We start from the raw sequence: 57,671 nt of genomic DNA, 5'->3' as shown, positions 1-57,671 counted from the left end.
GAAGCCAAACGCTGTCTTTTTCACCGGTGTTGGAGTCGGATAACTGACTGTGGCCTTGGTGCGCAAGTGACATATAACGTCCGCCAAGATCGTAGAATTTCTTTACATTGCTGATGTCGGTTCCGATAGGGTAGCCGTTCTCAATACCGATCATGGCTACTTTTTTACCCGCTACGTGATGACGGCGCACATCTTCAGAATTCAAAGCCAAACCGATTTTCCCGGGAGCAATATCTTCACAAAGCCTGTGAATCGCTTCAAATTTGGAAATCGCGTTGTTGTAGGCCTTTTTATAGCCTTCGGCGGTGAGGGTATCCTGTCCGGTATACACAATAAGCCAAGCCACATCGAGTCCGCCTTCTTCCATTTTCGGAATATTCACCTGACTGTCAAGTCGTTGTGTGTAGTTAATAGAATCGGTGAAATTGTTTACGTTGATATCGCAATGCGTATCCAGCGTAATAACGTTTGCATGGATTTCTTTAGCCTTGGCTATAATTTGATCTTCGGTTATTTCTTTTTCCGAAGTTTCTTTTTTAGCAGCCTCTTTACAAGAGAAAGTCAGGGTTACCATGGCAAAAAAGGCGCATAGCAATACCAAGTTATTTTTTTTCATACGAATTAGATTTATATTAAACACTTTAAATCCCTCTGTTATAATTATTGTTGATTAGCAGAGTTGAAATTAAGCGTATATAATTGTTTGTGCAAATAATGAGTGTGATAAATGTAGCCATTGGGAATCCGGCTACCTTAAGAACGAGTAGAAACCGGACATTGTCAGTTCGAGCATTATCGAGATTCAAAATATATTTTGAATTGAAGATACTAAGCGAAGCTTATCGAGAACTATCTATAGGTTTCGACTGCGCTCAACCTGACATCGAATCAATATTTTCACTATCTTTAATCTAACTAATTAATAATCAACATCATGAAATCAATAAAATCCCTAATCATCATCTTCACCATTATAGGGAACAGCCTTATGGCACAGGATGTCACCATTACTTCAGAAAAAATATCAGATCATGTGTATGTCTTGTACGGACGGGGCGGGAATATCGGATTGGCGGTGACCGACAACGGTGTTTATATGATCGACGACCAATTTGCAGAACTCACCCCCAAAATATTGGAAAAAATCAAAACCATAACCGATGAACCGGTAAAATACCTGATCAACAGCCATTGGCACGGCGACCACACCGGTGGAAATGAAAACATGGCCAAACAAGGGGCTGTGATCGTTGCCCATAACAATGTTTTTAAGCGTATGAGTGTCAGGCAAGACAGAGGTGGAGGCAGGGTTCAGGAAGCTGCTCCTGATATGGCGCTGCCACAAATTACCTTTTCGGATAATATGATGATGCACCTGGACAGGAATACCGAAATTATGATTATGCACGTACACGACGCACATACCGATACGGATGCATTAATTTATTTTCCTTCTGAAAATGCAATACACATGGGCGATGTCTTTTTTAACGACGGAAGGTATCCATATATCGATCTAAGCTCAGGAGGTTCCATAAATGGTGTTATTGAAGGACTTGACCATGCATTGTTTATCGTAAACGACGATACTAAGATCATTCCGGGTCACGGAAAAGTAACCGATAAAAGTACACTTAAAAAGTATCGGGAAATGCTCGTCACCATACGCGAACGCGTACAACAAGCCAAAGACGACGGGAAAACCCTGGAAGAAACACAAGCCATGTCACTGACTGCGGAATATGACGACAACCACAGCAGTGATCCGAATAGTTTGATTGACTATATCTATAATAGTCTTAAATAAAACACCCAATTACATAAAAGTAGGACAGGGTTTAAAAATATTTTATTTTACATAATATAAATTATAGTACAAATTAGTTTATCGGGCGCAGCACTATATCGGCAGATATTATGTCAAAGCCGTTTTACTGGAATGTTTATTAAAATTCGTAAGCTATAATTAGTCGCTATGTAAAATTGCCGCGCCCAACCGCTAGATTGTTTTATAAAATCAAATTACTCAGGCAATTTATTTTACACACAATTATCCATCGCTTGCCAACGCCAAAATAAAAGCTAACCTTTTTACACTTATTAAAAATCGCGTATTCGATAAATGTACGTCATAAAAAATTTTAGGAGATTCTCGTGGATTGCCACAAGAGCATAAATTTTAAGAAAAATAAAATTCTATGCACTTGTTATATGTAGAACTTCAATTAATCTTTTTTTTAAGGCTGCATATAATTTTGGAAACAATTAACGGCTCATTCGCTATATTTTAGACTATTTGGCGTTAAGAAAATGTCTAGCAGACATTTTTAGCTAAATACGATTTGAAACGAACATTTAGTAAATTGTTGTATGCAAATACAATCATCCACTGGATAATTGCATTTGTATAGCCTAAAATATGGACGCTTTTTTCTCCTATTGTTTTGACCAAAATTTTATGTGGCCAAGTTTAACATCGAGATTCTATTTTACATAATATTATAAAATACAAGTTTGTAAAGACTCTCTATTTCATTATCAACTATCTCATATTCTTTTAGATAGCTTCTAATTTCTGATAAATATTCTTTAGAGTCGCTTCTCAATCCCTTTTTTCCATTTAAAATGATTTTCGCTTTTTCATTCAAATCTACATCTGATTTGACGAAATTTGGCCCTTTTGGATTTGGAAAAAACACAATGCAATTTTCAAAAATTTCATTCTGTTCATTTACAACTTCTAACTGCTTATTGTTTGAAGTATTAATCGGGATATAACCTCCTTCTCTTTTAAGTACTTTTGGGTAGTTCTCTTTATTTATCCAAATCAATTTTCCGGTGCATTCACCACCATATTCAAGACCTAATACGAGACCTGGATTAGTTTTAGTTCCTCTTGATTCTGTTGATTTTTTATTAAAACTTCTGTGTGCACCAATTAATTTAGCATCAACCATTTTTATAGGCTCAACTTCCTTATTATCCCAAATTATAGAACCATATCCAAACACACAAATATTATTTTCCATAAAAAACTATCTTAAACTATCTTGTATTGCTTCTTCATCCATTCTTTGTCCATCTTGAATGTATCTTTCTGCTATCTGTCGATATACTGATGACACCGTAGGATGAGAAATTTTTCTTTCTTCAGCGAGTTTATTAAAATGTTTAGCTCTAGACCTTTCAATATCGCCTCCAGCACCTGATGGCCTTGAGGTAAAGCCTAACCTGTTTGTTATTTGAATTTTAAATCCTATATACATATCATTACTATCAATTCTTTCTAAAGTATTACAAATTTCATCTGGAAAGAAAATACCTTTCTCCTTATTTGGGTATCTAGCTAATATTTCACCTATTTTTTGGTCAGTAACTTCTAATCTATCACATTCAGCTGCCAATTCCCTTACTTTATCTATCCAAGTATTTAATTCATCTTCAACAATGCCTCCATCAGGTTCTAATCCAGGTATTAAATTAAAATTTCTTAATAAAGTATATGAATACTCTATGAAGGTTTTCTGACTTTGGTCATTAATTTTTTCAACTTCCTCTTCGGTCAATTCTCGATTCTTTGGAACATAGACATTTTTAATTAATTCCATAAACAAATTTGGGTCTTTGGCAATAGCAGTAAAAAGATATTTCGGTTGCACTCCATGACCTGTAGAATCAAAAACAAACAAATAGGTAAATTCAATTTTCGCCATTCTCTCTGCATCAATTTCTTCTCCTCTCGAAAATAAATCATTGAATACATTACCTAAACCGTAATGGTCAAGATGCAAATTTGAATGCTCCACATAATCTGTTAGTGATAATTCTTCCAATGTATTCATTATCATATCACTATCAAGTTTGCTTACACCTTGTATATGCCCTAAAATATTTAATACAGCAATTGTTCTTTTGTATTCTTTTAATTTGTTAATACTATACTTGATTTCCTCAACATCGCTTATGTATAATGCATTAAAATGTTCCCAATAGTACTTTTCAATATCCGGAATTTTAAGTCCTTCAATGAATTTCCAGAGTTTAATGTCAAATCTTAACGCTAAAAGGTATCTTGATAAACTTTCATTGTCATAATCGCCACTTTTCTGAAGTTTCTTAAAAATATCAAGAGATTTTTTTTGTCCATTTATTGACTCTATTGCATATACAAAACTTTGAACAAAGCTTAAATCTTCTTTCTTTTGGGATTTTAGAAGTTGAAATGTTTTATGTTCATCTTCTTCTGACAATTTAATACTTGCCAATGGATAACCTACATACCCAGGTGTTTCAAGATTAACTGCCAATTCAATTACCTTTTCAATTGAATAATCAGTTAACACTTTTTCCACAAACTCTTTTTGTTTTATATTCAGCTCTTTACTTTGTTCATCATAACCCAAATCACTATTTCTTCCTTCCATTGGAATGGGATGATGACTTAATAAATATTCATTCGAAAGTATTATATCTTCAGGTTTAAACAAATCGGCAACTTCTTGAGTTTCTGATAGTATCTTTTCTGGAATTGCCCAGTTTTGTTTTGAATGAGTCCTATGCCTGCCAATTATTTCTCTAAATGCATTGTATATTTTTCCATTGTTTTCTTGGTTAGATTTATCTAGTTTTTTTAGGCTTTCAAGGAATAAATCAATATTATTTTTTCTTAATGAATCAAATTTTGAGATTAGTGTAAGTATTTGATTGATATCATTATTTTTCTCAATTAATTCAATCATTTTATTTGTTGCAAAATTCTCCATTTCATATACCTCAAGATTAGTTAGAGATACTTCACTCGTTTCTTCAAATAATCGCCATTGCATTTTATGATTTGGAGAAGCATGGTCATTACGTTTGAATATTAACGAATTTAACAGTTGAAAACCGATAATTGGATATTTACTAGAAAGTATAGTTAGAATTTGCTTTCTTTCTTCAAAAGACGCGTTAGTTTGTGGATACCACGTTTTAAAAATGCTTTTTAATGTATTAAAAGGAGTATTTAAAGTTGGTAATTTTTCAGGAGCAAGTTCTATTAATTGGCAAATTATCAAGCAAACTTTCGTTAACAAATGAGGTATCCACGCTATGCTTTCTAACGACCACAATAGATATGGTAAATCGTTAGACGAACCCATTATCCCTCCTTCTTCTTCGAAAAATGACATTACTTTCTTATCATCGATTATTGATTGAATTTGATTAAGGAAAACTTCTGGTGAAGCTTCAGCCAAAAGCATTAAATTATATCCTAAAGACCTATATAATTCAGGGCTGGCATTATTTAATACCTCATTTACTATATTATCAACAAAAACTCTAGGTTCATTAACTGCTGATACTCCATATTTTTTTCCTAAAACAGATAAAATAATAAGAGTTTCTGCAACTCCTTTCTTAATTTCATGAGAATATTTTGGCATCGCATTATATAAAGATGCCATGTGGCGTTTATCTGAAGAAAGTTGGTATTTTGGATGTTCTTCAGTCAATACCTGAATACATATTTCTTTAAATTTTTCTAAATCTTCTATAGATAGATATTTTGCTAAATAAATCCATGTGTCAGAGTGCGAAATTAATCTCCAATTTGAGCCTATATTATAAACTGGGCTTTCGTCACTGAACTCTAATTCTTTCAAAAATCTCTCATATTCAGAGAATTTTTCACCTGAAATTTGCTCAATTATTTTTCTATCTTCTTCAGAGGCAGAATTAAATCTGGCAATTAATAAAAAAGGTATGAATTTAATGTAGTTTGGATTATTCAACCAACTTGGTTTTTTAGATGTAAATTCCAAACTTCTTCTTAAGACTGATATGTTTCTTCCCGAATTTTTAGATAACAATCTTGATTTTTCTTTATCAATACCCATTTGATTTAGGCAATCTACTAATGTCTCATTACTTAAGATTGGAAGTTTGATTAGATTGTTTTTATCTGATGAAAAACTATTACTAACTGGAACTAAAACCGTATGACCATTTGTAATAGCTTTGTTTATGTCAAGATATTCTTCATCAAACTTTGGCAAAAGTATCAACGGCTGTCTGTTTTCAATCAATTGGTTGAAACTATTTCTATTTTCAACGACTAAAGTTTTGGCTTGAATGCTATCTTTAATATTTTCTTCTAACTTGTCTATGGAGGCTAATATAAATGCCAAAGAACCCTCTTTAGTGTTTGATTGAATATAATGAACAACAGGCTTTTTACTTAACAAATTTTCTTGTAATACTTTTAACTGTACTTCTCTTGAATCAACCAATAAACCTGCTGGAAATTTCATTGCTCCTTTTGTCGCCCAATCTTTCCAATAATCATCAGCAGAATAGACACCTTCAATTGGTTTTCCTAAATGTTTTGCAAGCCAAATTTCAACTGTAGGAGCTAATTCTAACCAATGTTCCAAATCTACTGCATCATAACATCTTACATTAGCCCAGAAACCTTCTTTTTCTTTTGCTTCTGACCATGATTTAGTCTTTGTCCATTTCTTAGCCGTAACACTAACGTATGTCGTGTCTTTAGGAACTTTTCCTAGTGTATCCTTTTTTCTTTTTTCGTAATCATCATCAGCCTTTTCTCTCTTTCTTTCAGTTACTCCAAACTCCCAAACTGAATTTCCTAAAGGTATAAACAGATTGCCTTTTTCAGTTTCTAAATCACCATCATAACCACCAGTTTGAACATCATCACCATAAGGAAATTCAATTTTCTTTATATGTTCTATTTCTACTCCAGCAAGTATTAATTTTCTAATCAGTAAAGGCAAGGTGCTTTTGCATTCAAGAGTATCTGCCCAATGTTTTATGTCTGTTGAAGTAATATATTTCATGTTCTAAACTGTTAATTATAAAACAATTATCAAGTCAACATCTATACCATTTAACATAAAAATTAAGAATTATCAATTATTTGTTTACTAATGATAATTTTATGTCAACTTGTCATTAACATCTTTTAAAACCATTCCACACACATTACGCTTCCCTCCTACGCCGTCGCGTAAAAAGTGTTCCATTAGCATTGTAGAAGAAACTTTTGAGAATAATTTTTTTCAAGAAACTTTAGTAACAACTTTCGTTTTTAACCAAAGCAAAGTTACATAACGCAAGTACATTATAGTTCAAACTACATATAATTATAATGTTTTCTTAGTTACAGGCTTTCTTCAATTATATTCAGTACATTACTTAACATTCTAATCCTAAAAAAACAATTATGAGCATAGTAAGTAATTTCAAAGCGCTTCACCAAAACAACACTCCATTATTATTGGCCAACGTATGGGATGCACATACAGCAAAATTAGCACAGGAAGCCGGCTATACGGCATTGGGAACTTCCAGCCATGCCATTGCCAACTCTTTAGGATTTAAAGATGGAGAAGAGATCAACTTTGAGGCATTATTTTTTGTAGTGAAGCACATCGTAGCTGTTGCGGAAGTGCCCGTATCGGTCGATTTTGAAGCAGGATATGCGGACGATCCGAAGCAGGTGGCAAAGTATGTGAAGCAACTTGCGGATATTGGCGTGGTCGGTATTAACCTGGAAGACGGCGTTGTAAAAGAGGGTAAGCGTATACTCGGTGATGCGACAGTATTGGCGGCAAAAATTAAAGCCGTTAAAGCAACCACAGCTATTTTTATAAATGCCCGGATAGATACGTATACAACCAAACATCCAGACAGCCTTAACGAATCGGTTTCCAGGGCACTGATCTACAAAACAGCTGGTGCAGACGGCATATTTTTACCGCTGATAGAAAAAGAAACGGATATTAAATCATTTATAACGAAAGTAGATCTGCCGCTGAATGTATTCACTACACCAAAATTACCGGATTATGAAACATTGGGAAAGCTGGGAGTAAAACGTATCAGTCATGGCGCTAAGCAGTATGAATTACTGATGAAAAAATCCGAAGAGATATTTAAAAATTTTCAGCAGACGAAGGACTATACATTAGTGTTAGGCTCATAACCCCTCGTTTTTTCCTGAATTTAAAGGACGTTTTGGAGAGAAAACTTTTCAGAGAAATTTTAAAAATCTCGTAATGAAATACTCAAAACACACATAATACTTTTTGGTTTGGATTTGTCCTTTATCATCCTTACACCCCATTCCACACACATTGCCCTCCCCTCCTACTACCACTCCCGGCAAAGAGTGTTTATTACATTTTTAAGAAAATTTAGGCGGAAAACTTTTCAGAAGATTATTAGTTGAGGTTGCTTTTTACCAAAGCAATGTTACATAACGCAAGTACATTATAGTTCAAATCCCAAACTCCAAGCATCAAATTCCAAAGCTTAAATAAATTTAATAAAAGAAAAAGGCAGTGAGCCCCATTATAGCAAAAGCTACAGGCAATACCACCAATAAAAACAGGATACTGACCGCACCACTTTTTATCACACTCACCAAGTAGCTTTGTTTGTAAAAGCGTCTTATCGCAAAAATCAAATACACAAAGAAGGCTAAAAACAGAAGAGCGTTAATCCAAGTCGGTATGTTAACGACATAGCTCACTAAATAATCAAAAGACAATAGTGCAAACCCAAAACAAAAAAAGTAAAAGCTAAACACCAAATGCCACACATATGGCCTGTCTTTGTAAAAAAACAGCTTGAGCAATAGTGCGAAAATTGGCAATAAAAAGAACATAGCAATTGGAAAACTATCAATAAATGCTTGAGCAATGGCTTTCTTTCCTGTGCCCTTTCGAAGCCGCAACATTTGTTCATATGTTTTTCGCTCAAAATACCCTGCATCTTCATTCATTCCCATAGCGCTATAAATCTCAGTTTTTGGAGCACCAGCTTGTATCATGGAATCTATCTTGGATTCTTCTGTAACTTTGTCAATTGCACTGGACACGGTTTTCGATAGTTGTTCATTTTCCAAGTCCAAAGAATCATTCAGCTCTTCCCTTAATTCTTTATCAACTAAAGTGTTGACTTTGATATTGGATTCTTCTGAGTCTATTCCTCCGGAAAAATCTATGGAAATCGAAAATAGAAAGAAGAAGACAATGGATATAAACAAATAAAATTGCGCAGGATGGATGTAGGTACGACGTTTTCCCTCGATAAATTTTTCGGGTAAAAAACCCGGTTTGATCATCAACGGAAGAAAGCTTTTGAAAAACCGGGCATCAAATGAAAAATAATTGCTTATCGTGTTATAAAACAACACGCCCAAAGTAAGCTTATCTTCCTTTTTCTGTCCGCAAAAAGGACAAAAATCATAAGAAACATCAAATGTCTTTTCGCAATTGTTGCATGCCTTAGTAGGTTTATTCATAAGTCATTTTGATTGATTTCTGTAAATATAATAAGCTTTTTATTAATGGGACATAAGTTGCTTATGGTTACTTTTCTATTGCTTATGATTAGATTCCTGTTCCGACAGGCTTAAGTTCCGTTCCGATAGGGTCAAAATGCGTTCCGACTGGTTCAAGTTCTATTCCGGCACGTTCAAATCCCATTCCGATAGGATCGAATTGCGTTCCACGCTGTTACATTCCTGTTCCGGTACGTTACAATTGTGTTCCGACTCATTGCAGTTGAATTCCGACGCGTTACAGTTTTGTTCCGATAGGGGACATTCCTGCTCCGACATTAGCTACCGTAGTCTCTAATGACAGTGTTGATGTGTATCCGACCAGGTTTTTCCGGGAGGACATGTGGATTAATTGCCGCTGTTGATCATTGAGACTACAACAAGCACAATACCTAAGAGTATCACTCCTACAACAACAATTAAGGCCATCTTTGATTTCCTTGTTCTTGTTAAACGTTCCTTTCCCATACAGCAACGTTTGTATTTCTTACCACTACCGCAATGGCATGGATCGTTTCTCCCGAGTGTTTTAGTCATGGCTTAATTTATTTTGAGATGTATCACTTTAAAAGCTTCTATTCCAAATTTAGTGAAAATTAAGCGCTTCATTCTTTGCTACTTTTAGTCTGTTGCCAATTTGAACAATTTAAAAGCATCTGCTTTTGGGGTATACCCTACTTTTTCTTTGGATTCTCGGATATCAAGCCTTTTGTACCTGTTATCTGAGATTGCATTGAGTACTTCGTGTTGAATGTTTTTTGTTTCAATGCACCCCATCAACAATTGATTAAAATCGTCCGGGTGTAAAAATGCACTCAAATCCCTGGCATTCATCGCTGTAAAATCTTTTGGGAATTCATAAGCTCCGATTCTTAAACAAATGGTGGATATCCCCTTGTTATAGGAATAGTAAGCTGCAAGAACTTCACCAAAACATTTTGATACTCCGTACAAGTTTTTGGGCTTCACCAACATATTTTTATCAACCTGAACATCCTCTGGATAAGACTCAATAGTTTGAGCACTACTAGCATATATCAGTCTTTTACAATTGAGTTTTACTGCTGCTTTAAAAATATTCTGCGTCATTTTGATGTTGATGTCAAGAACTTCATCCGATTCAGAAACAGGGTCAACAATCCCGGCTAAATGGATTACGGTATCTATCCCTTCACAAATTTTCATACAACTCGAAAAGTCGGTTAGATCAACTTTTTCGATTCTCACATGCTTAGGGAAAATCCCTTCAGTAACCTTTAAATCAGCAACTGTTATATCATATTTATGATTGAAGTTTTTTATGAAATACTCCCCTATTTTTCCAAATCCTCCTGTTATTAGAATTTTTTTCATGACTTGATATTTATTTATCTAGATGTCAAATATATCTATGTAGAAATAAAAATCTGTATCGTTTTAAAATTATGATTGAAAACAACAACGCGAAATGCTCAGCTACTTACTTAAAGTGTTATATTTCATACTCGATAGCCCGGAAATGTTTTCCGGGCTAGGCTTTGTTAATAGACGGATTGCAAACCTGTCTGCCGAACTTGCCTGACGGCAGTCAGGTAGGTAGATCCTCGTTATCAACTCTTTTCCGAGTTTTAAATTTTAAACCTTAAACCTTGCCCCCTTTACCCCAACGCCTTCTGTAAAGACGCTTCCCGGATAACCTTACCGTTTTCGGTTTTTAGTGCTTTCTCACCCTATTTTTTATATTCGGTATTAGCAAATGCTATTCATCAGCTCCCTTGTTTACTCATATTTCTATGGATTATCCCTGTTTTTTTTGATTTATAATCCTCACCATAATCTTGGAATCCAAATTTTTTGTAAAAATCAACTGCAGTTTTTCTGGCGCTTAATTTTATTTTATCCAATTCCAAGCTTGAGCATTGACTTAATAGTTTTGATAATATTTCGGAACCAATCCCTTTCTTTTGAAACTCTTTTTTTATGGCCATTTGAGAAATAATTCCTTGATTATTTCTAATGCTCAATCTTCCTGTTCCAACAACTTTATTTTCATTTAAACAAACTAAATGTTGGCTTTGATTTTCATAAGTGTCATTTATTAGTTCATTGGTATTATCCATACCGCTAAAGAATAATGATATTCTCAAATCAATCGCCTCTTTATAGTATTTACTTTTTTTGTCGATAAATATAAACTTCATTATTATCTTTTTATCATTGCACTTACAACTCGATAGCGCAGAAAAGCTTTCCGTACAAGGCATCGTTCATACACGGATTGCAAACCTGTCTTCCGAACTTGCCTGACGGCAGTCAGGTAGGTAGATCCACGTTATCAGCTCTTTTCCAGTTTATAAACTTAAAATTTTAAACCTTAAACTTTAAACCTTGCCCCCTTTACCCCAACGCCTTCTGTAAAGACGCTTCCCGAATAACTTTTCCGTTTTCGGTTTCTATAAAGGCATCGGTACAATAGATTTCCTTTGGGTTTTCGTATTTGTCAAGTTTTTTGAGACTTTTTATCTTTTTGGAAAGAGCTTCTGTGTCATATTTTCCTTTTTCGGCTTCAACAACCAGCACTAATTTCTCACCTAGGGCTTTGTCTTCTATTCCGTAGACAAAAAAACGTTCTTTGATAACTGCTGCGAGTTTTTCTTCCACCTGTTCGGGAATCAGTTTTACGCCACCGGAATTGATGATGTTGTCATATCGCCCCAACCATTCAAATTCATCAGCAGCGATCAATTCAACTATATCGTTGGTTACAATAGTTTCTTCAGCGATATAGGGTGCATCGATCACCAAACATTTTCGGTCATCTAGCCCTATTCTTACATTGGGCAGGGTCTTGAAGTGTGCGACCTCTATTTCTTCAGCAGATTTAAAATTATTGATCTGTTTGGCAGCGATATGCGTTACCGTTTCAGTCATTCCGTAGGTTTCATAAACAAAAGTTATTTTACCTTGAACGCTTTCTATCAACTCCTTGGTCACGGGAGCACCACCTACGATCAATTGTTTAATCTGATTGAGCTGTCCTAACGAATTATACACCTGCAAAGGGATCATGGCCGAGAAATCGTAGTTTTTTTCAATTTTCTGCATCGGATGCAGGCTGGGTTCTACCAGATCTATTTCCAAACCGAGGACCATAGCACGTACCAACATCATCTTTCCGGCAATATAGGCAGCCGGTAAACAATGAAGAGCGGAATCCCCAACGGAGATCCCGAAGAAATCCCCCGAGGCTACGGCCGAATTGACCATATATTGTTTTTGCAAACGAATGGTTTTTGGCGTTCCCGTAGAACCAGAAGTCCGCACATACAGATGATCTTTATCGTTCAACCAATCAATCAGGAAATCACCAACAGATTGCTCATAGGGCGCTCCTTCTTTTACGAAGCTATAGGCCACTTCTTTTAGGTCTTCCCTGCTGTAGTAGGTATTGTTTAGCCTAAACCGTAAATGGATCTTATCAAAGCTAGGTAGTTTTGTCACCGTTTTTTTAATTATTGAACTCATAAACGAGTCCATTCGTTAGTGCAATAAATTTAAAACGGTTTTTCCTGGAAACAAAGGTTTACAAGGTATTTGTTTCCGGTTTTTCATCAACCATTTCGAGGTTCTTTACTTTTTCTGGCATCAAAGGCTTCTCTATTTTCCCGGTTAATTTTTCTACCCAATCATTCCAACCGTATTTCAGGGAAAAGATGAGTATTATAATCGGGAAGAAAACCAAAACAGGAACTAAGACGTCATACCCCAGCACGGGATCGGATATATCTTTGTAGAGGGAGTGTGTTTGTAGGGCTGTCCAATCAGCAGTAACGAGCAAAGCTGCGGTTAAGTTGTTGGCCGCGTGAAAACCCAAAGCGAGCTCCATACCGTCATCCATCAAAGTGATGATTCCCAGAAAAAGTCCGGTTCCGATATAATACACCATAATGCCCCAGCCTAGTTTATCCACTTCCGGATTAGCACCATGCAATAATCCGAACATAAGCGAGGTAATCACCAAAGGCGCCCATTTGTTCTTCAGTAGTGTCCCCAAGCCTTGCATCAGATATCCCCTGAAGAGGTATTCTTCCATACTGGTTTGTATAGGAAGCATCACTATGGCGATAACTACCAAGATTAAAAAAGGGTATAATTTGAAGTTGAACTCATAACTTTCCGGGGATAACCATATATCAACAAAGACTAGTATAGTTGAAATCGAAGCCCACAACAGGAACGAAAACCAAATGCGTTTCCAGTCCACTTTTTTACGGGCGGTGGTCAATGCCCTGATGGGTTGTTGATGTCCGAATTTCACCCAAAGCAATAATACTAATAAACCAAAGGCAGGAGACAATAACATCAAGAAAAGCCCAAGATTGGGCTCCAACAAGCCTAGGAGTGCTGCAGTATCATTAGGATCTATTTCATCCATCTTGCCACTTAAAAATAAGGCAGCTCCCAATGGAATCTGTCCCATAAAATAGAAAAACACCACCAAAACAAGTCCAATGATATAGCGCGGAAATTTATACTTGTAATTAAAAGCTTGTTTTATAAACATAAATGTCTTTTTATAATATTGTGGATTGCCAATTCCATTCCCTTGACGAATTGTACTGCAAAGCACCGTTTTTTACTTCCAGTGGACTCTCGATATTATTCGTGAACAAACTCCCTGTCCCTAAACCTTGTGGCATGTTGTTGTTTAAGGTGTATGTCCACTGAGCAATGGCATTCAGCCCTATATTACTTTCCAGCGCACTGGTAATCCACCAATAGATGTTCATTCCTTCACATAGGTTGATCCACTCTTCAGCACCACGATATCCACCCACCAAACTCGGCTTTAAAATGATGTATTGTGGTTTAATAGTTTGTAGCAATTCTTTCTTTTTTGTTACATCAAAAACGCCGATTAATTCCTCGTCCAAGGCGATCGGTAAAGGCGTTTCCCTGCACAATGCTGCCATTTCTTCCCATTGTCCTTGTTTGATGGGCTGCTCGATGGAATGCAGTTCTAGTTCTGACAGTCTTCTGAGTTTGTCCAATGCTTCATTCGGCGCAAAAGCCCCATTGGCATCTACCCTTAATTCTATTTCTTTAGCTGAAAATGTTTTTCGAATGGATTGTAATAATTTCAATTCGGTTTCAAAATCGATCGCACCTATTTTCATTTTGATACACCCAAAACCCGCAGCTATTTTTTCCGTGATCTGTTCCCGCATAAAGGCTTCATCACCCATCCAAACCAAACCGTTGATGTTGATAGCCGCTTTTCCTGTACTAAAATCGGATGGAAATAATTGAAAAGGGGACCTTCTCACTAAGTGAGATTTAATATGACCCGACGCTTGCGTTGAAATGTTTTTTTGGGGAGGTTCCGATTTATACTTCGCGGTCTTTCCCTGAGGCTGTTGATTTTTCAAAGAAACAAAAGCCTGCTCCACCCCAAACTGAATGGACGGGAATTCTTTTAGTGCTTCCCAAAGTTTTTCTTTCCCCAGGGTGATATTTTTACAGGTCCAATCCAGTTTTTCTTCATAATCTGGTCGGTCATCAATGCTCAGCTTCCGTAAAATACCACATTCGCCAATACCATAGTGGCTTTGATCTTCTATAATGATAAACCATGTTTCTTTTTGAGTAAGCACCCCTCTGGAAGTTCCTCCGGGACGTTTAAAATTCAATACGTATCGTTTATAACTTGCTTTCATCTATAATTCGATACTTTCACCTATTTCGAGTAGCATCAGGTCTTTCCCGCTATTGTAAAATTGTTTTTTGGCATCTTCATGGTCGATTTCGATATAACCAAAGGTATCATAATGACATCCCAGCACCTTATCACATTCCACAAAATTTGATGCAATAATCGCATCTTTTATGCCCATGGTAAAATTATCACCAATAGGAAGGATGGCCAGGTCTAATTTCGTTCGCATGGGGATCAGTTTCATATCCATTGTCAAAGCCGTATCGCCTGCGATATAGATGTTTTTATGTTCGCCTTCTATAATAAACCCACCCGGTTGTCCGCCATAGGTGCCATCAGGAAAAGAAGAAGTATGAATAGCATTTACATATTTAAGAAGTCCGAATTCAAAATCCCAATGACCACCGTGATTCATACCATGAGTTTCAAAACCCTTATTTTCATAATAACCGGCAATTTCAAAATTTGAAACGACCATTGCTCCGGTGCGTTTAGCTATGGTTTCTACATCAAGCGTGTGGTCTCGATGTGCATGGGTCACCAAAATATAATCAGCCTTGATGGCTTCTATATCAACATGATTTGCTTTTTCATTTCCTGATATAAACGGATCTACCAACAGATGTACATCATCAACCTTTATTCCGAGACAGGCATGTCCGTAAAATGTAATTTTCATGTGTTTAAAATTTTTACACCGACCAAAATGTGCAATCCCGAAGCTTTGGGATGTTGCACACATGGAATCGCTGTGCTCCATATCTAATAAAAGCCTAAATTAATGAATTTTAATTGAAATAGAACCAAAAACGAACGCCTTGTACGCCTGTATCTATGTGAAGTTTGGAGCGAAGCTGATCGGCCAACCGGCTTACGAGATTCATTCCCATGGAATTGGAAGTGACCGCTACCGATTCTTCCGGGAAACCTATACCATCATCCATATATTCAAAGAAAATACCTTCCTCCCGCTTGAGATTGATATAAATATTCCCTTTTTTGTTGTTTTCAAAAGCATATTTGAAGGAATTGGATATCAATTCATTCAGTATCAACCCAATAGGTATGGCCCTATCCACATCCAGTTCTGTTCCTTTGGCATTGATATGCATACAAATATGATATCCTTCTTTTTTGTACACCGACTGTATACTGGCCGATAGGGATTCAATATATTCCTGCATCTCGATCACGGAAAGGTCTTCATTCTGATATAATTTCTGATGGATAAGTGCCATAGCCTTCACCCTACTCTTTCCTTCTTCCAAAGCACTGATCGCCGCCCGGCTTCGCGTATTTTTTGTTTGAAGACTCAACAAGCTGGAAACCATTTGAAGATTGTTCTTTACCCTATGGTGGATTTCCTTAAGAAGCGAATCTTTTTCCACCAATGAGTTTTCGATGATCATTTTCTGATTTTCAATCAGTCGTTTGTTTTTAATACTGATAATATAGGCCACGATCAAACCGATAACACAAACAACACAAAGTCCGAGTGCGGTCACACTGACATAAATGGTTTTTTCACGCTCAAGAATCTCTGCTTTATTTCTCTCTATATTTAAGCGTTGCCGCGCTATGGTTTCCTTCTGATTATTCAAATCAAACTGAACCAAGAGACTGAGCAATTGCTTCTTTTTGCTGTTGTAATCCAAAGAGTCTATCAGTTTTACATATCTTTTGAAAAACAAAGAAGCTGAATCCGGATTGCTGTCCTTTAAATGATAATTAGCCCTAAGCCGATTGTAGTTTACTGAATGTGATTTTACGATTTGTTGTTTGCTAACGATGCTATCAAGGTAGGCTTTAGCATACCTCAAGTTTCCCGTTTCGAGATAGCACTCGGCCAAATCCCCCCATAAATCTACCATCGTTTGGGAGTATCTTCCCATATCATATATCCTGGCGGCTGAAACACCCGTTTCCAAATAGGGTATTGCTTCTCTATACTTGTTTTGGAGCATTCTGCATTTTCCAAGATTGCTCTCTATTTGTCCTTCCAAAAAAAGTGCTTCATCAAATTGATCAGACGTTATTTTCTCATTATCCATTAGATAACGATTAATGCTGTGTTTAGCGGTTTCAATATTTTTGATCGCAGTAAAGATCGAACCGTCTTTAAGCAGATAAAACCCAAGATCGTTATAATATTTTGCCTTTTCATATTGATCCCCACTACTCTCCATAGCCTCCTTGTTGCTCATGATATATTCCATCATGGCCTGTCTATACAAACCTAGATCTGCATATATATCATAAAGCACAACGTCCTCTCCTGAATATTTTAGCCCCCTTCTCACTTCCAGTTGTTTATCATACAATTGAAGTGACCCATAGAGGTTATCCATTATTTTAAGAAGTCGGGTTTTGACATCCTTATCCAGCTTTTCATTTTTTTGGTAGAGCAATTCAGCTATTAAAATTCCCTTGTCATAGTTTCCAACATCATAATAAAGCTGTGATAAGACAGTTCTGTATTTGTAAATACTTACAGAGTCCTTCCTGATTTCTGCCACACTCATAGGTGAAGCAATAGAATCAAGCCAAGTGTAAACCGAGCTTACTTTGTATTTATCTTCAGTATTAAAAAAATAGTTGAATTTCCCCTGTGCAGTGGGTTGTTGCAGAAAAACCTCTAAGGGATCCTTTTCTTTTATATTGGTATTAGTCGATTGCGCATAAAAAGGCATTACTGCCATAAGCAACAATACAATAAAAAGCGTTTCTTTTTTATATTTAAGTAATTGTGACAATATGGACATTTATAAAACCCTTAAAGGTATAACATCTTTTAAAAAAAGCCTAAATTTTAGTTTAGGCTTTTCCAGACAGTTTATATAATAACCATTTCTCTAGATTATATAACTAACATCTTAACAGCAAGATAAACTTAAATCAAATTGGTAAAAAAACTAAATTTTTGTTGTGTGAAAAGCAAAAGTTGTTGTAAATCAACAGATAAGGTATGTATTATCCTCAAACACAGCTCAGTATTTTGGCTTTAAAGCAATAAAAAGAGAAGGATGTATCTTGCACAAACTGAAAAAGAGTCTTAAGGAGAACCTTAAAACTCTTTTCAGCAACATTATGAAACAAGTTGTCTGTGCATTAACCGACTTAATTATTAACAGGACGAACTTAACCCATATATCCCGGATAAAATAATTTTTGTTGTGAACTGTCCAATTCTTGTTGTGAAATGAACTATTATATGTTTTTGAAATACGAAATCTGAAATACTAAGTACGAAATTAGGAGTGTCAAATTGGAATTTAAACCCTCCCCTAACTCCTCAAAAGAATATGGATGCAAACTGGAAATTTAGTGTTTTTTCACTCTCCCCGCCCAAGGCGGGAGCTGGAGGGGGATAAAAAATAAAAAGAGCAATAGAAAACTAAAGCTCTTTTTACTAATTTACCATTTGTTAGGTAGTTGTATGCAATAGGTATTAGTTAAGAATCGGGGCAGTATCAATACATTAACTAACTGATGTAAATATATAGCCTTAGCTTGATATTAAAAAAAATATGTTGTCAACTGCTCCCTTTTTGTGGTGAAGTATACTATTAATGTTGTAAAAGGGGTTTTAAGAGTTCATATTGGAAAGTATAAACTCCCTAAATTCCTTGGAAATTGGGATGTTTTCTCCTTTAATCACAATATCTCTCGTGTTGATAGCTTCTATGTGATCTAAATTTACGATATACGATTTGTGAGCGCGATAGAACTGTTTGGGCGGTAATTTTTCCAAATAATCTTTTAAAGCTGAACGAACCAAAAAGGTTTTATCAACAGTATGAACCTCTAAATAGACGTTATCTGCCTTGACATATTGAATCTCGTCAAAAGGGATTCTGTAATAGTGTTGTGATTTTTTGATAAAAATAGAATTCCTCAGAACCGAATTCGATACCAATTTACTGTCATCCTCATCCTCCTCTTTTTCTATTTGTTTATTGGACAAGTATGCGGTTTCTTCATTAAAATTAGAAAGGGCTATTTCTATGGAAGTGAATAAATCCTGCTGTTCAAAAGGTTTTACCAAATATCCGTTAGGTTTTACCGTTTTGGCATTTTCAACAGTGGCTTTATCAGAATTTGAAGTTACAAAAATGAATGGAATACTGTAGTTTTCCCTAATGTGTTTCCCTAAATCTATCCCTGTTTTCTTTGATGCAAGAACGATATCAACCAAAGCAAGATCTACCTCATTTTTTTCAAGTGCTTCAACCGCACTTTCATAATCAACTACATTGGCTACAATTTCATATCCAATATCCTCAAGCATGGATTGCATATCGTCGGCGATAATGACATTATCCTCGATAATTAGAACTTTAATTGGTTGGTTCAAAATATGTTAGGGTTAAATTCTTCTTTAAATCTACAAAAAAATATTATAACTCAGTAAAAACAGTATGGCAAAGAAAAAGGTACTCAATGCAAGCTTCTTTAATTCAGGGTCTAATGTTTTTGCATTTTTATTAACATACACTCTTCTTAAATGTAGAATTATAGGTATGTATGAAATAAGAAACAGTAAATTTATGAGAGACCTATAATTAAATAATAAATATATAAAACCAAAGAACATGGCTAATATAAGAATTATATAATGATATTGTTTTGCTTTTCCAGCTCCAATTTTAACCACAAGTGTGTGTTTTCCGGCTTTTTTATCGCTTTCCATGTCCCGCATATTGTTCAGGTTTAAAACCCCAACACTCAGAAGTCCGATGGAAAAAGCGGGCAACAGCACATCAGGGTTCATGTTTTGGGTATATAGAAAGTAAGATCCCGCAACACTCACCAAACCGAAAAATATAAACACAAAAACATCTCCAAATCCGCTATAGCCATATGCAGAGTTTCCTACCGTATATTTTATGGCAGCCACAACAGCAGCGATACCCAGTAAAAAGAAGAAAAGGGAATAGGTGAAATTATTGCCCCTAAAAGCAAAATAGATCAAAACAATGGCCGATATGATCGTTAAAACAACAGTCACAACAATGGCACTCAACATTTCTTTGTTGGTAATCACCCCACTTTGGATGGCTCTTACTGGCCCTACCCTATCCATGTTGTCTGTTCCCTTAACTCCATCCCCATAGTCATTAGCAAAGTTGGAAAGTATCTGCAAGCCAACGGTGGTTGTCAAAGCAAAAATAAGAACGTAGAGATTGTAATACCCTTCTGAAAATGCTATGGCAGAACCTACTATGATTCCGGAAACAGAAAGTGGTAATGTCCTCAGCCTGGCGGCTGATAGCAGTGTTTTAGATTTTGTCATTAAAAAATTAAAAAGCCTCTTCTATTTTTATTCGTTTTCCATCTTTATAGGATGCTACAAAAGCATCGTTAAACCCTAAATCGACCAATTCTTTTCTAAATGTTTTGGCGTCGTCCAGAGAAGTGAAATTGCCAAGGGAATATTTGTTGTATGGTTGGTCTCTGTACTGACTGATATTTCGCAACTCTTCTGAATACAGGGAAAGATCTTTGTTTTCCAGTGCTGCTATTTGAACAGCATAAATTACTTCTTTATCAATATTCCTGTAATCAATTTCGTCCAATTGATGGTTTGAGTTTTCAATATGACCTTCTAATTGTGATATCTGATCTTTATAAGATTGTAGGTCGTTCTTATCGATCAGCATTTTGTTCTGCGATTGTAAAAGCGAATCGTTTACATATACCGATGGCTTTACAAAATACAAAAGTACTCCAACAAACAATACAGCAATCAAAGAAACGGATGTCCACCTGAACACATTTCTGGAACGGTGAATCCTATCTTTTTCTTCTCTCTGCCTTCTCAATTCATTCAAAAGCTTTTCCTCGGAAATCTCTTTAGATTCGATAACCTTATGCAGGTTAACTAAGTGATTTTCATCAATGTAGGGCATATCATGAATTTTTAATTAAACAATCATTTTTATGGAATCCATTTTATATTTTTAAAATCTGGTTTCCTTTTCTCCAGAAATGCGTTTCTTCCTTCTTTAGCTTCCTCCGTCATATAGGCCAAACGTGTCGCTTCACCTGCAAATACCTGTTGTCCTACCATACCATCATCGGTTAGGTTCATCGCGAACTTTAACATTTTTATAGAAGTCGGTGATTTTTCCAGAATTTCCTGAGCCCATTGGTAGGCAGTGTCTTCCAATTCGTCATGTGGAACTACAGCATTGACCATACCCATGTCAAAAGCCTCTTGGGCAGAATAATTCCTTCCTAAGAAAAATATTTCACGTGCTTTTTTCTGTCCCACCATTTTAGCGAGATAAGCTGATCCGTACCCACCGTCAAAACTTGTTACATCGGCATCGGTTTGTTTAAAAATGGCGTGTTCTTTACTGGCCAAAGTCATGTCACAAACCACATGTAGGCTGTGTCCGCCTCCAACGGCCCATCCGGGAACTACGGCAATAACCACCTTGGGCATAAAACGAATCAAACGCTGTACTTCGAGAATATTCAAGCGGTGCATCCCATCTTCTCCAACATATCCTTGATGTCCGCGGGCACGTTGATCACCACCACTACAAAAGGAATAAACACCGTCTTTTGTAGAAGGCCCTTCAGCTGACAGTAATACAACTCCTATACTTGTATCTTCCTGTGCGTCATAGAACGCTTCATACAATTCACCTGTGGTTTGTGGTCTGAACGCATTTCTAACATTAGGTCGGTTGAAAGCGATTCGGGCTACTCCATTTGATTTTTTATAAGTAATATCTTCAAATTCCTTAACAGTTTTCCACTGCGGTACACTCATACTTTTTGGTATTTCCCCCAAATGTAAGAGATATCTGTTTTACTTCTAAACAAATCGAATGGTTTTTTGGGTCTTTTTCCCATAAAAAAGCCCTGATCTTCCGTTTTTATACGAAGATTTAAGATTTTTTTAAGAAATAAGATGAATTCCATCATCTTTAATAAGCAATTGACGGTTTTTGTAGAGTATGCCAATGGCCTTTTTAAAACTCTTTTTGCTCATGCCCAAAATTGCTTTTATATCCTCCGGATCACTTTTGTCATGCAGTCCTAAAAAACCATTGTTACGTTTCAAGGCATCCATCACTTTTTGTGATACCGGTTCAAGATTTTTATAACCAATAGGCTGCAAGCTGATATCCACTTTATTTCCTTCACGGATTTTCTTTACATAGCCCTTTTGACGTCCTCCTAATTTCAAGTCATGAAAAATCTCATTGTTATACACTAGGCCCTTGTGTTTTTCATTGATAATTACTTCCACCCCTATATCGGTAAAACGGGATATGATCAAATCCACTTCTTCATCTGGAGTAATTGTCAGTTCTTCATTGCTTAAAAACTGATTCGTTTTGCTGGAACCCACCATTCGGTTGGTTTTTTCATCCAAAAACGCATAAACAAGATACCATTTCCCGGCTTCCATTTTTCGCGCTTGCTCTTTGAAAGGCACGAACAATTGTTTTTCCAATCCCCAGTCTAAAAAAGCCCCTATCCCACTTGTTTCTGCTACATGTAAAAGGGCAAAGCTGTTTTTGGTTATTTTTGGGGTCAATGTGGTTGAAACCGGTCTTTCTTCGTGATCCAAATAGCAAAAAACCGTTATGGTGTCCCCTATTTCATAATCGTTTGGGACATATTTGTTGGGCAAGAGAATATCATTTCCTTCTTCATCTCCCAAAAAAAGTCCTACGGAGGTTTCCCTCAGTATTTCCAGGGTATTGTATTCGCCTATCTGTATCAAATCTTTCTTGTTTTATAACCGCTATGCAAAGGAAGTGATTAATTATTAATTTTTGAGCATAAAAAAGACTGTCTTAAATATTACGTGGTTTTATCAACCTAAATATCATGCCAAGGGCAATCAAATCGATCAGTTAAGACAGTCTTCTGAAATTTATTTACGAAAAATGATCTAGTATATAGACTCTTTTTTGAAGTGTTTTACCAACAAGTAATACACAACAGCTCTGTACTTGTTTCTATTGGATTTTCCATATTTGTCGATAACGGAACCAATAGCACTATCCAAAGCTGCAGAATCCGACAGTCCTAATTTTTTAATGAGGAAGTTCTTTTTAATTGTTTCAAGCTCTTTTTCATCTGATCCTGAAACTGTAGAAGCGTCTGCATTGTAGATTGATGGCCCAAGTCCAACTGTGACTTTAGTCAACAAATCCACGTCAGCAGTAACACCACATTTTTCTTTTAAGTCGGCGGCATACTTAGAAATTAACTCGTCTCTTTTACTCATGATTTAAGTTTTTGATTAATACTAGTTCTTAAATTTATTGATTTTTACCTAAAAAACTAAAATAATTGAGTAAAATTTCATCATTAATTGTTCTAGGGGTGAAAATTTCGAGTAAAGAAGGCCTTGAAGTATCGTCATAAAAGCCTGAAAGTGCTACTGTTAAATCTTTTTCACTATCTACAACCATGTATTTTATATTATGTGTCTCACAAATACCTTTTGCGTTCAACTTATGAATCGTTTCAAAATATTTGTCAAAATTTTTCGAATCCTTATGACCTGGAAGGATTCTGAAGATACCTCCCCCTCCATTGTTGATCAATATGATTTTGAAGTTTGACTTCAAATAAGTATTCCACAATGCATTGCTATCATAAAAGAAACTCAGGTCTCCCGTTACAAAAACAACCGGTTTTTTTGATACCACCGACGCCCCTACAGCTGTACTTGTACTTCCGTCTATCCCACTCGTTCCCCTGTTGCAATATACCTCAAGCGTTTCGTTCAACTGAAACAATTGTGCATAGCGTATGGTCGAACTGTTACTCAAATGTAATTGGTACTGCTCTGGAATGTTTTTTAATATCCTTTCGTAGACCTTTAAATCTGAATATGGTATTTGTGTCACATATTCCTTATGCGCACTACTCCTTTTGGCTTTTATCTTGAGCCAATACTGTAGATATTCACTCTTTTGAGGTTTCATCAGTTTGAAGAAAAGCTCAAAGAAGAGGTTTGGAGTGGTTTTAAAATGCTTTTTGAGACAATAAAAAGTATCATATGCCTTTTTAGAGTCGATATGCCAATGGTGTTCAGGTTGATATTTCCTCAAAAAAGCCTTTATTTTTTTGGAAACCACCATTCCTCCAAAAGTCAGTAAGATTTCAGGTTGTAAATCCTTGAAATAATCCACCCCATCCTTTATTTTTTCCAAAGGCGCTATGATCTTGTCGATATTCGGAAAGAAACGATGGTGATGTAAATTGGATGTTGTCTCCGTAAAAACCACAACCGATTCGTCTTCAGCTATTATATCCAAAAATTGCTGTTCGAGTGCATTCGGCGGATTGACCCCTACGAGTATCATTTTCTTTTTCGCCTTGTTCCAGATATCAGCATAGGCTTGTAGCGATTCATCACTCAGTCTTTCATAACTCTTCTCAGGTTGTTTTACCTGTGGAGTCACAAATTGGGTGTCAGTCATTCCGTATAAAGGCTCTTCAAATGGAATGTTGATATGTACTGGCCCTTTTTCTTCAAAAGCCGTATTGATCGCCTTGTTAAGTTCGTCTTCGTTATAGCCCTGTATGCTCTTTTGAAGCTGGGTGGGATTGATGTACTTATCCAGTTTTGGCAAATTTTTACCCTCGTTCAAAACTTTTTGATCATCCCCCCTAACATCCTGCTTTAGGTTAACCGAATACAAAATATGCCGTTCAAAGACATGATCCTGCCTTATGGTTTGTCCATCCCCTATATCGATTCGGTACGGAGGTCTGTCTGCTGATAAAATCACCAATGGAATATCGCTGTAAAACGCTTCGGCTATGGCCGGATAATAATTGAGTAAGGCAGAACCCGAAGTACACACCACAGCCGTGGGTTGCTGCAATTGCTGCGCCATTCCCAAAGCAAAAAAGGCGGCACTACGCTCGTCGACTATACTGTAGGTCTTAAAAAAGTTATTTTCTGTAAATCCGATAGTCAAAGGCGCATTTCTACTACCCGGAGAGATTACAATATGCTGAATTCCTTTCGCTTTGCACAAAGCAACGACCGTTTGTGCCAACGGTATGTCTGAATATGTCATATAAAACTAAGGTGGTTATCGGAGGGCAAAATTACTGAATAAAGTCTGCTTTTCCGAAAGTCTTGTGTTTTTAATATAAATGCACAATAGGTTTCATATATTTTATTTTACCCTCACTCCGAGTGCCCTGACATTTCTTTCCAAAAAACATCACAATGCACAAAAAGCTATTATACTTTAAAGAAGCCATGTAATATTTATCCTTTTAAAACATCCAACATGGTTCGTGTTTTGTCTACGGTTTCCTGCCATTCCTGTTCTGCATCAGAGTCTTTGGTGATCCCGCCACCAACATATAATTCCAGTTTTTTATTTCTATACTGCATGCAACGTAGATTAACGTACAATCTGGAAACTGTTTTTACCGATACATACGCGTTGTTTTCTACATTACGTCGGTTGGGGTTCCGCTTTCGGATTTCTTTTAGGTTGAGCTCTCCCAAAAAACCAGTGTAGAATTCGCGCCTATAATTTTCGTTCTCCAAAATAAACGCTCTTGCTTTTTCTTTCGGAAGTCCGCAAACTGCAGGGGTTGGATGTAAAGTGTAAAGCACTTGCTCAAGATTTGAATGTCTAATTAGGTTACCTGTAATTTTCGTTTTTAAGTGAAGTAAACTCCCGGCTCGTACTGTTTCAACATCAGAAACCGAAATATTTTTAACCAATGACTGAATATTACCTACGATATAATCGGTTACAAATTGTTGTTCCTGTCGTTCTTTTTCACCCCATAGTACATTCATCGATCCTTGATATGACTGAGTTGATGCCAGTGCCATAGTTTGAAATTGGTTGTTTTTTACCTGCAACAGTGTCTCAGGGGTAGCTCCTATCCACATCCCTCCTTTTGGATGATACCAGACATAACAAAACGCCTGTGGATATTTGGTAACCAGTTTTTTAAAAACCGAGAGCATATCAAATTTTTCAATACCTATTTCTTTTTTTCTGGAAACAACCACCTTTTTCGTTTCTGAATTTTCAATGGCAGTAATCGCTTTTTCAACCAACTTGATATGTGATTCCTTAGCCTTATCATCTTCTATTTCAGAAATGAAAGCAGAGACACCATTTTCATAGGTTTCAACAAGACATTGTATTGTTTCTGATGTGTTTTGAGGAATGAGAATCGCCTTTTTATCGGCTTGAAAAGGAGCAAAAGCAAAACCGCTTTCGGTATAGTCTTCAACAAAAAACAAATCATCGTTATGTTGCAATAAACCATTGATATTTCTATCGTCCGGTTTCCTGTAAACCACAAACGGAAGCTCATTTTTTAAATGTGATGCAAGCTTTTTAAAAAATTGATCTGCAGCTATCGTCATAAACTATTTTATTTCGGCAAGGCAATAGTGGTGAGTTTACAGAGCGATATCAGGTTATCGGATTCATCCGTTATCTTTATTTCCCACAATTGCGTCGTTCTTCCTTTGTGGATTATAGAGGTTTTAGCATAAATCACTCCGTCTTTAACACTTTTAAGATGATTGGCAGAAATTTCAATCCCGCGGATAAAAAACTTGTCCGTATCAAGAAAAATATACGAAGCGGCACTCCCAACACTTTCAGCCAAAGCAACAGTGGCCCCACCGTGAAGCACACCATCCGGTTGATGAACACGGGGCGTTACCGGCATTTTGGCCATCAGATAGTCCTCTCCTATTTCAGTAAATTCTATGTCAAGTGTTTCCATCAACGTGTTTTTACAACGTTCACGAATAAGCGCCAATATTTTTTCTTTATCAGGATGCATATCTCTAAATTTGATTTGTAAAAATACAACAACTATCATGAATACACCCACCTTGGAAAATGAAATCGTACAGCTTGCTCCGCTTACGCTGGAAAATTATAAAAATCTATATACCATCGCTTCTGAAGACAAACTCGTACAATATTCTCCTTCAAATATTTCCACTTTACAAGCGTTAACGCAGTATGTAAAAAAGGCTTTGGAACTCCAAGAAGCGAAAACTGCCATTCCTTTTATTATCTACGACAAAAGAGCAAAAAAATATGCCGGATGTACGCGTTTTATGAATATTGACTGGGACAATAAGGTACTTCATATCGGTTCGACATGGATTGGCAGGGAGTTTCACGGTAACGGACTCAACACTGCCATGAAAAACTTGATGATCAATTATGTTTTCTACAAGATGGGATTTGAAAAAATAGAATTCAGGATTGACGAACGCAATATCCGTTCCAGAAAAGCCGTGGAAAAATTAGGAGCCCAACTAGAGGGTATTCTTCGCAAAAATGTCTACTTATTGGATGGTTACAAAAGAAACACCTGCTGTTATGGTATTTTAAAAGAAGAATGGCTTGCTCGATAAGAGAAGTTTTAAGAATTTTTGTGATTTTCTTAAGCAACCTTTAGTTCTTTTTGCATCGTATATGTACTAATACTAAATGATATGTTATGGATACAGTACTTATACAAATAGGAATCTTTGCAGCCCTCCTTGGTATAGTCATCTGGCTGATTAAAGAAGTTGGCCTTTATTTACTTAAGAAAAATAATGATTGATAAAAACAAAAATCCCCGGCAAACACCGGGGATTTTTTATAACTACTGTCTTTCAACTTCTGTCTCCTGACTTCCATCTTCCGACTTATTTACTTCACTTCTTCAAAGTCTACATCCTGTACATCTTCTCCTTCTTTAGAGTCACCCCCGGCACTACCTTGAGCGTCTCCTGCAGCTGCATCACCATTTTGTTGTGCTTCCGCTTGAGCTTTGTACATTTCTTCAGATGCTACTTTCCAAGCCTCATTGATTTTGTCTAATGCAGGTTGAATAGTATCTACATCTTTAGTTTCGTATGCTTTCTTCAATTCTTCCAAAGCATCTTCAATCGGCTTTTTCTTATCGTCAGATAATTTATCGCCAAATTCTTTCAATTGCTTTTCAGTTTGGAAGATCATGGCATCAGCTTCATTGAGTTTATCAACTTTTTCCTTAGCCTTTTTATCCGCTTCAGCATTGGCTTCAGCTTCCTTCTTCATTTTCTCGATTTCTTCTTCTGTCAATCCTGAAGAAGCCTCGATACGAATGTTTTGCTCTTTGTTTGTTCCTTTATCTTTAGCAGAAACATTGATAATACCATTGGCATCGATATCAAAAGTCACTTCAATTTGAGGAACTCCTCTTGGTGCTGGTGGGATTCCGTCTAAGTGGAAGCGTCCGATGGTCTTATTGTCGGCTGCCATTGGTCTTTCTCCTTGCAACACGTGAATTTCCACTGATGACTGACTGTCTGCCGCTGTAGAGAATATCTGCGATTTTTTAGAAGGAATGGTCGTATTGGCCTCAATAAGTTTGGTCATTACACCGCCCATGGTTTCAATACCCAAAGAAAGTGGGGTAACATCCAATAGCACTACATCTTTCACATCACCGGTCAACACTCCACCTTGAATAGCTGCACCAATAGCAACAACTTCGTCTGGGTTTACTCCTTTTGATGGTTTCTTACCAAAGAATTTCTCAACAGCTTCTTGAACTGCAGGAATCCTTGTTGAACCACCCACTAAAATAACCTCATTGATATCGCTTTTAGAAAGTCCGGCGCTTTTCAATGCTTTTTCACACGGAGCGATGGTTCTTTCTACCAAATCAGCGATCAATTGCTCAAACTTAGAGCGTGTCAAGGTTCTCACCAAGTGTTTAGGACCACTTGATGTAGCCGTAACATAAGGCAAGTTGATTTCAGTTTGGCTTGCAGATGACAATTCGATTTTTGCTTTCTCCGCAGCTTCTTTTAGACGTTGAAGCGCCATAGGGTCTTTCCTAAGGTCGATATCCTCATCTTTTTTAAATTCTTCTGCCAACCAGTTGATGATCTTTTCATCTACATCATCCCCACCAAGGTGAGTATCTCCGTCTGTTGAAAGTACTTCAAAAACGCCATCTCCCAATTCAAGGATAGAAACGTCATGTGTACCTCCACCAAAGTCGAATACCACGATCTTCTGGTCTTCTCCTTTTTTATCCAATCCGTATGCCAATGCTGCAGCTGTAGGCTCGTTGATGATTCGCTCTACTTTTAAACCTGCGATCTCTCCGGCCTCTTTTGTAGCTTGACGCTGAGCATCGTTAAAATAAGCAGGAACGGTAATAACCGCCTGTGCTACATCTTGTCCCAAGTAATCTTCAGCAGTTTTCTTCATTTTTTGAAGAATCATAGCCGATAATTCCTGAGGTGTGTATAAACGCCCGTCTATATCTACACGGGGTGTATTGTTGTCTCCTTTTATAACTTTATAAGGTACTCGTCCTGCCTCCTTTGCAGATTCAGAGAACTTATTACCCATAAAACGTTTGATTGAATATATGGTTTTATGAGGGTTGGTTACCGCCTGACGCTTTGCAGGGTCCCCCACTTTAATTTCTCCTTCATCAACAAAAGCAATGACAGAAGGTGTCGTTCTTTTTCCTTCAGCATTAGGTATAACAACCGGTTCGTTACCTTCCATTACGGAAACACAAGAGTTGGTTGTTCCTAAGTCTATTCCAATAATTTTACTCATGTTTATATTTTTATAGTGTTTGAAAATTCTTTATTTCAATCGCAATACAAAAGTCAATCTTTATGCCATGACCAAAAAAATGACAAACTGTCATAAACAAGAGACAGCCCTGACGAATTGATTATTTTAGCTGATAAGAAATGAAACTATTCGATATCCATACCGATCCCAATCAGAATTTACTGCCATATGACGGTATTGTGAATTATTACGGAAATGTGATTCCTCATGTGAAGGCTTCCGATTTGTATGATTCTCTTCTGAATAGCATTACCTGGGAGCACGACAAAATCATTCTTTTTGGAAAACAGATCGTTACCAAACGAAAAGTGGCCTGGTATGGGGACAAACCGTTTACGTATACCTATTCAAATATAACGAAGCAAGCCCTCGAGTGGACAAAAGAGCTTATGGAGTTAAAACAGCTAATCGAAGAAAAAACCGGAGAAACCTATAATTCCTGCCTGTTGAATCTCTATCACAACGGAAGTGAAGGCATGTCATGGCACAGTGACGACGAAAAAGAACTGCAAAAGAACGGTGCTATTGCGTCATTGAGCTTAGGTGCGGAACGAAAATTTGTCTTTAAACATAAAAAGACCAAAGAAAAAGTGGCTGTAACACTGGAAAACGGAAGTCTTATCCTCATGAAAGGCATAACCCAAACCCACTGGCTGCACAGCCTTCCTCCCACTAAAAAAGTGAACAGTCCACGTATCAATCTAACCTTTAGGACTATTGTTTCTTAAAACTACCCCTTAATACACTAAAAGGACATCAATTTTGAGCAAGTTTAAAAATAGAAAGTGTCACCTCGATCATTATCAATGATTCAAAATATATTTTGAATTGAAGATACCAAGCAAAGCTTGTCGAGAGGTTGCTTTATAAAACATTTAATCAAACTGATATAATTTTAATTGCTTTGTACCGTTAAAACAGCAGAACAAAAAGCAGTTAAAATATGAAACTAATAAAAACAGCATTAAGCGTATTGTGTCTAATCGGCTTATTTTATGCCTGTAGTTCGTCGGATGATGACTTTGGATCAGGTCCCGAAGTAGATAAATGCCTCGGACTTGGAGAGAATCAATTCAGGCTTTCCATTCAGGAAACTTTTACAGCCTTACCCGGAAAAGTATCGATTTTCTTTAAGGTAAACGACATGGATGGTAATCCTGTTCCGGGATTGACCGCCAGCAATTTTAATATTTTCGAAAAAGGGAGAAACGACAATTGCTACAAACCTATTTCCCCTTCGGAATCCAACGGACGTATATCGCCTAACTCACAAGTATTCAACACCAACACCCTTTTGGTCTTGGATTTGAGTAACAGTGTGTTGAGCACCAGCCTTGAGGAGCTGAAAACCGCTTCTGTAAGTTTTATTGATGAAGTAATGCCCGCCACACCCGATGAACAATTCAGAATGGCTATTTATTGGTTCGACGGAGAAGATGCCTTACACGAATTGAACCCACTGACCTCCAGTAGCGAAGAACTTAAAGCATCGATCGATAGCATCACGGCAGATATAAGTGATGACCCTTCGACCGATCTTTACGGAGCTGTAATAAAAGCAACCGATTCGGCTACAGCTATCCTAAAAGAAAATGAAGATAATGATATTTTGGCGGCTTCTTCCGTTGTTGTTTTTACCGATGGAACCGATCAAGCAGCCCGATATAAAGAAAGTGATGCCATCAACAAAGTGAATAATGCCAATGAAAACATTTCGTTCTTTAGTATTGGTCTAGGAAGCGAAATCGACGAAAATGTCTTGAAAGCCATCGGAAAAACCGCCTATGCGGTTGCCGAAAACAAAGAAGAACTGGAAGCTACCTTCCGACAAATTTCACAAAATGTGGCCGGACAAGCACATAGTTATTACCTCTTTGAATATTGTAGTCCGAAAAGGGATGGTAGTGGTGTTAACCAACTGGTGATCCAAGCTGTAAAAGGTGAAGAGCAAGGAGCAATCGAATCAGAATTTGATGCTACAGGGTTTACCTCAGGTTGTGAGTAAGACATATTAAGTGTTTACCAAAACAAAAAGCCCAGTAAATCATGAGATTTACTGGGCTTTTACTTTCTATCTATTGTTCTTGCGAACCTTGCGTATTGTATTTCTTTGCGCTCCTTGCGCCTGCCTGCCGGCAAAGGCAGGGTTAAATTTTACTTTTTTACTGATATTTTTTAACGATATTCATTCGCAGTTTTCTGAAATAATCTTCTGCCAGCCAATCCCTGTAGTTCTTCGTACTCTTACTGATACAATAGGAATACCGTTTGATCCTACTCTCAATATCGTCTTTTAGCTCCATGGCCAACATACGGGCATCATAGGCATCTTCGCTGTTTTCAACACACATTTGGGTATGTTGTTTTAAAGATTTTTCCAAAACGGTTTTCGATCTCAAGCCTTTTTTGATGCTTTCATCATAAACATCTTCAATATCAAAAGTGACGTCTTCAGTTTTACCGAACATCTCCCTTATTTTTTGAGGCATCTCGTAAACGAAATTACTTTCAATCTCTTCATCATCCTTGATGTTTTCCAAATAAAAATCAGGATATCTGAAAATATGATGCCAGTCCACCGGTTCGCTCCACAAACCAAATCTCGCCACATTATTCCCAAGGTCAATCACCTTAAATTTGTTTTTATTTGGCAACACTCGCGATCCCCTTCCAATCATCTGGAAATAAAGGGTCAACGAACGAGTCGCCCTATTCAGAATAATGGTCTCTACGGAAGGTTCATCAAATCCAGTGGTTAAAATACTTACTGAACTCAAAATGGCGTCAGGAGTGTTTTTGAACCATTTTAATATTTCTTTACGTTCTTTATTGCTATGCGTATTATCCAAATGTCGCACCGGATAACCGGCTTCCCTAAACATTTCATACACATACCACGACGTATTGATACCATTGTTGAAGATCAATGTTTTGGTTCTCTTGGCTTTTTCTTCATAAGCATACAAGAGCTTTTCCTGCATTTCAAAATTCGAATACAAAGCTTCAGACGATTTTACAGTATAATCTCCGTTAATCCCGACTTTAAGAGCACTTAGTCCTACATCATAGGTAAATGTTTCCGCTTTTGCCAAAAAACCTTTTTCGATCAATGTTTTGATTGCCTCTCCAATGACAAGTTCGTTATAATTATCCTTCATCGGAAGTTTGATGTTGGAACTGAGCGGTGTCGCTGTTACCCCAAGTATAAAACTATTCTTAAAAAAGGACAGTAATTTTCGGAAAGAATTATAGTGTGCTTCATCAATAATAACCAAACCTACATCATCAATCTCCAGCTTTTTTTCATTAAGTCGGTTTTTTAAGGTCTCCACCATCGCCACAAAACACATATATTCATCCTGATCGGGCAATTCCTTCACCTTGCTGTTGATGATCTTGTTCTTTACTTTGAACTCTTCAAGCATTTTTGAGGTTTGCTTACTCAATTCAATCCTGTGGGTGAGCACCACTACCTTTTTTTGGGTTTCCTGAATATATCTTCTTACAATCTCGGAAAAAATAACCGTCTTCCCTCCTCCCGTAGGTAATTGATAGAGAAGGTGGTAATTGTGAGGCTTGTTGTGGATGCGTTCAAAAATCTGGTCTATCGCCCCTTTTTGGTAATCGTAAAGTTCTTTTTCTTCTTCTTCTCCAATAGCAAACATACGTGTGATTAATGGTAATCGGTTAAGCGAACAAAGTTAATTCGTTTTAACGATAATGTGAAATTATAAAGTTTAAAAGTTTGTGAAGGGTATGGAGACCGAGGTTGGAAGCCGGAAGTCAGGGGTGAAAAAACCCTCCCCAACCCCTCCAAAGGAGGGAAGAAATCAATATGGTATGGCGCTGTTTTTTTTGGAATTTGTTACTTGGAATTTGTTCATTCCAGTTTTTTCAACCCAATAAACCGATCTGTTACTTTTTCGATCTTAAATCCCCAATGCTTGGCGATATATTCAATGGTTTTCTTTCGGTAGAAAAAAACATGAGTGGCATCATTTCGATATTCCCATTTCTCAAAATCAATACTTTCGCTATAAAGCAAAGTCATAATTAGTAGCCTCCCTCCTAACTTCAGCAGTTTATACAGCTTGTCGATTTCCTCCTTCGGGTTAAAAAAATGTTCAAAGACCTCACAAGACACAATATAATCATAGGTATTGTCCAATAAAACGGTGTCCGGTTTGAAAAACGGATCGTATTGTTCGATATGATACCCATTATCCTCAAGCATTTTTGATATGACCGGTCCGGTGCCGCAACCAAAATCCAATCCGAGGTGTTCTGCTTTCTGCTTTTCCAGTACGTAATCGGTAATGGGCGAAGTAAAATTTTGATACCGCACATCGTTCACATCGTTATTATGGGTTTCATACCTCGCTTTTTCTACCTCCAGTGACAGATAGTCTTTCTTGTCCTTTACGATCGCAAAACAGGTACTGCAATTATAATAACCTTCATCTATTTCTTCGGTAAGTGTGGTGTCGCAAAGCGGACAATTCATAGAAACTTAAAGTGTTTTTAGTTGGTTGACAGTAAACATAGTGATTTTTATTTGGAAGTTGGGTGATCAGTGTTGAAGGTTGAAAGTTTAAAATTTAAGATTGAAGATTTGATCATGGGTTAATTGGAGGAATTGGGGGATTTGGAATTTTACCTGCGTGAGGGATGGAGCGGCATGTCTGAGCTCGCCCAGAGCCCTTGCGGAAGGAAGCGAGTAGCGAGAGTCTGTCTGCCGACAAAGGCAGGCCCGACCCGAGGAGGCGCGATGAGAGGCACGCCCAAGAAAAACATAGAACTTGATAAATACCGTGTATTTTACAACACTTAACACAAAAGCTATGGTATTTTAACTAATTTCCTGTAATTTTGCGTTTTAAATAAAAACGAAGCTTGCCAACGGGTAGGCATATTAAAATTATTTTATGAGTCAAGTAAAGGAAAACGACACGGTTAAAGTTCATTACACAGGAAAATTGCAAGACGGACAAGTATTCGACAGTTCTTTGGAAAGAGAACCTTTGGAATTCACACTTGGACAAGGGCAATTGATCCCGGGATTTGAAAAAGGAATCATAGACATGTCGGTTAACGAAAAAAAGACTATCGATATTCCATCTACTGAAGCTTATGGCGATGTGAAGCAAGAATTGTTTCAAGAAGTTCCTAAAAGTGAGCTTCCGGAAAATATCGATCCAGAAGTAGGTATGGGCTTAGTATCCCGTACTCCGGACGGAAGGGAAATCCAATTGGTTGTAGCTGATGTTAAAGATGAAGCTATCGTAGTCGATGCCAATCACCCACTAGCAGGAAAAGACCTGACATTTGAAGTGGAAGTTTTAGAGATCAAATAATTTTCTTTTTGAAAATATGTTTTTTTAATGCCTGAGAAATGTTATTTCTCGGGCATTTTCTGTTAAGTTTCGTAGATGGATTCCTACAAATCATAAATTTTTACTAAAAATTTCGCTTCTTTAGCACTATTTCCTTGATCTATTTGCTTTTTTGAAAAAAAAATGGTATTAATGCGAGGTTATAATAAAATATTACACAAGATATATGAGACAACTGAAAATAATAAAGCAGGTAACCAATCGAGAATCAAAATCACTAGACAAATACCTTCAGGATATCAGTAAGATCGATATGATTACCGCGGACGAAGAAGTCGAATTGGCTCAACGGATCAGGGAAGGCGATCAAGTCGCCTTGGAAAAACTGACTAAAGCCAACTTACGCTTTGTAGTTTCGGTTGCAAAACAATATCAGAATCAAGGGCTGAAACTTCCTGATTTGATCAATGAAGGAAACCTCGGACTCGTGAAAGCAGCCAAGCGTTTTGATGAGACACGCGGATTTAAATTTATCTCTTATGCCGTGTGGTGGATTCGTCAGTCTATTTTGCAAGCCCTTGCTGAACAATCCAGAATTGTGAGATTACCGCTCAACAAGATCGGTTCTATCAATAAGATCAACAAAGCTTATTCGTTTTTGGAACAAGAGCACGAACGCGCACCTTCTGCGGAAGAGATTGCCAAAGAGCTTGATATGACCGTAAAGGATGTAAAACAATCCATGCGGAATTCAGGTAGGCACCTCTCTATGGATGCACCGCTTAAAGAAGGGGAAACTTCCAATTTATACGATGTTGTAAAATCGGGTGAGTCACCAAACCCTGATAAAACCCTGTTGCACGATTCGTTACACATTGAGATCAACAGGGCGCTGGAAACCCTTACCACTCGTGAAGCTGATGTCATCCGCTTGAACTACGGAATAGGGAATCAACAACCCATGACTCTAGAGGAGATTGGTGATGTATTTGACCTTACCCGCGAACGCGTGCGACAAATCCGTGAAAAAGGAATACGCAGACTAAGACACAATTCCAGAAGCAAGATTCTGAAAATGTATTTAGGGTAGTTCAGAAAACAGTTTGCAGTAAACAATATATACCAAAGGCGCAAGCATTTATGTTTGTGCCTTTTTTTGTTATAGCACAAGTCAAGAGGTTTGTGCTAGCCCTTGGGGTGACACTAATGATAGTGAGGGGTCGACATTTCATTTTATTCTATTTTTCTTTTCTCAGTCACCAAAATAATTTGCTTCATCGATGTCTTTTATACAGACTTCTATGAGTTCGATTAATGTGTCACATTCATAGTCTTCAGAAAAACTAACATTGGCTGCATCACCCAAACAGAATTTCCCATTTGCCCATCGCAAAGAATAAAAATCCCTTTGTCCCAGCCATAATTCTTTGGTTTCCCACCATTCAAATATCACCAGATCATCACTGGGGTGAAAGGCCATTATTATTTCATAAGAAAAATCGTCTGCAACAGTATACAAATCGACTAGTTGTTTGATTGTCGTGTCTTCAACGCCATAATCTTCGGCGCGTTGTACAAAAGTATTTATTTGCTGCCTAGTAGCCGGTTTAAAGGCATAATCGTCATTACCATTTACCAAATTGGTTAATAGGTTTTTGATTCTTTCTTGGTTTGAGTTCAATTTTATCTATTATTATTTCTGTATTTTTTGTGCTTTTTTTATAGTTTCAGTACGAGCGAGACCTGTCAGTCAATAAAGGGAAGTTCGCTCTAGCAACGTTTTTTTCAAATCCCCAATGTTATCAAATGTTTTACCTTGTGGTATGTCAAAGTTGCTTTGATACATTGTTTTAATTCCGATACCGGGATTTTTTGGTTTAATTGAAAAACAATGGCCCGATTTCCCTCATATTGAAATTTATGTTCAAATACCCTTCTAAACGTATCAACCAAACGACTTGTACATTGGAAATACATTGCGTACTGGTTTGGTACCTTCTCTTTCCAATCCATTCGCAAGGTGCTCCCATTTTTGGTTACAAAACTTGGTTCGCCCCATTTCAATGTCTCTTCAAGTTTGTCTATGCCTTCTATTTCCCCTGCTGTTTCTATGATCAGTTCCCTTAAGAATTGCATTTTATCACGAACTGTATCCGGGTAATTGCCAAGAACTTCTTCTACTTTGGAATTTGTTTTTATTTCTATCATACTCATCTTATAAATTCTAATTTATCTAGTTACTGATCATATTTCAGTAAAAAATACGGTTTTTTTAGTTTTCAGTTTTATCAACATTTGACATTCTACTGTCGGTAATTTGCTCTGCTCCATTTTGTTATATGTCTTTTATTTGAGTATTTATTTTTTCCTGTTGGATTTATCACACTGTCGTTCTACAATAACCGCTAACTTAATATGAACCACTAAAATACATTTTATCCCTTAAAATTTGGTTGGATAAATCCTAAATCATGTTCAGGCTCATTACCATTGCATTCCAACTCGTTACATTTTGATTCTGATACGATACAATCGTGTTCCGGCACGTTCGTTTTCCATTCCTTGTGGTTGATCTATTATTCCGATGTTTCTCTTCCGAGATAAATGATTTCACAACAATATAACTACAGTTCACAACAAAATGGAGGTTATTTTAGGATAAAGTTCATAGTTTAGAGCTCAATTAATAGTGCTTATAAATAAACTAAGAAACAATAGAGAACTAATTATGAAAAGAACAATTTTAGCTGGTATTATCCTACTTTCCTTATTTTTTAACGCTTGTAATTTTAACCAATCTGTAAACAAAGACATGATCTCCGGTGCCTACTCAAGGGGTGATGGAATTAGTTGTGACGAAGTGGTTATCCAAGTCAATGGAAAAAATGAAAAGAGAAATCATTTTGTTCATGGGGAAAAAGTGAATTTCGTTTTCAATAACATAAGTGGCTTCAAAAAAGAAGGGGGGAAAATATTTCCCGGACTATCATTGTTTATCACCAAAAATGAAAAAGATACTGTCCTTACTTACCCTGATTTATTAAAAGACTTGAAAGAAGGAACAGCGCTATCCCCTATCAAACTTCAGGCGAATTTCATAGCCGTTTTACCTTATAGAAACAAAGAAAAATACAAAGTCAAAGTCAGTATTTGGGATAAAAAAGGAGAAGGAACTTTTTTATATGAACTTCCTTTTACAGTAGAAGAAAATGAGCTATTGAATATTGATTCTAAAGATATAAACTACTCGCACATCTATTTATGGAATGAAAGCCTAAAGCAACCTGTTTTAGACAATCAAGTAAACCAAGAAAATCAATTGGCTTTAATACTGGAAGGACTTGATGGTTTAACGGTAAAAAACGGAAATGTATATCCGGTTTTGTCAATAGCCCTTATAGATAACAATGGAAATAAAATCATTTCCGACTCAAATGTTTTAAGTAAATATGAACTAGAGGGTATCAATGCTGAAGCTTTCACCGAAGGTCAACTTCCCGTTACCATTACTTTTTCCAGTGGACAAATAAACAATCCTTGTAAACTGGTCGCGAGATTAAAAGACAAAAACTCTGATAAAAAATTGAACATCACAACTGAATTGAAAGTTAAATAGCGTTGTGTAGATGACATACCGATAGTCAGAACTTTTAATTTGGCTCTTGATCCCGATAATTGTCGGAATTAGTGCTTGTTTTTTTTGGAATTTGATATTAATATCACCACAAACGTACATCATTTAAAAAAGTATTTTACTTTTGAGGAAAATATGATGATATGATTACTACCGATCAGGTAAAAGATCTTGAGGAAAGGACAACCGAGCTAAAAAAATACTTAAACATAGAGCAAAAGCTCATCGAAATCCAAAATGAAGAGGAGAAAACCTATGCCCCTGATTTTTGGAATGACTCCAAGAAGGCTGAGGCTATTATGAAGGACTTGCGTGGCCTGAAAAAATGGGTAGAAGATTATAACACTGCCAAGACCATGGTAAGTGACCTTGACGTGTTGTATGAATTTTATAAAGAAGGCGAAGCTACCGAAGACGATGTGGTTTCTCAATATGAAAAAGCCAAGACCCTGATTGAAGGTATGGAGTTTAAAAACATGCTTTCTGAAGAAGGTGACAGTATGAGTGCTGTACTCCAAATCACAGCCGGCGCTGGAGGAACCGAAAGTTGTGATTGGGCAGCGATGTTGATGCGGATGTACCTCATGTGGGGTGAAAAAAACGGCTTTAAGATCAAAGAACTCAACCATCAGGAGGGCGATGTTGCCGGGATTAAGACCGTTACACTTGAATTTGATGGGGATTATGCTTTTGGTTGGTTGAAGAGTGAGAACGGAGTGCACAGATTGGTACGTATCTCTCCCTTTGACAGTAATGCTAAAAGACATACTTCTTTTGCCTCTGTTTATGTTTATCCGTTAGCAGATGATTCTATCGAGATTGATATCAACCCCGCTGATATTTCATGGGATTTTGCTCGGTCGAGCGGTGCCGGTGGACAAAATGTAAACAAGGTGGAGACTAAGGCCATCCTAACGCACCACCCTACCGGAATTATCATTCACAACTCCGAAACCCGTTCGCAGCTTGAAAACCGCGAAAAGGCAATGCAAATGCTGAAATCACAGTTGTATGAGATCGAATTGAAAAAACGCCAGGCTGCCAGAGAAGAGATTGAGTCTGGAAAAATGAAGATTGAATGGGGCTCACAAATACGCAACTACGTGATGCATCCATACAAACTGGTTAAAGACGTTAGAACCGGACACGAAACCGGAAATGTAGATGCGGTAATGGACGGTAGCATTGACGAATTCCTAAAAGCCTATTTGATGATGATGGGCCAGCATGAAGAGGAGTAGGTATTTCATTTGTTTTCTTTAGTGCCTCGTTTAATACTTTTTCGTGACTATAATAACTCCAGTGGACCAATTCATCTTGGTTAGGTTTAGATTTTTTCGTTTTTCCAGATCAGCAATCAATTGATCTACATTTTTCTGATGTCCATCAGGCCAGTTGGGTTGTGCTGTCATATCGTCAATGATATAAAATCCACCGACATTCAATAATTCTAAAACCTCATCGAGTTCACTGTATTTTCCCGGCCAGGCATCGGCAAAAATTAAATCAAAGTTTTCTCCGTCATAATTTTTTATCCATTCTGTCCCGTCTTCACATACAATTTCTACTCTTTTGTCCGCTCCAAAATAATGCTTCGCAATATCAATCAGTTTAGGATCATTATCCACTGTTATCAACTTTGATTCCGGATCCATACCATCAACCATCCAGGAAAGGGAAAGTCCGATGCCTGTTCCCAATTCCAATAGATTCGATTTGGGCTTCGATGTTATCAATGTTTTCAACAAGCTCCCGATATAAAGATCTGAAGGCATGGTAAACCCGATTTCTTCAGATTTGTTTTCTATTTCTGAATGAATTTTTGGTTTGTCAAGGATGTTGGAGTCTTTCATGGTTTTTGACTTGGTGTTAATGCTTTATGTTTGCGTTAATCAACTACCTCGGGGCAAGGCCACGAGGCATTAGGCGGAAAAACCTAAAAAACATTTCAACGCAAGCATCAGAATATTTAAAATCTCGCTTAGTGAGTAAAAGTAGGAAAATGAGTTGAATTTCTGAGTAGGAAATTCCGCAGTTTCTAATTTAGTTCACTCAGAAGCTTAATCAATCTCTTGCCGTGGTCCTTAGCCTTTGTCTTCACTTCATTTTCTGTATAGCCATCGGCAAGGGAAGTTTCATAAAAATAAAATGGTTCGATATAATTCATCTGAGCAAAATAGGCTGTTTGCTCAAGGTTTTTACAGAATTCTTGAATTCGAAAATGGTGTTTTTCTAATGTGCTATATTCCTTTTCCTTACCACCTATACTAAAACTTGCCAAAAAGTTTCTGCCTTTTAATTTATCACCTTTTGAACCAAAGGCAAACTGATGCTCAAATACCACATCAAACCAATGCTTTAAAATAGCTGGCATATTATACCAATAAAACGGATATTGAAACACGATTGTCTTATGCTGCAATAACACTTGTTGTTCTACTTTTGCTTCAATTTTGTAATCAGGATACAGATTTTGGATGTTCCTGATTTCTATTTCCAAATCGCTTTTTTGCAATTCATCAATAATGGTTTTGTTCGCTAAGGACTTCTCAAAAGTTGGATGTCCTAAAATAATTAATGCCATAATTTTTAAATTTTAATACTATAATAATTATAGTTGCAAAACTAATTTTAGCCTTTTACTTTTGCAATAACTATCAATTTAGATAGGTTTAAAATCAAATAAATATGAAGGATGAATGTAAAGGTGAGTATGTCAGGCTTAAAGGAAAAACCTACCCCTGTTCTGTAAGTTTGACAATGGATTTAGTTGGCGGAAAATGGAAAACCGTTATCCTATATCATTTAGCAGATGGTAAAAAAAGATTCAGTGAACTCCGTAGGGAAATGCCCGCTGTAACAGAAATGACTTTAAGTTTACAGTTAAAGCAATTGGAAAAAGACAGTTTGGTTTCAAGAAAGGTTTATGGAAAAAAACCACCCATAAAAGTTGTCTATAGTTTAACTGATTTTGGGAAATCATTTATTCCCGTTCTGGAAGCCATTACCAAATGGGGAAACCAAGTCGTCAATGAAAAAGGGGAGTTTGTCGACAGTTTGTCTTAGATGGTATGTATTGGTATAGCCGAATTATATGCAATTACCCAACATTTTCCTTATCAGTTTTTGATAGCCATTTAGCAACATTGGTGTAATTGGTAATCATAGGTTGGTTTTTTCATAGGATGTACTGTTATACGTAATTTTTTACGTTAACAGTATAATTCATCATTCTCTTCATGAGAAATAGGCTCATGGTATAACATACACCAATCTACAACCCTGTTAGATATTCGGTCAAAAATGTCATCTTCTGAATAAGGTTTATCTTCAATTGATAACTTATCCAAATCAGTGTTGATTTGTTCAATTGTTTTTTGGTTAAACACTTTTTTGTCCGATAGTTTTTTTCTTAGATAGTCAATCAATATCCCGTGACATTTTTCATTGAAGTTTATATTACCATTTCTATGAGCTTCATCACGCAATTTTTCAATTGCTCTTAATAATTCACCTTGAACATACTTTGACTGCCCTGACTCGGGCACATAATTTTGCCAAATAAACTTGGCTTTCTCAAAATATTTCTTTTCAGTCATTTTTTTATTTAGATTTTAACAACTTAATTATACATCAAAATCTATATCAAACAGATTGTGTGTTTCATATTATATACAACTAGTTTATAACCACAAGCCTGTATATCATCTCGCTAAAATATATATTTTCTTCTGAATAACAGCAATCTTGTTGTCAACCCCAGGAAATTTGTTGTGAAAGGGTTTCTTAGTGAACTACAAATTTCAATATTAAAATTTAGCATTCAAAAAAACACCCCTAATGAGCTGCGCTCGCAAACCTCGTGGAAAAATATATTTTGCTACTCTGTTTGTCCTCAAGGGGACAATCCTTCTATTGAGCTGTGCTCGCATACTGCCTACTGCCCCTTCTCCAACACATACCATTCCTCCACAATCAGATTTTCGCGGCGACCTTTTTCTTTGGGGGCGTAGTGGGTGGCAAGATAGTCAAGGATGATATTTTCGTTTTCTCCCAAATCCCATAAATTTTGGGTTTCCTGCATCCAGCGTATGCTCATTAACCAGTTTTCACGGGTCATCCGGTTTTGAATGATGATCTTTGCTGAATGACAGTTGGTACAATTGTTTATCACTTCGGTCAGTCCATCGGCTTTGATAAGTCCGGTATCGGCATGGATGCTGTCTCGAATCGTTTCAGTTATATCTGAGCTTACCTCCTCTTCTATTGCTGTAATTGTGGGTTCTTCTTTAATCAGATCAGGGTTGAAGTGTATTAAAAGAATCAAAAACCCGAGTCCGAAACAGACAATGCAAAACCACAGTAGACTTCGATATATCACCTTGACCTGTTCTATAAAATGCTCTTCATTCTTCATACTCAACTTACTTTTACTGCAATTCTATGGCAGGCGTTGTTCAAATATCCTTTTGGGTTCCAGCCCGGGAGTAGCATGGGCTGACTTCGACCTTTTGAATCGGTTGCCCGCGCCCAAACTTCATAATAACCCACTTCCGGAAACGAAACACTCGCCGAAAAATGCTGCCATGCCAATCGGTTGACGGGTTTTTCCAAATCACATGCTTTCCATGTCGCTCCAAAGTCGATGGAATATTCCATTTTAGAAACTTCCAGTTCCCCCGCCCAGGCGTGTCCGTTGATATTCAGTTGTTGTCCTGATTTAAGAATGGCACCCGAACGCGGATAGGTGATCAGCGACTTGACCGGCATGGATTCTATGATGCACATATCTTCGTCTTTTACTTCTGATCCGGGAGCTACCGGTTTACACGGCACCCTATAAGCCTTTCCTGTCATTTTGGTGCCATCGTGCACTTGATTTCTCACGCTAATGCGGTTGATCCACTTTCCTGAAGCCGAGGCTGGCCATCCTCCGGCGATCAATCGCAACGGATAGCCATGAGCCATGGGAATGTCCTCCCCATTCATCTGAAAAGCCAACAAAGTCTCCTCCTGATATGCTTTTGCCATCGGAACACCCCTGGAGATCGGTTCTTTTCCAGGATCCCTGCTCAGGTGAATATCAGCGGCATGGTAACCGATGTAAACAGCAGCATCATTTATCCCCACTTCATCCAACACATCCCGTAAACGAATGCCTGTCCACTCACAGCAATGCACAGCACCAAGCCCCCACTGATTACCCTTCGCCGGCGGATTGAATTCTTTTCGTCCGTTGCCGGCACATTCCAAAGTAAGCTGATAGGTATGGTGTTTAAAACGTGTTTTTAATTCGTCAAGCGTATATGTTTTTTGCTCAGTAACCGACTCACCGTCTATGGTAAGCGTCCACTGTTTTATATCTATATTTTCAGGGAGTAAACCATTGTTACGAATAAACATGGAATGATTGGGTGTTATCTTGTCATTCAGTAAATGTGCCCTTGCTTCTATATTCCACGGGCGATCGTTTAAAACCTTCATCTCCTTATCCTTTTTAAACAAACTAAAAGGATCCGGGTCTTGTAATGCCAAAGGTTTATAACCATTGGGCATCAAATGTCCGTAAACTACAGGAGCACCAACTGCTACGGTTAGTGCACCTAAGGTTGTTTTACTCATAAAATCACGTCTGTTCATGGGTTTCTTGGATTTAGCATAAATATAGTACAAATAAATATTTGATGAAATTGATATTGGGAATGAAAAAACCGTGTGTTTATATGTTGCCCCTACAGGGCTTAAAAATATGTCAACGCATATTCTTTCTTTCCATTAATATTTCACCCCTAACGGGGTTTTTATAGTTCATTATGATTTGATTGTTTGACACTTACCCTAATAATCCACAACAAGACTTTTTACAGATGGCAAAATTGATGTACTTTTGTGCCGAAAGATTGTTTATGGAAAAATTAAAACAGCGCTGGGGCGTGACATCCAACTTCCAGCTTTTTGTCATTTTTGTCGTATTTGCCATCACGGGATCATGTGCAGCTAAACTTGCTGCTCCTCTGGCAGCGCTTATCGGACTTGACAAAGAAACACTACATCCATTGATATATTGGCCTGTTAGAATTTTGTTAATCTTTCCTATTTATCAAGTATTATTGATTTTCTTTGGATGGCTTTTCGGACAGTTTCAGTTTTTTTGGAACTTCGAAAAGAAAATGCTACGCTGGTTTGGCATTAAAATCAAATAAATATCCCTAATCCCGATAGCTATTGGGACTTGAGGGGACATATTTTTCTGAAAGCTTTCGGGAGAATATTGTAATAAAAAAACCTATTTTGAAAATCTTAAAGCACATTATAGTCGGATTCTTTTCCTCAGTGCTCATCACAGCACTACTACTCCCTTCTGCATTAAAGTTTTCTCATGTTTTTTTCTCACACACCCATGTTGAATGTAGTGATCATACAAAAGTACACTTTCACGAAACGGATCTAGACTGTAAGCTTTTTAAGTTTCACTACAACAGTAAAATAGCATTCACTCCTGAAGAAATCACGTTTGACATTTTTGAAATTCCGTCAAAACAGAGCTTCAACCATTATCTTTTTTTAGGCGAATATCAACAACCCCATTTTTTGCTTCGTGGTCCTCCAGCATGCTAATGTCTTTAGCATCATAACCCACCAACCACAATAATATTTGGAACCCTATTCTTATAAGGAAAACAGAGGTCTTAAAAATTTAAAATAAAAAGGATGAATAAGTTTTTATTGTTTATGCTATTTATAGGCATAGCAACCACTATATATTCACAAAATTCGATCAACGGAACTATTACAAATGCCGAAAACAATAAGGTTGTTCCCTTTGCTTCGGTTCATTTTCCGCAATTGGACAAAGGTGTCAACTCTGACGAATCGGGAAACTACATCTTGGAAAATCTACCAGAGGGAACATATAAGATTGTTATTTCTTCCGTTGGGTATAAAACCCATTCAGAAAACGTCAATATCACCGGAAAGACCTTGTTGAACATCCAACTATCGCCATCGGCCATCGAAATTGAACAGGTGATCGTTTCCACACCTTTTCATAAACTACAGAGTGAAAACGTGATGAAAATCGAACGACAAAGTATTGAAGCACTAAAAAGCAAAGGTGCCATGACGCTTTCAGATGGTATTACCAACATTGCAGGAGTAGAGACCGTTTCTACCGGTGTGGGTATTGGTAAACCTGTGATTCGCGGACTAAGCGCCAACAGGGTGTTGGTTTACACACAGGGTATCCGTATGGAAAATCAACAATTTGGAGACGAGCACGGACTCGGAGTCAACGATGCTGGTATAGAAAGCGTAGAAGTTATTAAAGGTCCTGCTTCCCTACTCTATGGTTCGGATGCTTTGGGTGGAGTTCTTTATTTGAATCCTGAAAAATTTGCAGCCCAAAACGATACCGAAGGGGATATCAACCTTAATTATTTCACCAATACCGAAGGTTATAACGCCAATGCCGGGTTTAAAACCTCAGGAGATAAGTTGAAATTTCTAGTCCGCGGGGCTTATGCCTCTCATGCCGATTATGAAGCCGGAAACGGACTTTACACTACCAATTCCCGATTTAACGAATACGACATCAAATCCGGTTTTGGCTACCAAGACAACACCTTTAAAACTGAAGTTCGTTATAACTTCAACAGATCGAACCTTGGTATTCCTGAAGAAATCGGTGTTCAAAATAGGGATAGAAACCTATTGGAGCCATATCAGGAAATAGACAACCATGTGGTAAGCTCTAGGAGTACACTGTTTTTTGACACCAGTTACTTAGACGTCACTTTGGGTTATATCGCCAATAATAGAAGGGAGTTTGAAGACCATCACCATGAAGAGGAAGAAGAGGAACATGAAGAAGAGGAGCATGAGGACGAACACGAAGAAGGTGAAGAAGCTGCGTTGAATATGAAGCTTCATACCTTAAGCTATAATGTACAATATCACATGCCTGAAATTGGGAGTTTTGAAACCATCGCAGGTGTGCAGGGGATGCATCAAAGCAATGAAAACTTTGGAGAAGAGCTTCTGATTCCCGATGCAAGTACAGTCGATTTTGGTGCTATGGCAACGACACATTATCACATGAAAAACAGTGATATTCAATTCGGATTGCGTTTTGATACCCGAAAGATCGACACCAAAGAAACCGGTCAGCCTGAAGGGGAATCCTATTTTTCAGAGTTAAATAAAAACTTTAATAGCTTTAATGTATCTGCCGGTTACAGAGCCAATTTAATGAAAAATTTTATAGCAAGACTCAATCTTGCTACCGGATTCCGTGCGCCCAACTTGGGGGAACTCATGTCAAACGGTGGACATAGTGGAGCCAACAGATATGAAATAGGAAATCCCGAGTTGGAGAACGAGCAAAACTTTCAAACTGATCTCTCTTTGGAATATGAAAATGAACATTTTGAATTTTTTGTCAACGGTTTTTATAACACTATAAGCGATTACATTTATTTACAACCCACAGGGACATTTATAGAAGAGGATCCTGTATATCAATACGTACAAGCCAACAGCAATCTATATGGAGGGGAAGCCGGATTTCATATCCACCCCCACCCTTTGGATTGGTTGCATTTGGAAAGTAGTTTTGAAACCGTAACCGGAAAATTGACCGATAGTGATGAGTATTTACCCCTTATTCCTGCCAATAAATTGACCAATACTTTTCGGGTTGAATTCAACAACGACAACTTTACCAAAAAATATGCGTTTGTAAGCATGCAAAGTGTTTTTGACAAAGACAATATAGGTCAGTTTGAAACCCGAACAGGTGGATACACCTTAATCAATACCGGATTTGGAGCCAACATAAAGTTATTTCAACAATTTGTCAATCTAAAAGTAACGGCCAATAATATCCTGGACAAGGAGTACGTTTCTCATTTGTCCCGATTAAAAACAGACGGTATATACAATATCGGCAGGAACATCAACGTTGGATTAAGTGTTGTTCTCTAGGTATTTTATTTATCAATAAAAAAACAAGGAAAGTAATTCCCCCAAGTTTATATGTTAAACCCCGAAAAGCATTTTAAAAGTTTTCGGGGTTTTTCTTTTCCCCAGGGTTCGCTTAGTGTGTAAATTATTTTGATGAAGTAGCTGTCTTTCCTGCTTTCTTGCCTTTAAGTACGTAAGTATAAAGCCATGTAATGGTAAAAGTAGGAACAACATCCATTCCGGGAACCAACTCTTCAATAAATGCAATTACTCCTGCTGTTTGCCCTACCCTGCCTTTGTACAAACGTGTCATTAACCATCCGGCAACGGGTGCCCAAATCACATCGGAGAATTCCCCTATGCCGGGGATAACAAAAGAAAGCATCCCAAAAGCGTCAAACAACAATCCCAAAAACAGTTTTTTGTATTTATTTTCCGTCATATTTTAATTAATTGATTTCCATGCATATTGAATAACAATAAAAATGCCAAAATATTACGCTAGGTCCGAGCTTATCAGTTTTAGGAATTCGTTACGGGTTTCTTGTTTTTCAAACTGCCCCCTGAACCCCGAAGTGGTTGTCATCGAATTTTGTTTTTGTACACCCCTCATCATCATACACATATGGCAGGCCTCAATTACTACGGCAACCCCTTGAGGTTTTAGTGTTTCGTTGATACACTCCAAAATATCGTGTGTAAGTCGCTCCTGTACCTGCAAGCGACGGGCAAAAATATCGACCACTCTGGCCAACTTACTTAATCCCACGATATATCCGTCGGGGATATAAGCGATGTGTGCCTTGCCAAAAAATGGCAAGATATGATGTTCACACAAAGAGTACACTTCAATATCCTTTACGATCACCATTTCGTTATAATCTTCCTTAAACATGGCCCCTGTAAGAATTTCAGAGGCGTCCTGATGATACCCCTGAGTTAGGAATTGTATTGCTTTTGCTGCCCTTTCCGGTGTTTTTATGAGTCCGTCACGGCCGGAATCCTCCCCAATGTCCTCTATAATTTGTTTATATTGATCCCGTACCTTATCAGTTATCTTGATATTGTACTCCTCTAGTATTTTGTATGCCATTTATTTTATTTAAAAATGAATATTAATCTTTTAGAGTTATTTTATTAAGTTCCATATACTCTTTGCGCTTTTTACGGATTCTTAGTGTCTCGATATTATCGCAAAAAACGCAGAGAATCAACAATTTTAATGTAAACTACCATATAATATTTATCTTCTTGGTAATAAAAAAATTGTAAATAGTATTTATTTGTATAACTCAATAATCTTTACTTTGCAATGGAAAATATACCTAAAATTTCTGGTTTTTAAATCAAAACCGATTTAAAAATAGGCAAGAAAAAGTAAATAAAGGCCAATCAAATCAGAAATCTGGCTATTTTTGTTTCCTTTGTGAACTACAAAACGGAGTACAATATAAATTATGATAAAAGCTGTAAATATTCACAAAACGTTCGGAACGTTGGAAGTCCTAAAAGGGGTTGATATCCATATCGACAAAAGCGAAGTGATTTCTATTGTGGGACCCTCGGGTGCCGGAAAAACCACCCTTCTTCAAATCCTTGGCACATTGGACAAGCCTGATAAGCTCAAAGAACTACAGCTCCATATAAATGATAAGGAAGTAAGTAAGCTCGGTGATAAAGACCTGGCCAAATTCAGAAATGAACATATTGGTTTCATCTTTCAATTCCATCAATTATTACCTGAATTTACAGCACTTGAAAATGTTTGCATTCCGGCATTTATCAAAAAATCCCCAAGAAAAGAGGCTGAAAAACGAGCCGGTGAGCTCTTGGATTTCCTCGGATTGTCATACCGGATGAATCACAAACCCAACGAACTTTCGGGAGGTGAGCAACAACGGGTGGCTGTTGCCAGGGCATTGATCAACAACCCATCTATCGTTTTTGCCGATGAACCCAGCGGAAATCTCGATTCTGAAAGTGCCGACAAGCTTCATAAACTCTTTTTTGAGCTCCGTGACCAATTCGGACAAACTTTCGTCATCGTCACCCACAACGAAGAATTGGCTGATATGGCCGACAGAAAAATGACCATGGTTGATGGGAAAATAGTTTAAAAAATATCTTTTTGACCCTCATATTCCTATACGTTATAAATTCTTACTAAATTTATAGAGTAAATCCCTAAGAAGGGAGATAATAACTATCAACTAACATTAATTAGCTATGAAGAGGGGCATCTTTTTCACAGGTATTTTCCTGTTGATCTATGCATTAGGGCACAGTCAAGACCAAAAAACCTATACCATTGTGGGGTATGTTTATAGCGGACACATAAACAATACAGCCGACAGTATTGCAGTTGAAAAGCTAACGCATATCAATTATGCCTTTGCCAATATAAAAGATGGTAAAATTATAGAAGGGCACAGCAAAGATTCCCTGCGATTGGCCAAGATCAATACCATGAAATCGATAAACCCGGACCTAAAACTTTTGGTTTCTGTCGGTGGATGGTCTTGGTCCGATCACTTTTCGGATGCAGTGCTCACCAAAACATCTCGCGAGGTTTTTGCTAACAGTGCTGCCGATTTCATTCTGAAACACAAATTAAACGGTATCGATCTGGACTGGGAATATCCCGGACAACCCGGTGAGGGAAACACGTACAGGTCTGAAGACAAGGGAAATTTTACGCTCGCTTTAAAACGCATTCGCGAGAAATTAGATTCGCTTACGAGTGTTACCGATGAAAATTACCTGCTCACCATCGCCAGTGGAGCTAATCAGAAGTATTTGGATCATATAGAAATGGACACGCTTCACCACTACCTCGATTATATCAACATCATGGGGTATGATTTTCACGGGGAATGGAACACAGAAACGGGACACCACTGTAACCTTTATGAATCAGCTACAGACACCACCGCTAACAAACGTAGTGTTCTAAAAGCTATAAATCAACACATTGAAGCAGGGGCCCCTGTTGAAAAATTGGTTATGGGCGTCGCTTTTTACGGTCGTGGATGGTATGGAGTTCAAGAAGAGAACAATGGCTTGCATCAGTGGGCAAGCAAAGGCGGTTTCAGTATTCCGTATAGGGACATTTCTGATAGTATTGCCAAAGGGAATTTTCAACAATTGTGGGATAAAAAGGCCAAAGCCCCATTTTTATGGAATAAAAAAACACGAACCTTTATTTCGTATGAAAGTTCAAATTCACTGAAAGAAAAAACCCAACTGATCAAAGAAAAGAAAATGGGCGGTGCTATGTTTTGGGAATATCATGCCGATAATGGCACTTTACTGAATACGCTTTATCGTGAATTATCAACTCCTGAAAGTGATGAACAGTAAACTACCATAGGATAGGTTCACAAGATATTAGTTAGAAAACTAATAGCGTCCAAAACGTTTTTATTGAATTTTTAAAACATACTGAATTTGCTGAGGTTTAGATGAAATTTCAACGTTTGTGGTTTGGTTCCGGCCTACGATAGGACCAAGCGTTAAAAAAACATCCAGTGGATGTTTTTAGCGACGGGGCCAGCCGGCGCGAGGGAATAATGACTCAGGCGGAATGAGTTATTTTTATCCCTGCCTGCCGGCAGGTAGGTGTGGCTGGGGATTCCGTAGTATTTTCTTATGTTTTTATCGTCAGCCTAGATTTTTTTGGTTCGTTTTTTCATCAATGGAAACCGACAACGGAGGTTCACGAACTCAAATTAAAAATAGAAAAGGGCGTGAGCTAAAAAATGAACAGGTAAAAATTTATTTAGGACAGAATTGTTAGAAAACCTAAAAAACATTTTGACGCAAGCCTGTCTGCCGACAAAGGCAGGCGTCGAAGCTCCCGATAGTTATCGGGATTAAATCTCACTTAGTAAGTCGACACTCAATTTCTTTAATCAATAAATAGATAATTTCTCCTGAAAAACAGTAATTTTATCACTTTGAAAAAAAACAAGAAAATGTCTGTAGTTAAAAAAGAATACAAAAGAGTTACCGTCAAATCCTTGGTAGAAATGAAAAAGGATAATGAAAAAATATCTATGCTGACTGCATATGATTTTACCATGGCAAAGATTGTAGACGGTGCTGGTATTGATGTTATTTTGGTTGGTGATTCCGCCAGTAATGTCATGGCCGGACATGAAACTACCCTTCCCATCACCCTGGATCAGATGATCTATCATGCCTCATCGGTGATCAGGGCGGTACAAAGGGCTTTGGTGGTGATCGATCTTCCTTTCGGGAGTTATCAATCCGATCCCAAAGAAGCGCTGCGCTCTGCCATCAGGATCATGAAAGAAAGTGGGGCGCACGCTGTGAAATTGGAAGGTGGTAAAGAAATAAAAGAATCCGTCAAAAGAATATTACATGCCGGAATCCCGGTGATGGGCCATTTGGGACTCACCCCCCAGTCGATCTATAAATTCGGGACATACACCGTTAGGGCCAAAGAAGAAGAAGAAGCCGAAAAATTGAAAGAAGACGCTAAATTTTTGGAAAAAGCCGGATGTTTTGCCATCGTATTAGAAAAAATCCCAGCGAAACTCGCCACAGAAGTAGCGGAATCAGTTTCTATCCCTATTATTGGTATCGGTGCCGGAAATGGTGTGGACGGACAAGTTTTGGTGACTCATGATATGTTGGGAATGACACACGAATTCCATCCGCGTTTTTTACGTCGTTACCTTAATTTATATGAAGAAATGAATAATGCCTTTGAACAATACTCAGAAGACGTAAAATCCGGGGAATTCCCTAATGATGAGGAGCAATATTAGATTGTTAGATTTTTAGATATAATTTTATGCATCGGTTTAAAGATTTAGAAATATGGAAAAGAAGCAGGGTATTTTGCTCAAGTATCTACAAGCTCACATCAAAATTTCCTAAAGCTGAAAAGTATGGTCTCACAAATCAGTTAAGAAGGGCTGCTGTTTCAATACCTTCCAATATAGCCGAAGGGTCATCAAGACATTCTAACAAAGATTTTGCTCGTTTTATTGAAATCGCCATTGGTTCTACTTATGAGATACAAACACAATTACTTATCTCATTTGATCTCAATTTTATATCAGAAGAGAAATTAAGAATCCATTCCAACGAATTAGAAGAAGTTATAAAAATGATTTCCAAATTCAAATCAACGTTAAAACAAGGAAAAGGTTAATCCCATAATTCTAATGAATCTAACACTCAAAAAATCTAATAATCTAATAATCTATAAATCTAAAGCTCTAAAGCTCTAAAAGTCTAACTCTCTAACAATCTACAATGAAAGCCCTCTCCAATAAAAACAATCTTCAGGTGCTCTATGAAGACAACCACATTATCGTGGTAAACAAACGTGCGGGGGATATTGTTCAAGGAGATAAAACGGGCGACAAACCTCTGTCTGAGGTAGTAAAGAGCTATCTCAAGGAGAAATACAACAAACCGGGAAATGTATATCTGGGGGTTGTTCACCGCCTGGACCGACCCACGAGCGGTATTGTTCTTTTTGCCAAAACGTCCAAGGCCTTACCTCGACTGAATAAACTCTTTAAAGAAAAAGAAGCCAAAAAAACCTATTGGGCAGTAGTAAAAAACAAGCCCGAAAAACCATCCGACATACTTGTTCACTGGATGAAACGCAATCCGAAACAAAACAAATCCTACGCCCATAAAAACGAAGTACCGGACAGCAAAAAAGCAGTTTTACATTACAAAACCATCAAAGCGCTAGACCGTTACTTTTTACTTGAGGTTGAATTGGAAACGGGAAGGCACCATCAAATCCGATCACAGCTTTCCGCAATTGGGAGTCCAATAAAAGGCGATTTGAAATACGGCTTTGACCGAAGTAACAAAAATGCAAGCATACATCTACACGCCCATAAACTCGAATTCACTCATCCGGTAAAAAAAGAAAAAATGTTCTTTACCGCTCCCCTGCCCAAGGATCCTGTTTGGGATGTGTGTAGTGAGTAAGATGTATTTAAATGTGCTAATCATGTCAAATCTCACTTAGTGAGTTATTCAGAATTATTAACCTAAACTTTAGTTTTTTCGTCACTGTTTTTGTTATCCTTCACCGTCCGTATACTTTCAATAAAAACAGCACTTAAGATCAATGCTCCCCCAATGATGGTATGCCATGCCGGGAATTCCCCTAAAAACAACATGCCCATTAATATCCCGTAAATGGGTTGTACGCTGCTCATAATACTCGCAGTAGTAGCACTGAAATGCCTAAAGCTCATCAACAAAAGTGTATGTCCGACAGTGGTGGTCAACAGAGCGAGAAAACAAATGGCCCACAATTGCGGTTTTACATCCACAAAATTGGTTTTAAAGAGCAGCGGACTCAAAAGTATAGAAATAATCACAAGCTGATAGAGCATCAAGACCGATCCGTTGTATTTTTCTACTTTGGGTTTCATTAAAATATTCCGAAGGGCATAAAAGAAAGCCGAGGTCACCCCAAATAACACAGCAATAAAATGTTGATTCTTGAAACTTACTTCGGGGACCAAAAAATAAACTCCGGCAAGCACCAACACTGCTAAGCCTACGTGGGATTTCCTGAATCTTGTCTTTAAAATAAGTGGTTCCAAAAAGGAAGTAATTGCCGGATAGGTATATATGGAAAGCATTCCGATGGCTACACTCGAAAGCTGTAAGGCGTAAAAATAGGTCACCCAATGAATTCCAAAGAAAACACCACAAAGAATAACAATCTTCAGGTCTTTCCCCTTCTCGATCCCGAGATTGTATTTCTTGTATCTACAAAAAAGAAAAACAAAAACCATGGCTAGCATCGCCCTAAACATAATCGTCTGTTCAGGGGGTAATGTGATGTATCTTCCGAGGACACCCGAGGTACTGATGAAAAGTACCGCAAGGTTGATTTCTAAAATGTGTTTGAAATATTGGTTGTTCCGCATCAAAAAGAAGAGTTATCGGATGAATTGTTTGGCTTTTTCCTGAATAATCTCAGCCACAGGCCGGTTTTCTATTTTACTTTCCAACCAAGAGATAATATCCAAATATAGAAAAGCGCGTTTCTCATACGGATGGTCTTCATATTTTTTCAGGGTTTTGTGCAATTTTTTGAATTCATCTTTTAATTCGTGCGGATAGATCTCCCCGAGGTTTTTCAAAAACTTGATCATTTCCTTTTGCACCTCGTGCAGGTCATTCATTTTGAGCAGGAACTTATAGGTACTTTTGAGTTGTACCTCCAAATGATAGTCCATTCCTGCCTCATAATGCGCCACCAGACTCAATACCCGTGCAAAACACATCAAATCTTCACGCATGCTGAGATTCTTGTTTTCGATAATCTTTTTCAGGTATGAAATACATTTTTTGTTATCGCCATTTCCAAAGTGCAAACAAGCAATTTTATAATAAAGCACCATAATGTGGTGTTCATCTATTTTATCGCGGTATTGTTTTAAACCATCCACAATCTCCTCTTCCAGGTATAGTCCGTCTTCAAAAGAGCCTTCAAGGAAGTGAAGATTCAGTTTATTGCTGCAGATGTATAGAAATGCCAATACTTCAATATTGTCGTTCTTCGGAAATTTTTTGTTGTTAATGGTAGCTTCCAAACGGTCGAGGGTTTCTTCAAATCCGGAGCGGTATTTCACATAAAACATCGATTCCAATAAATAGTTATTCCCTTTTAGGAAAAACACCGGATTCAAATAAATCATCTGTTCGTTTTCATAAAAAAGTTCCACCCATTTCAAGGAGTATTTATAACACGATAAAAAATCCTGAATCAGGAAGCTATACCACAATTGCGCTTTGTAAAGCCATAGTTTTTCCCTGAAATCCAATTCAGAAAGTTTGAATTTTGGCATATGTGCCGAGTAATAATCGGTGATCCATTTATATTCTTCATCACTTTTTACATAACCGAATTTCAGCATGATCCCATAGAGTTGTAGTGAAAGGTTGGACAACTTGCTCGTCAACACATTCTGAATGCTCAATTCTTTTGCCTGTATGGCCAATTCATCAGCCCGACCACTAATACTTCTGGTAATATATTGTGTTTCTATGATTTTTTCAAACTCCACGATCTCGTAGGCCACCACTTTTTCCTGATTTTCAATAGCCATGGATTTCGCCTTATCCAATAACTTCAGGCTTTGTTTGTAGAGTCCTTTATGGTAGAGAATGGTGGCGAAATCCAATTGTTCGCGTATTTGCACACGAACATTTTGATTTACGGGATTTAAACGCAAGCTTACCAATATCTGTTTGTATAAATGCGCCTTCAGGTTTGACAATTGCTGTTTTTTAACGATGCCGCTTTTTAATATCTCCCCTTCACTATAGCGATGCATCTTGTCCAACAGGTTAAACAATGCCAAAAATTTAGCATCAGCATTTACCCCCAATCGATTTACATACAATTTAAATTGCCTTTTTTCAGATTTCGAAAGGGATTTAACCAAGATAAAAAGCGTGTCTTTTTGGTAACTTGTCATTGTAAAAATAAAAATTCAATTTACTGATAATCAGTTATTTAAAAGATTAAAACTATACTTAAACATTGTAAAGAAATAGTTAAGTAAAGTATAAATTAAGTATACAAAATATAAATTCGTAAAACAAAGTTGAAATTACATTAAATAATCAAGATGAGTAAAGAAAAAGTCCAAATCTTTGACACAACACTGAGAGACGGGGAACAAGTGCCCGGATGTAAATTGAATACAGCGCAAAAGCTTGTTATTGCCAAACGTCTCGACGAACTGGGTGTTGATGTTATTGAAGCCGGTTTTCCTATCTCCAGCCCCGGAGATTTTACTTCGGTCGAAGAGATTTCAAAAGTCGTCAAAAATGCTACGGTCTGCGGATTGACGCGTTCTGTTAAAAAAGATATTGAAGTCGCCGCCGAAGCCATCAGACATGCAGTAAGACCGCGTATCCATACAGGAATTGGAACATCAGACTCACATATAAAATACAAATTCAAATCCACACGTGAAGATATCATTGAACGCGCTGTTGCAGCCGTGAAATATGCAAAAACCTTTGTGGAAGATGTCGAATTTTATGCTGAAGATGCCGGGCGTACCGACAATGAATTTTTGGCCCGTGTCTGTGAAGCGGTCGTCAAGGCCGGGGCTACAGTACTTAACATTCCGGACACCACCGGGTATTGCCTTCCTGAAGAATACGGAGTGAAAATGAAGTACCTCAAAGAAAACGTAAAAGGCATCGACAAAGCTATACTTTCCTGTCACTGTCACAACGACTTGGGCTTGGCTACTGCCAATTCCATCGCCGGGATTGTCAACGGGGCACGACAAATAGAATGTACCATCAACGGAATCGGAGAACGTGCCGGTAACACTTCCCTTGAGGAAGTGGTGATGGTAATGCGTCAGCACCCTACCCTTAATTTGGACACCAATGTTAATTCAAAACTACTGTACAGCACCAGTCAAATGGTTTCAGAAAGTATGGGAATGCCGGTGCAACCTAATAAAGCTATCGTAGGGGCTAATGCCTTTGCACACAGTTCGGGAATCCATCAGGACGGGGTAATCAAAAACAGGGAAACCTACGAAATCATGGATCCGGCTGATGTTGGAGTAACAGAATCTGCTATTGTGCTTACTGCCCGTAGTGGTCGTGCAGCCTTGGCATACAGGGCCAAAAAGGTAGGTTATAATCTTACCAAGCTCCAATTGGATGAAGTTTACAAAGAATTTTTAAACTTTGCAGACCGCAAAAAAGAAGTCGGTGACAAGGATATTCACCAAATCATCGAAATAAGTAAAATAGATACTAAAGCAATCGCTTAAAATCAATGAGTAAGACATTATTTGATAAAGTTTGGGACAGTCATGTGGTAGATGAGGTAAAAGACGGACCACAGATATTGTATATTGACAAACATTTAATTCACGAGGTAACAAGTCCGCAAGCCTTTGCAGAACTTGAGGAGAGAAACATCCCTCTATTCAGAAAAGACCAAATTGTCGCTACGGCAGACCACAATGTGCCTACCAAAGACCAACACCTTCCTATTCAGGATCTGTTGTCTAAAAAGCAAGTG

Annotated in this window: 54 protein-coding genes (2 of these 54 cut by a window edge); 19 read left to right on the top strand and 35 right to left on the bottom strand. The window is 37.5% G+C overall.

The features are described 5' to 3' along the window. Positions 1-616: the 5' portion of a dipeptidase gene (locus tag OOZ15_RS09320; RefSeq protein WP_265956097.1), read on the bottom strand. 707 nt of this gene lie to the left of the window's left edge; the window shows 616 of its 1,323 coding nt (coding positions 1-616); the start codon lies at positions 614-616; the stop codon falls past the left edge of the window. A 318-nt stretch (positions 617-934) separates the two neighbouring features. Here OOZ15_RS09320 and OOZ15_RS09315 point away from each other — a divergent pair, with 318 nt between their 5' ends. Further along, positions 935-1,807, top strand: coding sequence for an MBL fold metallo-hydrolase (locus OOZ15_RS09315; protein WP_265956095.1), 873 nt, complete (start codon positions 935-937; stop codon positions 1,805-1,807). Positions 1,808-2,489: 682 nt separating this feature from the next. On the opposite strand, the gene OOZ15_RS09310 is transcribed toward OOZ15_RS09315, so the two are convergent. Continuing rightward, positions 2,490-3,029, bottom strand: a complete 540-nt coding sequence (locus OOZ15_RS09310; protein WP_265956092.1) for a gamma-glutamylcyclotransferase — start codon at positions 3,027-3,029, stop codon at positions 2,490-2,492. 6 nt (positions 3,030-3,035) lie between these two features. After that, positions 3,036-6,842, bottom strand: a complete 3,807-nt coding sequence (locus tag OOZ15_RS09305; RefSeq protein ID WP_265956090.1) for a hypothetical protein — start codon at positions 6,840-6,842, stop codon at positions 3,036-3,038. A gap of 386 nt (positions 6,843-7,228) precedes the next feature. Between OOZ15_RS09305 and OOZ15_RS09300 the strand changes: the two genes are divergently transcribed. Continuing rightward, positions 7,229-7,990, top strand: coding sequence for an isocitrate lyase/PEP mutase family protein (locus tag OOZ15_RS09300; RefSeq protein WP_265956088.1), 762 nt, complete (start codon positions 7,229-7,231; stop codon positions 7,988-7,990). Between the two features lie 339 nt (positions 7,991-8,329). Here OOZ15_RS09300 and OOZ15_RS09295 read toward each other — a convergent pair whose 3' ends face one another. The 18 genes from OOZ15_RS09295 to OOZ15_RS09215 form a co-directional block, all read right to left on the bottom strand. Then, entirely contained in the window at positions 8,330-9,313 is a 984-nt protein-coding gene (locus OOZ15_RS09295) for a DUF3667 domain-containing protein (RefSeq protein WP_265956086.1), read from the bottom strand. A gap of 387 nt (positions 9,314-9,700) precedes the next feature. Next, on the bottom strand, positions 9,701-9,889 hold the full coding sequence (locus tag OOZ15_RS20435) for an SEC-C metal-binding domain-containing protein (protein ID WP_416337317.1): 189 nt from the start codon (positions 9,887-9,889) through the stop codon (positions 9,701-9,703). Between the two features lie 84 nt (positions 9,890-9,973). Then, the gene (locus OOZ15_RS09290) at positions 9,974-10,705 is read right to left on the bottom strand and encodes an NAD-dependent epimerase/dehydratase family protein (protein WP_265956084.1); all 732 of its coding nucleotides are present in this window, start codon (positions 10,703-10,705) and stop codon (positions 9,974-9,976) included. Between the two features lie 392 nt (positions 10,706-11,097). Next, entirely contained in the window at positions 11,098-11,532 is a 435-nt protein-coding gene (locus OOZ15_RS09285) for a GNAT family N-acetyltransferase (protein ID WP_265956082.1), read from the bottom strand. 196 nt (positions 11,533-11,728) lie between these two features. Next, on the bottom strand, positions 11,729-12,832 hold the full coding sequence (locus tag OOZ15_RS09280; protein WP_265956080.1) for an AMP-binding protein: 1,104 nt from the start codon (positions 12,830-12,832) through the stop codon (positions 11,729-11,731). A gap of 82 nt (positions 12,833-12,914) precedes the next feature. After that, a complete protein-coding gene (locus tag OOZ15_RS09275) occupies positions 12,915-13,895 on the bottom strand; it encodes a CPBP family intramembrane glutamic endopeptidase (protein WP_265956078.1) in 981 nt (326 codons plus the stop codon). Positions 13,896-13,905: 10 nt separating this feature from the next. Beyond that, the gene (locus OOZ15_RS09270) at positions 13,906-15,048 is read right to left on the bottom strand and encodes an o-succinylbenzoate synthase (protein WP_265956076.1); all 1,143 of its coding nucleotides are present in this window, start codon (positions 15,046-15,048) and stop codon (positions 13,906-13,908) included. Beyond that, entirely contained in the window at positions 15,049-15,726 is a 678-nt protein-coding gene (locus OOZ15_RS09265; RefSeq protein ID WP_265956075.1) for a metal-dependent hydrolase, read from the bottom strand. Between the two features lie 109 nt (positions 15,727-15,835). After that, a complete protein-coding gene (locus OOZ15_RS09260) occupies positions 15,836-17,809 on the bottom strand; it encodes a tetratricopeptide repeat-containing sensor histidine kinase (protein WP_265956074.1) in 1,974 nt (657 codons plus the stop codon). A gap of 824 nt (positions 17,810-18,633) precedes the next feature. Continuing rightward, complete coding sequence (locus OOZ15_RS09255; protein ID WP_265956073.1) at positions 18,634-19,401, bottom strand: LytR/AlgR family response regulator transcription factor; 768 nt, start codon at positions 19,399-19,401, stop codon at positions 18,634-18,636. A 30-nt stretch (positions 19,402-19,431) separates the two neighbouring features. Then, the gene (locus OOZ15_RS09250) at positions 19,432-20,340 is read right to left on the bottom strand and encodes a 1,4-dihydroxy-2-naphthoate polyprenyltransferase (RefSeq protein ID WP_265956072.1); all 909 of its coding nucleotides are present in this window, start codon (positions 20,338-20,340) and stop codon (positions 19,432-19,434) included. Positions 20,341-20,347: 7 nt separating this feature from the next. Further along, on the bottom strand, positions 20,348-20,956 hold the full coding sequence (locus OOZ15_RS09245) for an SPOR domain-containing protein (RefSeq protein ID WP_265956071.1): 609 nt from the start codon (positions 20,954-20,956) through the stop codon (positions 20,348-20,350). A 29-nt stretch (positions 20,957-20,985) separates the two neighbouring features. Beyond that, positions 20,986-21,828: a 1,4-dihydroxy-2-naphthoyl-CoA synthase gene (locus OOZ15_RS09240; RefSeq protein ID WP_265956070.1), complete on the bottom strand. Its 843-nt coding sequence runs from the start codon at positions 21,826-21,828 to the stop codon at positions 20,986-20,988. Positions 21,829-21,957: 129 nt separating this feature from the next. Further along, complete coding sequence (locus OOZ15_RS09235; protein ID WP_265956067.1) at positions 21,958-22,791, bottom strand: CvfB family protein; 834 nt, start codon at positions 22,789-22,791, stop codon at positions 21,958-21,960. A 171-nt stretch (positions 22,792-22,962) separates the two neighbouring features. Continuing rightward, entirely contained in the window at positions 22,963-23,301 is a 339-nt protein-coding gene (locus OOZ15_RS09230; protein WP_265956066.1) for a DUF2853 family protein, read from the bottom strand. Between the two features lie 34 nt (positions 23,302-23,335). Next, positions 23,336-25,111 carry a 2-succinyl-5-enolpyruvyl-6-hydroxy-3-cyclohexene-1-carboxylate synthase gene (gene menD / locus OOZ15_RS09225; protein ID WP_265956065.1) on the bottom strand — a complete coding sequence of 592 codons (1,776 nt, stop codon included), beginning with the start codon at positions 25,109-25,111 and terminating at the stop codon, positions 23,336-23,338. A gap of 197 nt (positions 25,112-25,308) precedes the next feature. Continuing rightward, complete coding sequence (locus tag OOZ15_RS09220; protein ID WP_265956063.1) at positions 25,309-26,436, bottom strand: chorismate-binding protein; 1,128 nt, start codon at positions 26,434-26,436, stop codon at positions 25,309-25,311. 8 nt (positions 26,437-26,444) lie between these two features. Then, a complete protein-coding gene (locus OOZ15_RS09215) occupies positions 26,445-26,864 on the bottom strand; it encodes a PaaI family thioesterase (RefSeq protein ID WP_265956061.1) in 420 nt (139 codons plus the stop codon). A gap of 37 nt (positions 26,865-26,901) precedes the next feature. On the opposite strand from OOZ15_RS09215, the gene OOZ15_RS09210 reads away from it, so the two are divergent. Beyond that, complete coding sequence (locus tag OOZ15_RS09210; protein WP_265956059.1) at positions 26,902-27,450, top strand: GNAT family N-acetyltransferase; 549 nt, start codon at positions 26,902-26,904, stop codon at positions 27,448-27,450. A gap of 283 nt (positions 27,451-27,733) precedes the next feature. Here OOZ15_RS09210 and dnaK read toward each other — a convergent pair whose 3' ends face one another. Then, positions 27,734-29,647, bottom strand: a complete 1,914-nt coding sequence (gene dnaK / locus OOZ15_RS09205; RefSeq protein ID WP_265956057.1) for a molecular chaperone DnaK — start codon at positions 29,645-29,647, stop codon at positions 27,734-27,736. Positions 29,648-29,787: 140 nt separating this feature from the next. Here dnaK and OOZ15_RS09200 point away from each other — a divergent pair, with 140 nt between their 5' ends. Continuing rightward, entirely contained in the window at positions 29,788-30,396 is a 609-nt protein-coding gene (locus OOZ15_RS09200; protein ID WP_265956055.1) for an alpha-ketoglutarate-dependent dioxygenase AlkB family protein, read from the top strand. A gap of 215 nt (positions 30,397-30,611) precedes the next feature. Further along, positions 30,612-31,673 carry a vWA domain-containing protein gene (locus tag OOZ15_RS09195; protein ID WP_265956053.1) on the top strand — a complete coding sequence of 354 codons (1,062 nt, stop codon included), beginning with the start codon at positions 30,612-30,614 and terminating at the stop codon, positions 31,671-31,673. A 157-nt stretch (positions 31,674-31,830) separates the two neighbouring features. On the opposite strand, the gene OOZ15_RS09190 is transcribed toward OOZ15_RS09195, so the two are convergent. Together OOZ15_RS09190 and OOZ15_RS09185 are read right to left on the bottom strand one after the other, a co-directional pair. Next, on the bottom strand, positions 31,831-33,333 hold the full coding sequence (locus OOZ15_RS09190) for a DEAD/DEAH box helicase (protein WP_265956052.1): 1,503 nt from the start codon (positions 33,331-33,333) through the stop codon (positions 31,831-31,833). 215 nt (positions 33,334-33,548) lie between these two features. Then, complete coding sequence (locus OOZ15_RS09185; RefSeq protein WP_265956049.1) at positions 33,549-34,172, bottom strand: class I SAM-dependent methyltransferase; 624 nt, start codon at positions 34,170-34,172, stop codon at positions 33,549-33,551. A 421-nt stretch (positions 34,173-34,593) separates the two neighbouring features. Between OOZ15_RS09185 and OOZ15_RS09180 the strand changes: the two genes are divergently transcribed. Further along, a complete protein-coding gene (locus tag OOZ15_RS09180) occupies positions 34,594-35,022 on the top strand; it encodes an FKBP-type peptidyl-prolyl cis-trans isomerase (RefSeq protein ID WP_265956046.1) in 429 nt (142 codons plus the stop codon). A 205-nt stretch (positions 35,023-35,227) separates the two neighbouring features. Then, on the top strand, positions 35,228-36,091 hold the full coding sequence (locus tag OOZ15_RS09175) for a sigma-70 family RNA polymerase sigma factor (RefSeq protein WP_265956043.1): 864 nt from the start codon (positions 35,228-35,230) through the stop codon (positions 36,089-36,091). A gap of 162 nt (positions 36,092-36,253) precedes the next feature. Here OOZ15_RS09175 and OOZ15_RS09170 read toward each other — a convergent pair whose 3' ends face one another. Together OOZ15_RS09170 and OOZ15_RS09165 are read right to left on the bottom strand one after the other, a co-directional pair. Next, positions 36,254-36,682 (bottom strand): calponin homology domain-containing protein, encoded by a 429-nt coding sequence (locus OOZ15_RS09170; RefSeq protein ID WP_265956041.1) that lies wholly within the window; start codon positions 36,680-36,682, stop codon positions 36,254-36,256. A gap of 104 nt (positions 36,683-36,786) precedes the next feature. Beyond that, the gene (locus OOZ15_RS09165) at positions 36,787-37,215 is read right to left on the bottom strand and encodes a DUF1801 domain-containing protein (RefSeq protein ID WP_265956038.1); all 429 of its coding nucleotides are present in this window, start codon (positions 37,213-37,215) and stop codon (positions 36,787-36,789) included. A gap of 514 nt (positions 37,216-37,729) precedes the next feature. On the opposite strand from OOZ15_RS09165, the gene OOZ15_RS09160 reads away from it, so the two are divergent. Together OOZ15_RS09160 and prfB are read left to right on the top strand one after the other, a co-directional pair. Continuing rightward, positions 37,730-38,617 carry a hypothetical protein gene (locus OOZ15_RS09160; protein ID WP_265956035.1) on the top strand — a complete coding sequence of 296 codons (888 nt, stop codon included), beginning with the start codon at positions 37,730-37,732 and terminating at the stop codon, positions 38,615-38,617. A gap of 161 nt (positions 38,618-38,778) precedes the next feature. Further along, positions 38,779-39,876, top strand: coding sequence for a peptide chain release factor 2 (gene prfB, locus OOZ15_RS09155; protein ID WP_265956033.1), 1,098 nt, complete (start codon positions 38,779-38,781; stop codon positions 39,874-39,876). Between the two features lie 30 nt (positions 39,877-39,906). Here prfB and OOZ15_RS09150 read toward each other — a convergent pair whose 3' ends face one another. Then, positions 39,907-40,488: an O-methyltransferase gene (locus OOZ15_RS09150; protein ID WP_265956031.1), complete on the bottom strand. Its 582-nt coding sequence runs from the start codon at positions 40,486-40,488 to the stop codon at positions 39,907-39,909. 185 nt (positions 40,489-40,673) lie between these two features. Then, the gene (locus OOZ15_RS09145; RefSeq protein WP_265956029.1) at positions 40,674-41,219 is read right to left on the bottom strand and encodes an NAD(P)H-dependent oxidoreductase; all 546 of its coding nucleotides are present in this window, start codon (positions 41,217-41,219) and stop codon (positions 40,674-40,676) included. Between the two features lie 104 nt (positions 41,220-41,323). On the opposite strand from OOZ15_RS09145, the gene OOZ15_RS09140 reads away from it, so the two are divergent. Next, complete coding sequence (locus tag OOZ15_RS09140; protein WP_265956028.1) at positions 41,324-41,701, top strand: winged helix-turn-helix transcriptional regulator; 378 nt, start codon at positions 41,324-41,326, stop codon at positions 41,699-41,701. A gap of 146 nt (positions 41,702-41,847) precedes the next feature. On the opposite strand, the gene OOZ15_RS09135 is transcribed toward OOZ15_RS09140, so the two are convergent. The 3 genes from OOZ15_RS09135 to OOZ15_RS09125 all read right to left on the bottom strand — a co-directional run bounded on the left by OOZ15_RS09135 (position 41,848) and on the right by OOZ15_RS09125 (position 44,275). Beyond that, positions 41,848-42,234: a hypothetical protein gene (locus OOZ15_RS09135; RefSeq protein ID WP_265956026.1), complete on the bottom strand. Its 387-nt coding sequence runs from the start codon at positions 42,232-42,234 to the stop codon at positions 41,848-41,850. A gap of 338 nt (positions 42,235-42,572) precedes the next feature. Next, a complete protein-coding gene (locus tag OOZ15_RS09130) occupies positions 42,573-43,052 on the bottom strand; it encodes a monoheme cytochrome C (RefSeq protein ID WP_265956022.1) in 480 nt (159 codons plus the stop codon). A 2-nt stretch (positions 43,053-43,054) separates the two neighbouring features. Further along, positions 43,055-44,275 carry a sulfite oxidase gene (locus tag OOZ15_RS09125; protein WP_265956020.1) on the bottom strand — a complete coding sequence of 407 codons (1,221 nt, stop codon included), beginning with the start codon at positions 44,273-44,275 and terminating at the stop codon, positions 43,055-43,057. 266 nt (positions 44,276-44,541) lie between these two features. On the opposite strand from OOZ15_RS09125, the gene OOZ15_RS09120 reads away from it, so the two are divergent. After that, positions 44,542-44,838: a DUF6787 family protein gene (locus OOZ15_RS09120; protein ID WP_265956190.1), complete on the top strand. Its 297-nt coding sequence runs from the start codon at positions 44,542-44,544 to the stop codon at positions 44,836-44,838. A gap of 508 nt (positions 44,839-45,346) precedes the next feature. Then, the gene (locus OOZ15_RS09115; RefSeq protein ID WP_265956019.1) at positions 45,347-47,617 is read left to right on the top strand and encodes a TonB-dependent receptor; all 2,271 of its coding nucleotides are present in this window, start codon (positions 45,347-45,349) and stop codon (positions 47,615-47,617) included. A gap of 124 nt (positions 47,618-47,741) precedes the next feature. Here OOZ15_RS09115 and OOZ15_RS09110 read toward each other — a convergent pair whose 3' ends face one another. Both OOZ15_RS09110 and folE read right to left on the bottom strand, forming a co-directional pair. Continuing rightward, positions 47,742-48,038, bottom strand: a complete 297-nt coding sequence (locus OOZ15_RS09110; protein WP_265956017.1) for a hypothetical protein — start codon at positions 48,036-48,038, stop codon at positions 47,742-47,744. Between the two features lie 54 nt (positions 48,039-48,092). After that, complete coding sequence (gene folE / locus OOZ15_RS09105) at positions 48,093-48,689, bottom strand: GTP cyclohydrolase I FolE (RefSeq protein WP_265956015.1); 597 nt, start codon at positions 48,687-48,689, stop codon at positions 48,093-48,095. 364 nt (positions 48,690-49,053) lie between these two features. Here folE and OOZ15_RS09100 point away from each other — a divergent pair, with 364 nt between their 5' ends. From OOZ15_RS09100 to OOZ15_RS09080, 5 genes are all read left to right on the top strand, one after another. Further along, a complete protein-coding gene (locus OOZ15_RS09100) occupies positions 49,054-49,713 on the top strand; it encodes an ABC transporter ATP-binding protein (protein ID WP_265956013.1) in 660 nt (219 codons plus the stop codon). 109 nt (positions 49,714-49,822) lie between these two features. After that, positions 49,823-50,956 (top strand): glycoside hydrolase family 18 protein, encoded by a 1,134-nt coding sequence (locus tag OOZ15_RS09095; protein ID WP_265956012.1) that lies wholly within the window; start codon positions 49,823-49,825, stop codon positions 50,954-50,956. Between the two features lie 614 nt (positions 50,957-51,570). Continuing rightward, entirely contained in the window at positions 51,571-52,389 is an 819-nt protein-coding gene (gene panB / locus OOZ15_RS09090) for a 3-methyl-2-oxobutanoate hydroxymethyltransferase (protein ID WP_265956011.1), read from the top strand. A gap of 26 nt (positions 52,390-52,415) precedes the next feature. Then, positions 52,416-52,778, top strand: a complete 363-nt coding sequence (locus OOZ15_RS09085; protein WP_265956009.1) for a four helix bundle protein — start codon at positions 52,416-52,418, stop codon at positions 52,776-52,778. A 104-nt stretch (positions 52,779-52,882) separates the two neighbouring features. After that, on the top strand, positions 52,883-53,578 hold the full coding sequence (locus OOZ15_RS09080; protein WP_265956007.1) for an RluA family pseudouridine synthase: 696 nt from the start codon (positions 52,883-52,885) through the stop codon (positions 53,576-53,578). Positions 53,579-53,640: 62 nt separating this feature from the next. On the opposite strand, the gene OOZ15_RS09075 is transcribed toward OOZ15_RS09080, so the two are convergent. Further along, on the bottom strand, positions 53,641-54,534 hold the full coding sequence (locus tag OOZ15_RS09075) for a DMT family transporter (protein WP_265956006.1): 894 nt from the start codon (positions 54,532-54,534) through the stop codon (positions 53,641-53,643). Positions 54,535-54,546: 12 nt separating this feature from the next. Further along, a complete protein-coding gene (locus tag OOZ15_RS09070) occupies positions 54,547-56,091 on the bottom strand; it encodes a hypothetical protein (protein ID WP_265956002.1) in 1,545 nt (514 codons plus the stop codon). A gap of 153 nt (positions 56,092-56,244) precedes the next feature. Between OOZ15_RS09070 and OOZ15_RS09065 the strand changes: the two genes are divergently transcribed. Continuing rightward, complete coding sequence (locus OOZ15_RS09065; RefSeq protein WP_265956001.1) at positions 56,245-57,417, top strand: 2-isopropylmalate synthase; 1,173 nt, start codon at positions 56,245-56,247, stop codon at positions 57,415-57,417. 5 nt (positions 57,418-57,422) lie between these two features. Continuing rightward, positions 57,423-57,671, top strand: the 5' end (the start) of a protein-coding gene (gene leuC / locus OOZ15_RS09060) for a 3-isopropylmalate dehydratase large subunit (RefSeq protein WP_265956000.1). The gene runs 1,149 nt beyond the window's last position; the window shows 249 of its 1,398 coding nt (coding positions 1-249); the start codon lies at positions 57,423-57,425; its stop codon lies off the right edge, out of view.

The organism is Galbibacter kalidii, assembly GCF_026241135.1.
Taxonomy (GTDB): domain Bacteria; phylum Bacteroidota; class Bacteroidia; order Flavobacteriales; family Flavobacteriaceae; genus Galbibacter.
This window is presented reverse-complemented; position numbering and strand designations above follow the sequence as displayed.

Bases quoted from the DNA above. Each gene is read 5' to 3' on its own strand.
- OOZ15_RS09315 (WP_265956095.1), top strand. From the start codon at position 935: ATGAAATCAATAAAATCCCTAATCATCATCTTCACCATTATAGGGAAC.
- OOZ15_RS09310 (WP_265956092.1), bottom strand. From the start codon at position 3,029: ATGGAAAATAATATTTGTGTGTTTGGATATGGTTCTATAATTTGGGAT.
- OOZ15_RS09305 (WP_265956090.1), bottom strand. From the start codon at position 6,842: ATGAAATATATTACTTCAACAGACATAAAACATTGGGCAGATACTCTT.
- OOZ15_RS09300 (WP_265956088.1), top strand. From the start codon at position 7,229: ATGAGCATAGTAAGTAATTTCAAAGCGCTTCACCAAAACAACACTCCA.
- OOZ15_RS09295 (WP_265956086.1), bottom strand. From the start codon at position 9,313: ATGAATAAACCTACTAAGGCATGCAACAATTGCGAAAAGACATTTGAT.
- OOZ15_RS20435 (WP_416337317.1), bottom strand. From the start codon at position 9,889: ATGACTAAAACACTCGGGAGAAACGATCCATGCCATTGCGGTAGTGGT.
- OOZ15_RS09290 (WP_265956084.1), bottom strand. From the start codon at position 10,705: ATGAAAAAAATTCTAATAACAGGAGGATTTGGAAAAATAGGGGAGTAT.
- OOZ15_RS09285 (WP_265956082.1), bottom strand. From the start codon at position 11,532: ATGAAGTTTATATTTATCGACAAAAAAAGTAAATACTATAAAGAGGCG.
- OOZ15_RS09275 (WP_265956078.1), bottom strand. From the start codon at position 13,895: ATGTTTATAAAACAAGCTTTTAATTACAAGTATAAATTTCCGCGCTAT.
- OOZ15_RS09270 (WP_265956076.1), bottom strand. From the start codon at position 15,048: ATGAAAGCAAGTTATAAACGATACGTATTGAATTTTAAACGTCCCGGA.
- OOZ15_RS09265 (WP_265956075.1), bottom strand. From the start codon at position 15,726: ATGAAAATTACATTTTACGGACATGCCTGTCTCGGAATAAAGGTTGAT.
- OOZ15_RS09260 (WP_265956074.1), bottom strand. From the start codon at position 17,809: ATGTCCATATTGTCACAATTACTTAAATATAAAAAAGAAACGCTTTTT.
- OOZ15_RS09250 (WP_265956072.1), bottom strand. From the start codon at position 20,340: ATGACAAAATCTAAAACACTGCTATCAGCCGCCAGGCTGAGGACATTA.
- OOZ15_RS09245 (WP_265956071.1), bottom strand. From the start codon at position 20,956: ATGCCCTACATTGATGAAAATCACTTAGTTAACCTGCATAAGGTTATC.
- OOZ15_RS09240 (WP_265956070.1), bottom strand. From the start codon at position 21,828: ATGAGTGTACCGCAGTGGAAAACTGTTAAGGAATTTGAAGATATTACT.
- OOZ15_RS09230 (WP_265956066.1), bottom strand. From the start codon at position 23,301: ATGAGTAAAAGAGACGAGTTAATTTCTAAGTATGCCGCCGACTTAAAA.
- menD (WP_265956065.1), bottom strand. From the start codon at position 25,111: ATGACATATTCAGACATACCGTTGGCACAAACGGTCGTTGCTTTGTGC.
- OOZ15_RS09220 (WP_265956063.1), bottom strand. From the start codon at position 26,436: ATGACGATAGCTGCAGATCAATTTTTTAAAAAGCTTGCATCACATTTA.
- OOZ15_RS09215 (WP_265956061.1), bottom strand. From the start codon at position 26,864: ATGCATCCTGATAAAGAAAAAATATTGGCGCTTATTCGTGAACGTTGT.
- OOZ15_RS09210 (WP_265956059.1), top strand. From the start codon at position 26,902: ATGAATACACCCACCTTGGAAAATGAAATCGTACAGCTTGCTCCGCTT.
- dnaK (WP_265956057.1), bottom strand. From the start codon at position 29,647: ATGAGTAAAATTATTGGAATAGACTTAGGAACAACCAACTCTTGTGTT.
- OOZ15_RS09200 (WP_265956055.1), top strand. From the start codon at position 29,788: ATGAAACTATTCGATATCCATACCGATCCCAATCAGAATTTACTGCCA.
- OOZ15_RS09195 (WP_265956053.1), top strand. From the start codon at position 30,612: ATGAAACTAATAAAAACAGCATTAAGCGTATTGTGTCTAATCGGCTTA.
- OOZ15_RS09190 (WP_265956052.1), bottom strand. From the start codon at position 33,333: ATGTTTGCTATTGGAGAAGAAGAAGAAAAAGAACTTTACGATTACCAA.
- OOZ15_RS09185 (WP_265956049.1), bottom strand. From the start codon at position 34,172: ATGAATTGTCCGCTTTGCGACACCACACTTACCGAAGAAATAGATGAA.
- OOZ15_RS09180 (WP_265956046.1), top strand. From the start codon at position 34,594: ATGAGTCAAGTAAAGGAAAACGACACGGTTAAAGTTCATTACACAGGA.
- OOZ15_RS09175 (WP_265956043.1), top strand. From the start codon at position 35,228: ATGAGACAACTGAAAATAATAAAGCAGGTAACCAATCGAGAATCAAAA.
- OOZ15_RS09165 (WP_265956038.1), bottom strand. From the start codon at position 37,215: ATGAGTATGATAGAAATAAAAACAAATTCCAAAGTAGAAGAAGTTCTT.
- OOZ15_RS09160 (WP_265956035.1), top strand. From the start codon at position 37,730: ATGAAAAGAACAATTTTAGCTGGTATTATCCTACTTTCCTTATTTTTT.
- prfB (WP_265956033.1), top strand. From the start codon at position 38,779: ATGATTACTACCGATCAGGTAAAAGATCTTGAGGAAAGGACAACCGAG.
- OOZ15_RS09150 (WP_265956031.1), bottom strand. From the start codon at position 40,488: ATGAAAGACTCCAACATCCTTGACAAACCAAAAATTCATTCAGAAATA.
- OOZ15_RS09145 (WP_265956029.1), bottom strand. From the start codon at position 41,219: ATGGCATTAATTATTTTAGGACATCCAACTTTTGAGAAGTCCTTAGCG.
- OOZ15_RS09140 (WP_265956028.1), top strand. From the start codon at position 41,324: ATGAAGGATGAATGTAAAGGTGAGTATGTCAGGCTTAAAGGAAAAACC.
- OOZ15_RS09135 (WP_265956026.1), bottom strand. From the start codon at position 42,234: ATGACTGAAAAGAAATATTTTGAGAAAGCCAAGTTTATTTGGCAAAAT.
- OOZ15_RS09130 (WP_265956022.1), bottom strand. From the start codon at position 43,052: ATGAAGAATGAAGAGCATTTTATAGAACAGGTCAAGGTGATATATCGA.
- OOZ15_RS09125 (WP_265956020.1), bottom strand. From the start codon at position 44,275: ATGAACAGACGTGATTTTATGAGTAAAACAACCTTAGGTGCACTAACC.
- OOZ15_RS09120 (WP_265956190.1), top strand. From the start codon at position 44,542: ATGGAAAAATTAAAACAGCGCTGGGGCGTGACATCCAACTTCCAGCTT.
- OOZ15_RS09115 (WP_265956019.1), top strand. From the start codon at position 45,347: ATGAATAAGTTTTTATTGTTTATGCTATTTATAGGCATAGCAACCACT.
- OOZ15_RS09110 (WP_265956017.1), bottom strand. From the start codon at position 48,038: ATGACGGAAAATAAATACAAAAAACTGTTTTTGGGATTGTTGTTTGAC.
- folE (WP_265956015.1), bottom strand. From the start codon at position 48,689: ATGGCATACAAAATACTAGAGGAGTACAATATCAAGATAACTGATAAG.
- OOZ15_RS09100 (WP_265956013.1), top strand. From the start codon at position 49,054: ATGATAAAAGCTGTAAATATTCACAAAACGTTCGGAACGTTGGAAGTC.
- OOZ15_RS09095 (WP_265956012.1), top strand. From the start codon at position 49,823: ATGAAGAGGGGCATCTTTTTCACAGGTATTTTCCTGTTGATCTATGCA.
- panB (WP_265956011.1), top strand. From the start codon at position 51,571: ATGTCTGTAGTTAAAAAAGAATACAAAAGAGTTACCGTCAAATCCTTG.
- OOZ15_RS09085 (WP_265956009.1), top strand. From the start codon at position 52,416: ATGCATCGGTTTAAAGATTTAGAAATATGGAAAAGAAGCAGGGTATTT.
- OOZ15_RS09080 (WP_265956007.1), top strand. From the start codon at position 52,883: ATGAAAGCCCTCTCCAATAAAAACAATCTTCAGGTGCTCTATGAAGAC.
- OOZ15_RS09075 (WP_265956006.1), bottom strand. From the start codon at position 54,534: ATGCGGAACAACCAATATTTCAAACACATTTTAGAAATCAACCTTGCG.
- OOZ15_RS09070 (WP_265956002.1), bottom strand. From the start codon at position 56,091: ATGACAAGTTACCAAAAAGACACGCTTTTTATCTTGGTTAAATCCCTT.
- OOZ15_RS09065 (WP_265956001.1), top strand. From the start codon at position 56,245: ATGAGTAAAGAAAAAGTCCAAATCTTTGACACAACACTGAGAGACGGG.